The following is a 56,548-nucleotide window of genomic DNA, read 5'->3' as shown; positions in this document are numbered from 1 at the left end:
AACTTGGTTACCTTTTTGATGCGGGAGATCGTCTCGTAGAGGTGGACAGGCAGGCGAATGGTGCGGGATTGGTCGGCAATGGCGCGGGTGATGGCCTGTCGAATCCACCACGTCGCATAGGTGGAGAACTTGTAGCCCTTCTCGTGGTCGAATTTCTCGGCTGCCCGAATCAGGCCCAGGGATCCCTCCTGAATCAAATCCTGAAAAGACAGGCCCCGGTTCATGTACTTTTTGGCGATGGACACCACCAAACGCAGATTAGACTGCACCATCTTTTCTTTGGCCCGCCGCCCCCGATGCAACCGCCGCCGAAATTCCGGCAAGGACATCTTGACCTCTTCTGCCCAGAGGGTGTCCGGCACCTCTTCTGGGTCTGACCAGAGGCCCATACGCTGAAAAACGGCCTCGCGAGCGCGCTCTAGCTCCAGCAGATCGGCAATTTTTCGGGCTAGCTCGATTTCTTCATCGGCCCGCAGCAGCCGGATACGCCCAATTTCTTGCAAATAGACCCGGATAGAGTCATCGGTGTAGGGCTTTTTCTTACTGGCCGCCTTGCGCTTTGAGCGACCTTTGGCACCGGCGGCGGCAGTCTCTCCATCCTCCTCTGCTGCCTCTTCGTCGTCGTCATCCTCATCAAAAGCATCAGTGTCACCGGTATCCAGTTCGCTCTCGAGGGTATCTGTCTCCGTGTCCAACTCCAGGGTGCCAGAAGGTGGATTTTCCAGATCCGATTCGAGAAGAGCTGTTTGACCAGATTTCACCAATTCCTTTGCTTGAGCCATGCTGAGTTCCTCGTGATCCTAATCACAGACAACTAAAGGTGACTAAGGGAGCTTAGACGCCAAAGGGAGAGGAGCAAGTTGCAGCCCTGCTGCATCCCACAACGCCAGAGTGAGGGAGCCGATATCCGCAAGCCAAAGCCTGAGTTGCCCTAGGCAAGCCTGCCCGCTTCTGGATAACCGATTGCTCGGGTCAATCTGGAAGCAGATATCGCTCATGGGGCTCAACTGAACTGGCGCAAGACCCGTCATCTTGGTGGGCGGAACCTCTCAAGATGGCGAGAGGTGGATCTTTCTCTTCGCCAATCCTGCGACGGGGTGCGAGGCACTTCACTGGGGGGGCGGAACATTCAGCACCTCAACCACTCCAACCCGCGAGGAGAAGATCGCTCTACAGCAGGCGGCAAGTGACCCTGGGAGGAACACTTGCGAGCAACTGTAGCCGTTCACACCAAAACGTCTTCCCTAAATTAGCCCGACCTGGGGGAAACAGCAACGGGGCAGGCAAAGAAAATGTTAAATTCGCCTCAACAATGGCCAGAATGGAAGCCCTGGCCAGGGATCCATCCTTCGGCCTAGTCCGAGCAAATGGCTCGATGCTAACTTAAATCAGACTCTAGGTCGATGACACCCTGCCTGTCTTTGACTTCTATGACCCATCCCTTCCTGCACTGTCTCCAGGAACGTGTGATTGTCTTTGATGGGGCGATGGGATCCTCCCTCCAGGCCCAGAACCTGACGGCAGCGGATTTTGGTGGGCCGGAGCTGGAGGGTTGCAACGAGATGCTGGTGCTGACCAAGCCGGAGGCGGTGGAGCGGGTACACCGCGGCTTTCTGGAAGTGGGGGCCGACGTTGTTGAGACCAATACCTTTGGGGCCACCTCCATCGTTTTGGCCGAGTACGGGATCCCGGAAAAAGCCTACGAGCTGAACGTGGCGGCGGCGCGACTGGCCAAGCGGGTAGCAGCCGAGTTTTCGACGCCGGAAAAGCCCCGTTTTGTGGCCGGCTCCATTGGCCCCACCACCAAGCTGCCCACCCTGGGGCACATCAGCTTTGATGAGATGCGGGCTGCCTACGAGGAGCAGGTGCAGGGGCTAGTTGACGGTGGGGCGGATCTGCTGATCATCGAGACCTGCCAGGACATTTTGCAGACCAAGGCGGCCCTGGTGGCCGTGCAGCAGGAGTTTGCCCAGCGAGGGATCCGCCTGCCGGTGGTGGTGTCCCTCACCTTTGAGGTACAGGGGACGATGCTGGTGGGCACGGAGATCGGGGCGGCTTTGGCCATCCTGGAGCCCTATCCCATCGATGTGCTGGGCCTCAACTGTGCCACTGGCCCAGACAAGATGGTCGAACACATCCGCTATCTGTCCCGCCATTCTCCTTTCCCCATCTCCTGCATCCCCAACGCTGGCCTGCCGGAAAACATCGGCGGCAAAGCCCACTACAAGCTCACCCCGGAGCAGTTGCGCTTCCACCTGGAGCATTTTGTGCGGGATCTGGGGGTAGCGGTGGTGGGAGGGTGTTGCGGCACCCGTCCCGAGCACATTGCCGCCTTGGTGGAAGCTGTGCAGGGGCTGCGGCCTAAACGCCGCTCCGTCGAGCGCATTCCCGCTGCTGCCTCGATCTACACGCCCCAGCCCTACCTGCAGGAGAACTCGTTTTTAATCATCGGCGAGCGGCTGAATGCCAGCGGCTCCAAAAAGATGCGGGAGCTGCTCAACGCCGAAGACTGGGACGGCCTGGTGGCCCTAGCGCGGGAGCAGGTGCGGGAGGGAGCCCACATCCTGGACGTGAATGTGGACTACGTGGGCCGGGATGGCGTGCGGGATATGCGGGAGCTGGTCTCGCGGCTGGTTACCCAAATCCCAATTCCCCTGATGCTGGATTCTACCGATTGGCAAAAGATGGAAGCGGGCCTCAAGGTGGCGGGGGGCAAGTGCCTGCTCAACTCCACCAACTACGAAGACGGGGAAGAGCGCTTCTTCAAGGTGCTGGAGCTAGCTAAAACCTACGGCGCCGGGGTGGTCATCGGCACCATCGACGAAGAGGGCATGGCCCGCACTGCCGACAAGAAGTTCCAGATTGCCGAGCGCGCCTATCGTCAGGCGGTTGAGTACGGGATCCCGCCCTACGAGATTTTCTTTGACCCTTTGGCCTTGCCCATTTCCACCGGCATCGAGGAAGACCGGGCCAACGGGGCAGCCACCTTGGAGGCCATCCGCCGTATCCGCCAGGCTTTCCCGGAGACCCACATTCTCTTGGGCATTTCCAACATCTCCTTTGGGCTCTCGCCGGCAGCCCGCGTGGTGTTGAACTCGGTGTTTTTGCACGAGTGCCGCGAGGCCGGCCTGGATGCCGCCATCGTCAGCGCCGCCAAGATCCTGCCCCTGAACAAGATCCCCGCAGAGCAGCAGCAGGTGTGTCGGGATTTGATCTGGGATCGGCGGCAGTTTAACGCCGTTCGCGTTAGCGGGACGGAGTCCTCGGGCATTTGCACCTACGATCCCCTGGCGCGGCTGACGGAGCTGTTTGCGGGCGTTTCCGGGAAGGAACTGCGCTCTGGCGGATCTTTTGCAGATTTACCCCTGGAGGAGCGCCTGCGGCGGCACATCATCGACGGCGAGCGGATTGGCCTGGAGGAGACCCTGGCGGAGGCACTGCAGAACTATCCTCCCCTGGAGATCATCAACACCTTTTTGCTGGACGGCATGAAGGAGGTGGGGGAGCTCTTCGGCGCTGGCAAAATGCAACTGCCCTTTGTGCTGCAGTCGGCAGAAACCATGAAAGCGGCGGTGAAATACCTGGAGCCCTTCATGGAAAAGGTGGGAGGGGAAGTGTGCAAAGGCACTCTTTTGATTGCCACCGTCAAGGGGGATGTCCACGATATTGGCAAAAACTTGGTGGACATCATCCTCACCAACAACGGCTACAAAGTCATCAACCTGGGCATCAAGCAGCCGGTGGAGAACATCATCGAAGCCTATGAAAAGAGCAAGGCCGACTGCATTGCCATGAGCGGCCTGTTGGTAAAATCCACCGCCTTTATGAAGGAGAACTTGGAGGTGTTTAACGAGCGGGGCATCACCGTGCCGGTCATCCTAGGAGGGGCGGCCCTTACCCGCCGCTTTGTGGAAGAAGACTGCCGCCAGACCTACAAAGGCCAGGTGATCTATGGCCGCGACGCCTTCGTCGATCTCCACTTTATGGATCGGCTGATGCAGGCCAAAGCTGCCGGACGCTGGGACGACCGGCTGGGTTTTCTGGATGACTTGGAGCAGGGATCCCCCTCTGCCAATGGCCAGAAAGAGGCTTCTTGGGTTCCAGAGGAAACGGATCCCAGCCTGCCCCCTGCGGAGACCACCGTGGGAGCTGCTCCCGCCCTCACCCTCTCCGAGTCCCAAGACACCCGCCGCTCTGAAGCCGTTGCCCTGGAGACTGAGCGACCCATCCCGCCTTTCTGGGGATCCAAACTTCTCACCTCAGATCAGATCCCCTGGCCGGAAGTCTTCTTCTACATCGACAAGCAGGCCCTGGTAGCCGGCCAGTGGCAGATTCGCAAGCCCCGCGACCAGTCGGCAGAGGAGTTTGCCGAGTTTATCGCCACCCAGGTGGATCCGGTGATCGAGCGCTGGAAAGAGCGGATCCTGGCAGAAGATCTGCTGCACCCCCAGATTGTCTACGGCTATTTCCCGGCCCAGGCGGAAGGAAATACTCTAATCCTGTTCGACCCGGCCAGCTTCCCGGAGCTGTTTGCCCTGAAGCCAGGCTCCACCACCTATTTCCAACTGCCGACGGTCGAGCGGCCCCAGCTTTCTCCCCAGGTGCGGGAGCTGGCCCGCTTCACCTTCCCCCGCCAAAAGAGCGGCCACCGCTACTGTATCGCTGACTTCTTTGCCGATCGCTCCACTGGCCTAGTAGATGTCTTCCCCATGCAGGCGGTTACGGTGGGCCCAGAGGCCACCGCCTATGCCCAGCGCCTGTTTGCCAAAGGCCAGTACACCGACTACCTGTATTTCCACGGCCTGGCTGTGACCCTGGCGGAAGCCCTGGCGGAATGGTGCCATGCCCGCATCCGGCGGGAGCTGGGGTTCGGCCACGAAGATAGCCCCGACATCCGCAAGATCCTGCACCAGGGCTATCGGGGATCCCGCTACAGCTTCGGCTATCCCGCCTGCCCCAACATCGCCGACCAACGGGTTCTGCTGCAGGTGCTCCAGGCCGAGCGCATTGGCCTCACCATGGACGAAAGCGATCAATTGGATCCGGAACAGTCCACCACCGCCATCGTTGCTTACCATCCGGCAGCCCGCTACTTCAACACTTAGGCTTAGCTTGTCGGGGTGTGGGGGTAGCTAAGCCCCGCACTGTACTCGTAGAGTCAGTGTCGGGATACAGATACCCCCACATGGTGTATGATGGGAGTACTTGCACAAAACGGCTTTTGCCGGAATCTGGTGCAACTACGCGGTAGGGCATTCCCTGTCTGTATGCCTATGGCACGGCTTCGCCGAACGTGGAGGGTTCTTGCGTAGGCTCCCCGTTCGCGTCAGCGGTGCGGAGCACTCCGCAGGGGGAAGCCCACGACCAAGATCAAGGTAACCAGAATGATCAAGGTGGAGAGGGCATTGATTTCCGGGGTAACTCCTCGTCGCGCCGTGCTGTAGATCAAAATTGGCAAGGTCAGGCTCTCCGGCCCACTGGTAAAAAAGGAGATGACAAAATCATCTATCGAAAGGGTAAAAGCCAGCAAAGCGGCAGCTTGGATCCCTGGCATGGCTAAGGGCAGGGTGACATAGCGTAGCTTTTGCCAGGTGTTTGCATAGAGGTCATAGGCGGCTTCCTCCAACGCAGGATCCAAAAGTTGGAGACGGCTGCGCACCACAATAGCCACAAAAGCAATCTGAAACGTAATGTGGGCCAAGATCATCGTCCCCAGGCCCAGCTCAAACCAGCCGGTGTAGGCGCGCACCACTTGGTAAAACAGCAGCAGCCCAATGGCCATCACAATATCCGGAATGGCTACCGGCAAGAGCAGCAGCCCCTGCACCGCCTTTTTGCCGGGGAAGTGGTAGCGGTAGAGACCATAGCCCAAGAGGGATCCCAGCAGCGTGCTGACCAGGGTGCTGACCAACGCCAGGACGAGGGTATTTTGCGTGGCCTGCCAGACCAGGGCATTCTGAAACAGGGAAAGGTACCAATCGAAGGTAAAACCTGTCCACGCCAGGCCAAAGCGGGCTCGGTTAAAGGAGTAGACGGCGATCAGCAGAATTGGCAGGTAGAGAAAGCCATAGATGGCATAGCTGACTCCCCGCAGCCAGGTGGGTATCCTTGCCAACATTCGCGTGTGCTATCTCAGTTGCGTCTATCCCACTGTAGAGCAGGCTGCCAAAATTGCAGCAACTCCCTAGGCTTTATACATCAGCCTGCAACCCTGTCTATCACGCCAAAGTCCGTTATCAATGGGATATCAATGTGAGGTTATCTGTGGCTGGATTTGTTGAATTGATGATGGGATCCCTGAAGCTGTAAAGACGGCAATCAAAGAACGTGAGCCAAACGAAATGTTTTGCTGTTCGCGTTAGGGGGACGGAGTCCTTGCCTTATTCGGGCAACCCGATACCTGTGACTGGGAAATTGGCAGCACAGGCATTCCCCAACGCCGGCAGTGGGCACTTCCGCGAGGATTGCTAAACTTAGGCTCGGAGTGGTGTGAAAAAGCTGCAACCCATGCCCAAAAGCAGTTCTGGTCGTCTTCGAGAAAAACAAAATCCAGAGGAACCGCACGCGAAAACCAAGGGTATGTCTCGGCCTGTCGGTCGCGTCAGCGGGACGGAGTCCAAACCGTTGCGGTGGGGCAATACGGCCTACTGGGAGGCGGCTGGGCTGATGTTGCTAGGGATCCTGCTGATCGTCTATCGCTGGCGGGGCACCCTGCTGATGTTGATCAATCCCGGCTACGTGAATGTGGCGCTGTTGGCCGGGCTGTGTCTGTTGGGCTTGGGGATTGGCCGTTGGCGAGGAGCCAAAGTTGCCTCTTCTGAAGTCCATGCCTCACTATTGGGGCCGCGGCTGGGCGCAGGACTGTTGATCCTGACGGCCCTGCTGGGGTTTTGGGTCGAGCCACGACCACTCTCCAGCCAAACTGCCCTCAACCGAGGGGTATCTCCCTATCTGGGGGTATCTCGTAGCCAGCCGCAGGCTTTTCGCCCCAAGCTCGACCCCCGTCAGCGAACTCTGCTGGACTGGGTGCGCACCTTGGATGTTTACCCGGATCCCTACACCTATGAAGACCAGCCGGTGCGGGTGCAGGGGTTCGTCATTCCTGACGAGCGACCCGACCACTTTGTTATTGCTCGGTTTTTGGTTAGCTGCTGTGCTGCCGATGCTTACCCCGTGGGCTTGCCGGTGCGCTGGCCAGAGGCAGAGCAGTTAACTGCCGACAGTTGGCTGCGTCTGGAGGGGCGCATGGCCGTGGAGCAGCGGGATGGCCAATCTCAGTTGGTAATCGCTGCCGAGCAGGTGGAGCCGATACCGGTGCCGCCAAACCCCTATGCCGACGAATAAGAGCAGGCGCTTAGATATCGGTTTAGATATCGGTTTCGCTCAGCTTAGCGCTCAGGTAATCGAAGGGCTCGGCCACAAAGCTGTAGTCTTCGCCAGAGCCAAGCAGCTCCAGGGTGCGGGTTTTCATGTTTTGAATGCCAATCACCGTCGGGGCGATGGGCACACCGAGGGAGTTGTAGGTCTCCCGTAAGCCGGCCAAGACTCGCTCATCCAAAATGCTGTTGTCGGCAGCCACCAGCGCGTAGGAAGCGTAGCGCAAGAAGTAGTCCATATCCCGCAAACAGGTGGCATAGCGGCGGGTGGTGTAGGCGTTGCCTCCCGGACGAATGAGATCTGGCACCTGGGCGAACATGGCCGCAGCAGCCGTTTTGACGATATCCACTGAGTTGAGATTGATCACGTTCACGGCCTTGATGCGCCGCAGCCCCGAGTCATAAAAAGCCTTGAGCGCATCCATTGCCTCCCGATCCAAGTAGCGGCCCGTCAGGTCGTAGGTTTTGATCAGCGTGGTTACGGCATCCCGCATATCCCCAGCTCCATTCTTGTGACTTTATTTTGTAAAGTAGCTTGAGATGAAAAAATGAGAAGAGATTTTGCCGGACAACATCCAAAGGTCAACCTTGGAAAATCGAGCCAGAGCCCGGCAACGGCGACGCTTCAGGCTCCCCTTCGCCCTCAGAAGTTTAGCATGCAGGGGTTTCTTTCCCGCTTCCCCCTGAGACAATGGCAAATGTTGTTACGAAAATGTAACTTTTCTGCAACACTCTAGGGATCCGGCGGCAACACCCGCAGCGGCTTGAGCTGGCCTGCCTGACCATACCCCAAGCCCAAAAACTTGCCCGCCTCGTCCAGCACCCGCAAAGTAGGGGCATCGACAACAGGCCGGTCGAGGAGAATGGCCCGACCCTGCAGCCACTGCTTCGCTTCGGCGGAAGAGAGCTGTACCGCACCCCAATCGGCAAATCCCCACTCGATGGGCAGCAGGGCAGCAGCGGGATCCCCGGATCCCCGCCATCTCTCCAGCGGCAGGCTTTCTGCGATGCGAAAGGGGCCACTTTGCAGCCGTCGCAGCCGGCTCATCAGCCCTCCACAGCCCAATTTTTCCCCCACATCGCGGGCAAGGGCACGAATGTAGGTGCCGGGGCCACAGGCAATTTCTAGATCCACTTCCGGAAAGTCTCCGGCTCGCCAGCCCAGGATGCGCAGTTGCCGAATGACCACCCGTCGGGGTTCCAACTGGAGTTCCGCAGCCTCCACGCCGGCACGGGCCAACTGGTAGAGCTTTTTCCCCTGGCGCTTAAGGGCGCTGTAGAGGGGCGGCACCTGCCAGATCTCGCCGGTAAACTCCCGCAAGCACTGCTCTACCTGCTCGCGACTCAACCCAGGACAAGGGGATCCCACCCGGATCTGCCCTTCGGCATCGTCGGTGTCGCTGCGCTGTCCCAATCGGAAGGTTGCTTGATACACCTTATCCCCCGACAAAAACGACAAAAAGCGTGTTGCCCGTCCCACCGCAATCGGCAAAACCCCCGTTGCCGCCGGATCCAAGGTGCCCCCATGCCCCACCTTGCGGGTGCGCAAGACCCGCCGCACCACTGCCACACAGTCGTGGGAGGTGAGCCCCGCCGGCTTGTCCAGGTTGAGAAAGCCCTCCAGGGATCCCATGCCAGGCATAATATGCATCAACAGTTAAGATTTGTAACTGAGCTGCCCCAGCGCTTAACATGGGGTTAACTTCCGTCTCCAAGTTTGAAGCACCTATGGCTCAGTCTGACCTGTTCTTTCAGCCTATCTGGCAACGCCTCCTGATGATTGCCCCCTTTTTCCTGTGGGGCTCGGCGATGGTGGTGATGCGAGATGCCCTCTCCGAGACCACCCCCCTCTTCATTGCCATTCTGCGGTTGCTGCCGGCAGGGATCCTGGTTCTTGCCTTTCGGCTCTGGCAGGGGCGGGGTTCTGCGTCTCACGCCTGGCATCCCAGAGGGCTGCGCGGCTGGCTATGGGTGTTGGCGTTTGCGCTAGTGGACGGCACTTGTTTTCAGGGATTTTTGGCCCAAGGGCTGAAAGAGACAGGGGCAGGCCTGGGATCCGTGCTAATCGACTCGCAGCCGCTGGCGGTGGCTTTGATGGCCACCTGGTTTTACCGCGAGCGGATGGGATCCCTGGGCTGGCTGAGCCTGGGGCTGGGAGTTTTCGGCATTGGCCTCATCGGCCTATCCGGCGAGGGATCCCTGCAGTTGGGGGCCGGCGTCGTTTGGATGTTGATGGCCTCCCTGTCGATGGCAGTTGGCACCGTGATGATGCCCAAGGTGGCGGAGGTGGCAGATCCGGTGCTGGCGACGGGCTGGCACATGGTGTTGGGCAGCCTGCCGTTGATCCTGCTGTCAGCACTAACAGAAACCCAGCAATGGCAACACCTGAGCGGGATCCACTGGCTGGGCCTCCTCTACGCTTCGGTGATGGGGAGCGCCTTGGCCTATGCCCTCTTCTTCTATTTCGCCTCTCAGGAAAACCTCACCGAGTTCAGCTCCCTGACCTTCCTCACCCCCATCTTTGCCCTGCTGTTTGGCAGCACCTTTCTGGGGGAATCGCTGACGCGGCTGCAATGGCTGGGAGTGGGCATCACTCTGGTCTGCGTGTATTTGATTAACCACCGGCAAGAATGGCAGGAGCGCCTGCGCCTAGGCTGGAAAGGGATCCTCTCAGAGCTGGGTTTAGACTGGCTGGTGAGCGCCTTGAGCACCGTCGAGATCCGCGATGGCAACCCCGACTGATCAAAGCTTGGGCAGGGATCCCTCAGGGGGGTAAGAACCCCATAGCCTCTCTCACCGTTTCTAGCGTTTGCTCGGCGATGGCACGGGCCTTAGCGGCATTCTCCCGTATCAGAACGAGCAGGTGGTCCGGGTTGCTCCACAGTTCCCGGTAGCGCTGCTGAATGGGCTCCAGGGCAGCGATGATGCTGTCGGCAAGGAGGGGCTTGAACTGCCCCCACCCCATCTCGGCACACTCAGCCGCCACTACCTCCTTGCTTTTGCCGGAGGTGAGCATGTAAATCGTCAACAAATTGTGGGCTTCGGGACGAGCCGGATCGTCAAAAGTAATGCCCCGAATGGGGTCGGTCTTGCATTTTTGGATCTTCTTGCGGATGGTATCCGGGTCATCCAGCAGATGAATACGGCTGAAATCCGAGGGATCCGACTTGGACATCTTCCGCGTACCGTCGGTTAAGCTCATCACCCGCGCCCCCTCCGGACGAATCAGGGCCTCTGGGATCAGAAACACCTCTCCAAAACGGTCATTGAAGCGGCGAGCGATGTCCCGACACAGCTCAATATGCTGCCGCTGATCCTCCCCCACTGGCACATACTTGGGTTGGTAGAGCAAAATATCCGCCGCCTGCAAAATCGGGTAGCTGAACAAGCCAACGCTGGTCTCCTCCCCCTGTTTTTCCTTCTTCTCCTTGTATTGGATCATGCGCTCCGCCCAGTTCATGGGGGTGATGGTGTTGAACAGCCAGGCCAGCTCCGTATGGGCAGGCACGTGGGACTGGACGAACAGCACGCAATGCTCCAGGCTGAGACCGCAGGCCAAATAAAGGGCAAACAGCGAACGGGTTCGCTCCCTCAGCAGCTTGGGATCCTGAGGAACGGTGATGGCGTGTTGATCGACGATGCAAAAAAAGTTCTCGTAGTGCTCCTGCTCGGCCACCCAGTTTTTAATTGCCCCCAAGTAGTTGCCCAAATGCAGTTCGCCAGAGGGCTGAATGCCAGAAAGGGTGCGCGGCTTGGCCATAGGGAAAGCAGATCTCAAACGCCAACAAGACGGAGGACAAGAGCAAGGAAAGTCTTTTTCAGGATATCAAGAGAGGCGCAACCCGTTGGTTCATGATGGAAAAAAGACGCCCAACCCCACACCATGTTAGACTCAGAACCCGAACTGTTGCGTGCTGCCAACCACTATGTGCTGCTGATACCGGGCTTGCCGGAGCAATTTCTCAGCCCTGAGGAATTGCAGGAGTTTCTCATGCGGCTGTTGCAGGAACATCCCCACCTGGTGGATGCAGATCTGGCCCGCTATCCCACCCCTCAAGCGCAGGCACAGCGGCTGATCGACACCGCCTGTGAGCTCGAGGTTTGCCCCGGCGAAACTGTGCAGTGGCATCCTGTGCGCCTGAGCAAGCGCTCCTCGACACGGTCTTAACAGGCTCGGAAGTTCCTTGGCCAAGCCGTTCGCAGCCTCGTTGCAGCAGCGTTGCAGTTCCCCTCCCGCAGGCATAGCAAAAACCTCACCAGAGGTGGGGCGGGCAGTACGGGGTTGTGTTTCGGATCCCGCCTTGGGCGTGATACAACGCAAGAGTAGAGATCCTTAGTCCTAAACTTAAAAGGGGTCAGCCATGCCGCGCAGCATGAAGAACGACAACTTCATTGACAAGACCTTCACCGTCATGGCCGATCTAATTCTGAAACTGCTGCCAGGGGTGAGTTCCGAGGAAAAGAAAGCCTTTGCCTACTACCGGGATGGCATGGCCGCTCAGAGCGAAGGAGAATACGCCGAGGCCCTAGAAAACTACAGAGAAGCCCTCGCCCTCGAGCAAGGGGAAGAAGACCGCAGCTACATTCTCTACAACATGGGCCTGATCTACCAGAGCAACGGCGAGCTTGACAAAGCCCTCGACCACTACCACCAAGCTCTGGAGTTAAACCCAAGACTTTGCTCTGCCCTGAACAACATTGCCGTATTGCTGCACCACAAGGGCGAGCTGAGCCTGCAAGCCGGGGATGAGGAAACAGCAGAGGCCCTGTTCAACGAGGCTGCCCAGTACTGGATTCGGGCCATTCGCATTGCCCCCAACAACTACATCGAGGCCCAAAACTGGCTGAAAACCACCGGGCGCGCCAACCTGGAGGTGTACTGAGCTTTCCTGCAGAAGGACTCCGTTCCGTTAACGCGAACGGTTGATCTCGGCTACCCTGGGCTAAGTCAAGTCGATAATCTGGGAGCCGGAGGAGAGGATGCTGAAACGGGAAGAAGTCCAACATGTTGCTCACTTGGCTCGTCTGGAGCTGACCGAGGAGGAAGAGATCCAGTTCACAGAGCAGCTAGCAGACATCTTGGCCTACGTGGAGCAACTGAAGGAGCTGGACACGGAGGGGGTAGAGCCCACCTTTCACGTCCTGGACATGGAACTGCCCACCCGCCCCGATGAAGTCGAGCCCTACCCGGATATCGAAGGGATCCTGGCCAACGCCCCTGATCGAGCTGACATGTTCTTCAAGGTGCCCCGCATTTTGGAAGGGGAAGACTGACATGGGTCGGCAGGGATTCGAACCCTGGGCCAATCGGTTAAAAGCCGAGTGCTCTACCGCTGAGCTACCGACCCAAGTTTGCAGCTTCGTCATATTAGCAAAGCTTCTGTCACATTCGCAAAGGTTCTGGCCGTATCCCCAAAAATCTTGCTATGCTGGTCTCAAGTCAACCCTGGGGCTGTAACGGTTTCGACGGGGTGGCGAACATGGGTTCATGAGGCAGGTCGGGATTGAGCTTATCCCGTTACCACCAGGCTCAAAAAAGTACGTGCGAACAACGTCGTACCCTTTGCTCGTAAAGCGGCTGCTTTGGCTGCCTAAGGCTCAGTAACCGAAAACTTACTCTGAGCTCGAGGATCTGCTCACGACCCCGTTAAGTGGGCGGATCACAACCCCAACGGGTGCAGCTCTCTACTCTGGCTCCGTCGAGGGAGAGACTAAGATTAGGCGGAGAACTCCCATCGCTGGGATCCAAACGGCGATCCCCGCCTCGAGGGTCAAAGAGGCTAAACCTGTGAATGAGTGATCCCTCAGTACCCATCTCGGACACGGGTTCGACTCCCGTCAGCTCCATCTCCCAGCAGTTAACTACGAGCCAAAAACTGCCAGCTTTCAGCCATGCCCTAGGAGCAGATCCTGCTCAGTTTCTAAAGGTTTTACGGAGCGTGGGCGAGTTTGATGACAAGGTGCCGGTTTTTGTCCACCGCAACCCAGCCCTGCTGGCGAAAGCGGTTTAGGAGACGGGTAATGGTGACCCGGGTAGTGCCGATGGCATTGGCCAAGTCCTGGTGGGTAAGGCGCACTTGCAGGCGCACCCCTGTTGCAACCGGGGATCCCAGCTCCACAGCCAAAAGGGAGAGCAACTGGCGCAGCCGATCCTCTACCCGCCGCCGTCCGGCCAAGGCGAGCAATGCTTCGGTTTGGCGCAGCCGACGCACCACCTGCTTGAGCAGCCCTTGACTCAGGATCTCTGAGGCTTCCACCTCTGCTGCCGGCAGCCGCAGCACATCAACTGCCGTCAAAGCCTTAGCTTGGTAGGGATCCAGCATCGTCAGCGGGGATCCCAGGGGCATGGAGGGGCCGGCAAACCCCAACAACGCCTCACCGCCATTGGGATAGAGGGTGGTCAACTGTACCACGCCCCGACAGACGATCACCCATTCCTCAGGAAACAGAGGGATAACCTGGCCAGGAGTGTAGGGGGATAAACTGCGGCTGCGGTAGAGGTCTTCCAGCAGTTGGCGCTCCCGTGTGGACAGGCCGGCAGCAAAATGGCTAGGCATCGCTTCAGGCATAGGCTGGCTCCGCTAGGAAAACTGGGCGCACCAGTCGTTGGGCTCCCCCTTGCAAACCAACAGCAATGGGCTGGCCGTCAATGCTGAGGTTGGGGCATGAGATAAGTGTTCCCGACAACACCTTAGCGCTTGCCTCCCAGTCTGAAGTAAAGGCAAGGTTATGTCCAGGTTAAGTGTGGCTGCCCCGAGAGAATAAAGACAAAAGGGGAACCAGGCAAAGCTGCAGGGATCCTAATCCGCTAGGATCGAAACCAGGGTGCTCCGCACCGTCGACGCGAAAGTGCTCAAGCTTTCAGGAGATCTGTCGTGACGCTGATGGTTCGTGTGATTACCCCCGACCGCACGGTTTGGGATGCCCCCAGCGAGGAAGTGATCCTCCCTGCCACTTCGGGCCAATTGGGCATTCTCACTGGGCACGCCCCCCTCTTGACCGCCATCGGCAATGGCGTTATGCGGGTCAAAGCCGATGGAAAGTGGTTGGCCATTGCGGTCATGGGCGGATTTGCAGAAGTCGAAAATAACGAGGTAACCGTCCTGGTCAACCGAGCAGAGCGGGGTGAAAAAGTGGATAAGGCAGCGGCTCAGGCCCTCTTGGACGAAGCAAGCAAAGTTTTGAATACCAGCAGCGACAAGCAAGAGCGCTTGCAAGCCAAGTTGGATCAACAGCGAGCCAGGGCCTTGATCCAAGCTGCCGAGATGGGCAGCAAGACTGGAAGCTGACCCTGTCCCGGCGCGGGATCTGCAGATGGAGCTCAAGCTGCAGGAGAGATGGAGGGGCTGAGGCGCAGCCAGGGGGCCATTTTCGATCTTTGGGGATTGGCTTTGTTAGCTAGACCGGCGGGAAGCCCCGCCTTCTGTTAGTGACTAGTGACTAGTGGCTGGTCACTATCCACTCACCACTATCCAGGGTAAGGGTCGGGATAAAAGGCGAGGACACGATGCTTCGTCCTTACTGGTGCTATGACCGGCGTAGCAGGATTTTATACCCTCATCATGAGAACTGCTTACCAGTATCGCTTACGCCCTACTTCTAGCCAAGTTGCTCTGATGGACCAATGGCTAGACTTGTTACGCAAGCAGTACAACTACCGCTTGGCAGAGCGCTTTGCGTGGTGGGAACACAATCGCTGTGATATCAATGCTTGTCCCTTAATCTGTCACTTGCCTGAGCTGAAAGACAAGCCCGATTTCTACTCCCAGAAACGGGATTTGGTGAAGACGAAAGCCCTGTTTCCGCAGTACAGAGCAGTCCATTCGCAAGTCCTCCAGAACTGCATAGAGCGAGTGCACAAAGCATTCGACCGGTGGCTGAAGGGGGACTGTAACGGCAAGCGGGCAGGGAAACCCAGATTTAAGGGAGCTGGGCGGTATCGCTCCTTCAGTTTCCCCCCGATGCAACAGGACTGCATTTGCGGGCAGTTTATCCATCTGCCCAAAATCGGTGCTGTTCGGATAATTCAGCACCGTCCTTTGCCTGACGGTTTTGTCATCAAGACCGCTACCATCAGCCGCAAGGCAGACGGGTGGTATGTGACCTTGAGCCTGCAAGATTCGTCCGTCCCTGAGTTTACTCCTGAGTCTGCAACGCTGGAAAACACTACAGGGATCGACGTGGGACTGGACTCCTTTTTGGTGACCGACGCGGGGGAGTCTGTTCCAGTTCCCCAGTACTATCGCAAGGCAGAGCTCAGGCTCAAGAGGTTGCAGCGAGCCTTGTCTCGCGAGAAGAAAGGGTCAAACCGCCTATGGCTAGTGACTAGTGGATAGTGACCAGTAGATAGTGAATAGTGACTATCCACTAACCACTATCTCAGCGCAAAGATTTTCATGACAAAACAGCGAACTGGCTGGTAAGCAAGGGCAAACATATTGGGTACGAAGCCCTGAATATCAAAGGTATTGCGAGGACGAAGCTAGCAAAATCTACCTATGATGCTGGGTGAGGACAATTTCTGCAAATGCTGGCAGTCAAGGCTGAAAGAGCTGGGCTGAGGGCGATTGCAGTGAATCCCAACGGCAGCAGTCAAAACTGCTCTCGGTGCGGTCAAAGAGTACCGAAAGCGATTCAAGACAGGTGGCATTCTTGTTCCCATTGTGGGCTAGAACTAGGGCGCGACCACCATGCGGCCATCAACATCAAGCACAGGGCGGTGGGGCATCCCGTTCTTTTCGCGTCAGCGGGACGTAGTCCTCAAGCGCAGGAAATGTCCTTTTCGCGCCAGCGGCGCGGAGCGCTAACCGGAGTCACTGTTCGCGTCAGCGGGACGGAGTCCTTGAAGCCCGCACTCTCTCGCTTTGGCGGCGCGGAGCGCTTTGCGTCAGCATGAGTGTGGGAGTATGTCACAACAGCTCAAGTTGGAATAGAACTGTTTCGTCGCGGTATCCATAGCACCCCTCTCCTTTTGGAAGAAGGGCTGGGAGTGAGGGAGAAAGGCTCAAGTCAAAGGCTGCCAATGGCCCGTTTCAGTTGTACCAGGGCGCGATTGTAGGCGATTACAGCATTGGAAAGGTTGCCACGGGCAGTGGTGAGGGCAGCTTCAGCATTGATCACCTCCGTTTGGGTGCCCACCCCCGCTTGCAGGCGCAGCCGGGCCAAGCGCAGGCTCTCTTCTGCTGAGGCAATTGCCACTTTGGCCGAGTCGATCTGTTCACGGCTGGAGCTGAGGGTCAGAAAGGCTTCTTCCACCCCCCGCTGGATTTCGTTGCGGGTGCCGACGAAGTTGCTCACGGCCACCTGTCCATCGATCTGGGCTTGGCGGGCTTGGGCAGCCGCTTCTCCTCCATCGAACCAAGTCAAGCTGAAATTGGCTCCCACCGAATAGCCAACATCAAAACTGTTGCGGCTGGCGTTGAAATCGTTAACGGCATCGAGGCTGGCGAACAAGCCAATTCGGGGGCCATTGCGGGCTTGTGCCAGGCGCAGGCGGCTTTGGGCCTGCTCCAATTCTCGGCGCCGGCGCTCCAATTCCTGTCGTTGGGCAAAGGCAGCAATGATGGTCTCTTCCAGGCTGAGATCCCACTCCCCCATCGGCTCAATGCGGTCGCTGGCCAACACGTCGGTGGGGCTGGGGAAATTCAGCAGTTCGGCCAGGCGGCGGCGATTCAGTTGTTGGGTGTTTTGAGCCGCCAGCAAGGTTTGTCGATTGTTGGCCAATTCCGTCTCTGCCTGGAGAATCTCAAAGCGGGTACCCAGCCCGGCCCGTTCTCGGGCTTGAGCATCCCGCAGGGTGGCTTCGGAACTTTCGACGGCAGCTTGGCTGATGGCAACCCTGGCATCTGCGCTTTGCAGATCGTAGTAGGCATTGGCCACAGCTTGTTTGACCGTCTGCAGCGTTTGCTCCAGCTGCAGTTGGGCGATGCGCAGCGCTTCTTGGGCCAGCTTCAGGTTTTGCTCCCTAAGGCCACTGTCAAAGGCGGTATACTCCACCCGCACCACACTGGCCGAGAGGGTGTGGGATTCGCGCCTTGGCCCACCACCAGGAGAGGGAGCCTCACTGTACTGGTAGTTGGCACGGCTGGAGAGGGTGGGAGCAAAGGCAGCTTGAGCTAGAGCTACCCCGGCCTCGGCCCGCTCGACAGTCAGTCTGGCCTGCTGCACAGCCGGGTTCTGGGCAACGGCGATCTCCAGAGCTTCTTCCAAAGACAGGCCCTCCCTGCGCTCAATGCGCACCTGCAAGGGGGATTGGGGCACCACCAATTCTTCAGCCTTGGAAGCCCCCTGCAAAGCCAGGTCAGCCGCAGGGGTAGGGTCAGCAGGGTTGGAGGGAATCGATAGGGTGGGGGGGGGTGGGGGGGTGAGGATTTCGCGGCTGTTGGGCAGAGCAAAGGCAGCAGAGCTGGGAGATTCCGGCTGAGCAAGAGCAGGGACAACCCAGAGCAGGCTCAACAGTAGGCCACAGGGAGCAGAACAGGCAAGGCACAACTGGGATCCCGCCGAGTTTGTCTGCCGTTGAGGAAGTTGAAGCGGATCCCTGGCTCCATTTTGCATCGCCATCGTGCTGTCATTCTCAACATCACCCCTAGCAGTATCGCAAAATGAAGGACAAAGATAAGACGGTTTTCCGCAGGCTCGCTGGCTGCCCTGTTCGGGCCAGTGGAAGCGAGTCCTCGCATTTGCCCCTGCAACGATGAGGCCGACCTGCGTCTGCCAGGAGCTCCGAGCACGGGCGGGACTCCTCTACACTCAGCAGAGACGCTTGGATTGAGACCGAGTCGATTTAGATTTAGACTCAGTTTAGAATGGTGGGGCCATCTGTCCGTGATGGCGGGGGTGGGTGTTGTGGGCGATGAAAGGGGGCAAGGTGGCAGACTCTCAGAGCATGACTCTAGTCAATAATAAGCTCAACTATACTGAAAATAATGTATAATATGTTCAGTACGGATTACTACCAGTTGATCTTTCTGTTTACTTTCGAGTCTGCCAACATGGTAGCCAAAGCAAAGCAGAAAATTGGTAGTAAGACGACACGGAAACTGCGCTTTGGGTATTCTACTCAAAGCTTTGCGGGATACCGCCATTCTGTTTGGACTCCGTCCCGCTAACGCGAATGGAAACAAACAGAATGCTATCGCTGCATAGTTGAACAGTGATGTTCAGCAGTGTTCAGCGTAAATGTATCAGCACGCCCAAGCAAGGGGAGACCTCTTCCGGTCGGGATCGGGCCTCGCGGCCGAAAAAAAGTAAGCCAAGCCCTTCTGCCCAGTCCGGGGATTTGGGAACCTCAGAAGCAAGAGCGCGGCCAAAACAGGCCGATAGCACTCCGCGCCGTGCGGAGCAGCAGGAGATTTTACAAGATCACCCTTCTGGCTTGAACCCGCCCAAAAATCTCTCTATACTGCAGGGAACTTTATCATTTGCTCCCGCTTCTTCATCTCTCCTTCAACCTATGCGTGCTCCCTCTTCAGGTGACTCGGATCCCATCCTTTCAGAGACTCATGCGGGCTGTTCAGCATCCGAACCGGATCCCAGCACGGAGCGCCATTTGGCCCTGAGGCAGCAACAGCCCTTGGAGAGCCGTCTGCTCAAAGCCGAAGCCGAGCTCCAAGAGCGGCGAGTTCTTCAGGAACAACTGCAGGCTTTGCACCAGAAGGTGGCCGAACAAGAGAAGGCGCTGCAGGAGCGGGAGCATCTCTTGCAACAGTTGCAGCAGACTTTGGCGGCTCAGAAAGTCCAGATCTCGGATCAGGAAGCTCAGCTTGCTGCTCGGCAACGCTTAAATGAACGGCAGCGGCAGGATATCGAGGCCCTGCAGGAGCAGATTGAGCAGCTACGCTTGGCCCACGCTCAGGAGCGCCGTCAATGGGAACAGCGCCAGCAGGAGCTGCAGGCCTCTCTGCTGGAAGCCCAGGATGTGGCGGAAAAGCGGGTGGAAATGCTGCAACGCTTTAAGGCAGAGCTTTCTCTGGCCCGCACTCAAATTGCCGAAACTCAGGCGGAGCTGAGCAGCCTGCGGGCTTTGTACAGCGACCAACAGGCAGCCTGGCAGGAGCAACGGGAACACCTCGAGGCCCGTTTGGCGGGCTATGCCGAGACGGAAGCCGAGGCCGAGCAGCGCTGGCGGGAACAACGGCAAGAGCTAGAAGCAGCCCTGGCCGAAGCCCAAGCTCAATTGGCGGCTTTGCAAGCTCAGCAGGAGCATCTGCGCCAGGGATCCCTGGCGCAGCAACAGCTTCAACAGCAGTGGCAGGCCCAGGCCGAAGCGCTGCAAGTGGCCCTCTCTCAAGCCCAGGCGGAAGTTACCCGTTGGCAGCAAGAGCACCGCCATCTGCAGGAACAGTACGCCCAAGCCCAGCAGCATCTCTCCGCCATGGAGCGGCAGTTGCAGGCTGCCTTGGAGCAGTTGGCCGCCCAACCCGACTGGCAGCCACAGTTGCGCTCTGCGCAGGCAACCATTCTCCATCTGCAAGAAGAAATTGCAACCTTGTCCACGCAACTGGAGAAGCAAGCAGAGCAGATCAAAGCCCTGCAAGGGGAGCGTGCTGCCCTGTGGGAAGAAAACCGCTCTCTCCGAGAAAAATACGAGCAGCAGCAGATGCATGTGCTGAGCTTGAAGGCGGCTTTGGAACGCAAAGGCTTGGATGTCCCACCTCGGGCCGATACCTCCAGCGCCCTCACGCGAACAGAGTCCCTTGGCCAGGCTCTGTCTCCAACCCCTGCTGCCAAGCCTACAATTCAGCCCCTGGCCCAACCTCTACCGTCTCGGGCAAGCAAGCGGGCGGTCGATCTGCCGAGGTTTCTGCCCCGTCCGTGAGGGATCCCGTGTTGCAGCCTGTTCCTCCCCGCTGGCTGGAAGTGTGGGTGGATCATCCCCAGTTGGGGGGTTGCTTTACCTATCGGGTGCCAGAGGGATCCGCGCCAGAAGCGGGCGACCTGCTCAGCGTACCCTTTGGTCAGCAAATGGCGGGGGCAGTGGCCTTGGGTTGGCGCTCCGAGCTGCCGGCAGGGGTGGATCCGCAGTCGGTGCGGGAGATCGAGGCGGTGGTGGCCAAAGGGATCCTGCCCAAAGAATTCTGGCCCCTGCTGCAGCGGGTGGCCGACTATTACCTCACCCCTCTGGCCCAGGTGGTGCGCACGGTATTGCCCCCCGGCTTGCTCAGCCGTTCTCAGCGGCGTGTCCGCTTGCTCAGGCTCCCTGCCGAAGGGGAGGAATGTTCGCCGGCTGCCCAAACCCTGCTGCAGCTGCTTCAGGCCAAAGGGGGAGAGCTGTCTTGGCGCTATGTGCAACAGCAGGTGCCCACTGCCGCCCTCGCCCTGCGGGAACTGCAGCGACGGGGTTGGGTGGAGAGCTTTTGGCAGGAGCAACAGGGGGGCAGGGTGAAAACCCAGCTGGCCGCCAGTCTGGCCGACGACTCCCCAGAGGGGCTGAGCCTCCCTCAGCAGAAGGCGCTGCAGATCCTCAAGCAGAAGGGGGGAGAGCTGCTGCTCGCCGAGTGGGAGCGCCTGGCAGGAGTGAGCCGAGCGGTTCTGCAGGGGTTGGCCCGCAAAGGCCGTGTCCACCTCTACGAGCGCCCACTGCTGCGGCTGGGAGATGCCAGCCTGCCGGGGTGGCGGGATCCGCCCAGGCCCTTGACGGCCGCCCAGGCCCAGGCGGTAGAGGCGATCCGGCAAGCTTTGGGCCGGTTCCAGCGGTTTTTACTGCACGGGGTCACCGGTTCTGGGAAAACGGAAGTGTACCTGCAGGTGATCGCCCAGGTGCTGCAGCAAGGACGGTCGGCGCTGGTGCTGGTGCCCGAGATCGGCCTTACCCCGCAACTGATGGATCGGTTTCGGGCGCGGCTGGGATCCCAGGTGTGGTCCTACCACAGCGGCCTCTCCGAGGGCGAGCGCTACGACACCTGGCGGCAGATGCTGTCCTCCACTCCCCAAGTGGTGATCGGCACCCGCTCGGCGGTGTTTGCCCCCTTGTCCAAGCTGGGCCTGATCGTTTTGGACGAAGAGCACGACGACAGCTTCAAGCAGGATCAGCCCCAGCCCTGCTACCACGCCCGTCAGGTGGCCGAGTGGCGGGCCGAGCTGGCCGGTTGTCCCCTGGTCCTGGGCAGTGCAACCCCAGCGGTGGAAACCTATGCCGCCCATCTGCAGGATCCGCAGCGGTGGATCCGGCTGGCCCTGCCGCAGCGCATCCCCCAAGCTGGGATCCCGGCCACCCTGCCCCAACTGGAGCTGGTGGACATGCGCCAGGAGCTCCAAGCCGGCAACCGCAGCATCCTCAGCCGCCGTCTACACCAGGCCCTGCAGCGGACGCTGGACAGAGGGGAACAGGCCATTCTCTTTGTCCCCCGCCGCGGCCACAGCACCTTCGTCTTGTGCCGGAGCTGCGGGTTTGTCCTCACCTGCGAGCATTGTGATGTTTCTCTCACCTTTCATCTGGCCCATCTCGGCGGGCAGGAACTGCGCTGCCACTACTGCGGCGCCCGCCAACCCCATCCGCAGCGCTGCCCCGCCTGTGGATCCCCCTACCTGAAGCACTTCGGCACCGGCACCCAAAAAGTGGTGGAAGTGCTGCACCAGCATTGGCCCCAGCTCTCGATTTTGCGCTACGACAGCGACGCCACCCGCCGCAAGGGATCCCATCGCGATTTGCTGGAGCAGTTTCGCAGCGGCAAGGCCCAGGTGCTGGTGGGCACGCAAATGCTCACCAAAGGGCTGGACATACCCCAGGTAACCTTGGTGGGCGTGATGGCCGCCGATGGGCTGTTGCACCAAGCCGACTATCGCGCCGGCGAGCGCAGCTTTCAACTGCTCACCCAAGTGGCGGGGCGCTCGGGCCGGGGATCCCTGCCAGGACAGGCGATTATCCAGACCTATCTGCCGGAGCACCCGATTTTGAGGGCGGTACTGGCCCAAGATTACGAGGGCTTCTTGCGGGCAGAACTGCAACAACGGCAAGAGGGGGGCTATCCTCCCCATCGAGCCTTGATTTTGATCCGCTTGAGCAGCACCCGCCTGGAAGCCCTGGAGCGTTATTGCCATCGGGTGGCCGAACGCCTACAGGGGATCCCAGCAGAGGTGTTGGGGCCGGGGCCAGCTCAGGTGGAGCGGGTTGCCGGACGCTACCGCTGGCAGATCCTGCTGAAGCAACTGCCCGACCAAGATTGGGATCGCCCGAAGCTGGCTGCCCAGATCCAGGCCGCAATTGGCCATCCCCCCCAAGGGATCCGCGTCAGCCTGGATGTGGATCCCCTGCGGATTCTCTAGGAACAGTTGACCCGGCGCGGGGCAAGCCCGCCGATCCCGCGAGATCTTCCCGCGAGATCTTAAGGTAGTCTGGTTTCGGGGCCACCCGTATCCAACTCAACTCTGGCAAAGCATGGCTGAAAACCGGACTGGCGCGTTTATTGGTGGGCTGTTGCTGGGAACTGCTGTGGGCACCGCCATTGGCCTGCTCTTGGCTCCCCGCAGCGGACGGGAGACGCGGCGACTGCTGAAGAAATCGGCAGAGGCCCTGCCAGAGGTGGCAGAAGATGTGACCAGCAGTCTGCAATATCAATCGGAAAAGTTGTTCGACGCTGCCCAACGCAGTTTGGATGAGGCTCTGCTGCGGCTGCAGCAGGCAGTGGCGGTGGGCAAAGAAGCCATGTTGCAGAAGCGAAGGGAGCTGCTCCAAGCCCAGAACTCGCGTCCCTTTGGCGGGGAAGAAGCTGACCTAGAAGCTCGGGATGGGGAGGAGGCGGCGGGATGAACGACCCGGTCTTTTGGCTCGGCCTCTCGGTAGGCCTGGTAGCAGTGGGCATTTTGGCAGTGATCCTGACCCTACTACCTGCCGTCATTCAACTGGGTCGAGCTGCCCAGAGCGTGGAGCGCTTTTTCGACACGCTGCTGCGGGAATTGCCGCCCACGCTGGAGGCCCTGCGCCTGACCAGCCTGGAAGTGAGCGAGATTGCCGACAGCCTCGACGAAGGGGTGAAAGGGGCTGGGCAAGTGGTGAAGCAGGTCAACCGCTCCATCGAAGGAGCACGCACCCAAGCCCAGGGCGCCCAAGTCAATATCCGCAGCTTTTGGGCAGGGGTACGGGCAGCCTGGCAGACGCTGTCCGGCGAAGTGCCCCCCACCACTGGCGCGATTCACAACCCGCGGCTGCGCCCATCCGACCCATCCAACCGTTCTTTCTCCGCTGCTTCATCAACACTTCCCCTGGGAGGTGACCGCCCTTTTGCCGGCGGAGCCACACCAGAGGGATCCCAAGCCGCTGCCCAATCTTCCCGACCGGACATCGCCAATCCCTAGGCGTTCCTCAGGATCTTCTGAAAGACAGGCGTAGGAGGCTGGGGCTCTTGCCCGGGGGGAAGCTGGCCCCAAGTCGCATCGGGATCCCAGCGCAGTTGCAGGGTGTCGGCGAGGGAGAACCCCAGCTGCTGCAGGATCTTGAGGCTGAGAGCGGGAATGAGGGGGGAGAGCAGGACTGCCACCCAGCGCACACTTTCCAAAACGGCATAGAGGATCTGGGCCACCCGTTCGTTTTGCCCTTGCTTGTGCAGCGTCCAAGGAGCCTGCTCATCAAGGTATTTGTTGCTGGCCTGGGCTAAGCTGAGGGCTTTGCGGGCAGCAGAGCTGGGATCCAGCCGCTCGTAGGCGTCGGCCACTGCCGGGGCAAGGCGCTCGGCCAGGGTTTTGAGGGGGTGATCTGCAGGGATCCCGACGGCGGGAACGCGGTAGTCGGATTGATATTTCCTGAGCATGTTGAGGGTGCGGTTGAGCAAGTTGCCCAGGTCGTTGGCCAGATCGGCGTTGAGCACGTCAATAAAGCGGCCCTCGCTAAAATCGCCATCCTTGCCCAGCTCGATTTCCGTCAGGAAGTAGTAGCGCACGGCATCGGCGCCGTATTGCTGCACCAGCTCAAAGGGATCCACTGTGTTCCCCAGGCTTTTGCTCATCTTGAGGCCATCCTTGGTGAGAAAGCCGTGGCCAAACACCTGCTTGGGCAGGGGCAGACCTGCGGACATGAGCATGGCCGGCCAGTAAATGGCGTGGAAGCGGACAATATCCTTGCCCACCAGGTGCACATCCGCAGGCCAGTAGCGGCGTAGGGCATTTGCCAAGGTGGGCTCGTCGTCAGGATCCAAAGCAGCACTGATGTAGTTGATGAGGGCATCAAACCAAACATAAAGGGTTTGGCCGGGATCTGCCGGAAAAGGGATCCCCCAGGAGACGCTGGGGCGAGAAATGGAAAAATCCCGCAGGCCCTGCTTGACAAAGTTGATCACCTCATTGCGGCGGCTTTCCGGCTGGATAAACTCCGGGTGCTCCGCATACAGGGCCTCCAGCTTTTCTTGGTAGCGGGAGAGGCGAAAGAAGTAGTTTTCCTCGTCTTTCCACTCCACCTTCTTGGTGGGGTGCAGGGGGCAAAATCCTCCCTCCAGCAGCTCGGCCTCGTCTTTGAACTCTTCGCAGGCCACACAGTACCAACCCTGCTGCCGGCCAATGAAAATATCTCCCTGATCCCAGACCCGCTGAAAAAACTCCCGCACAATGGCCTTGTGGCGGGGATCCGTGGTGCGGATGAAGCGGTCGTGGCGGATGTGGAGTAGGTGCCACAGTTTCGCAAACTCGGCAGAAAACTCATCACAGTGCTGCTGCGGCGGAACGCCCCGTTCTTCGGCGGTACGCTGGATCTTCTGGCCGTGCTCGTCGGTTCCCGTCACCATCAGCACATCCTTGCCCCGCAGGCGATGGTAACGGGCAATGGCATCCGCCACTAGGGTGGTGTAGGCGCTGCCGATGTGGGGAGCGGCGTTGACGTAGTAGATGGGGGTGGTGATGACAAAGGTGGAATCCGGCATGAGCATCCGCAAGGCTTTCTCCCATGATAGAGGTTGCCGGAAAGTCCAAAAGGCCAAGCTGTAGCGTGGGTGGGGAGAGGTCATTCGATGAAACTTCAGGTCAACCTTCCGGGGTGGAGCGGTGTGGCGTTGGGAGCAGGGATCCTGGGCGCCGGAGCGGCTCTGGCCCAGCCCTTGCCGGAAACCCGCATCCCCTGTGAGATTTTCATCGCGGGGGGTGGGCTGGGGGGGGTGGCGGCGGCCTATGACGCGCTGCAACTGGGCCGGCAGGTGTGCATGACGGAGATCAGCGATTGGATCGGGGGGCAGGTGAGCGCCCAGGGAGTCTCCGCTTTGGACGAGCGACCCCTGCAGCGAGAAAATGACATCTTCCCCAAAGGCTACAGCGAGTTTCGCCGGCGGGTACGGGAAAAATACGGCGGGGATCCCAATCCGGGCAAATGCTGGGTGAGCGTGCTCTGCTTTTCCCCTCAGGTGGGCCACCAGGTGATTCGGGAGATGTTGGATCCCTATCTGCAGTCGGGGCAGTTGCGGCTATTTACGGAGACGGTGGTCAAAGACTTGGAGATTGCGGATTACCAAATCCGCAGCGTGCAGGCCATCCGCAACATCCCCAAACACGCCGGCGTCCAGCCAGAGAATCGAGGGGATCTCTCCAGCTACTTTCTCGATTTTTATCGTCTAGAACCTACCGAGGACTGGGACAAGGAGATCCTGCGCTTTGAGCCGCCGCCAGAACGCCAGGGGAAAACCCTGCCCTGGGTGGTGATCGACGCTACTGAAACCGGCGAGCTGCTGCCCCTGGCGCGGGTGCCCTACCGCCTGGGAACCGATGGCCAAAGCCGCTGGGAACCCAGCTCCAAGCCCTACGTGGATCCCTACTGTACCCAGGGCTTCACCTACACCTTTGTCATGGAGCGCTTCCCCGTGCCGCAGGTGCCGGTCAAGCCGGAGTTCTACAACGATCCCCTGCACGGCCCCTACTACAGTTACGAACACCCTCGCTTCAACTTTGCGCTGATCTTCACCTACCGCCGCATCCGGGGGCAGGTGTTCGGCTTTGGGGAAGAGGCCATTCGGGTGGGGGATCAGTCAATGCAAAACTGGACTTGGGGCAACGACTGGCGCATCACCGGCCCGGAGATGAACCTCATCCTTACCCACGAGCAACTGCAGGCCTCAGGCCAACTGCAGCCGGGCGGCTGGATGGGGGGCTTGCGGGTGGAAGCCCTGCGGCGAGCTGAGCAGCATGCTAAGGGCTTTTTCTACTGGCTGGTGGCGGGAAGGACGGATTTTCTCCTGCAACAGGAGGATCCCAACTTTCAAAAAGACTTCTACTTGCGCTATGCCTACCTACGGGGGCCCAATACCCCCATGGGAACTGCCAGCGGCCTCTCCAAGTACCCTTATATCCGCGAGTCGCGGCGCATCATTGGTCGGCCCAGCCTCTCCTACCCAGAAGGATTTACCATCTACGAGTCGGACATCACCACACGGGAATCGGAGCTAAACCGCGGGCGGCCCTTCATCTTCTACGACTCGGTGGGGGTGGGCCAGTACCCCATCGACTTTCACGACTGCCTGCTGCCGGGTTTTTCCCTGCCCCCCAGCAACAACAAAGACGCGCAGGCCCCCAGCTACCCTTACCAGATCCCCCTGCGGGCTCTGATCCCCCAGCGCATTGACAATCTGCTAGCCGGCAACAAAAATATCGCCACCAGTCGCATTGCCAGTGCCTCCTACCGGGTGCATCCGGTGGAATGGGCCATTGGCACCGCCGCCGGCCACACGGCCCACTTTGCCCTAGAACGGGATCTGATCCCGGCGGCGATCGTGGAGGAGCCGCTTTTGGATTTGCGGCTGTTGCCAGCTCTCCAGGCCCAAATCCAGAGCTTGGGCAACCCCATTCAATTTCCTGGCACCACCATTACCGCCACCGATTGGGCCCAATCCCGCTAGCCTAGAAAGGCAGGGTTGGGAGTTGACCGGTGGATCCCGTTGGGGTTGGACTTGTGGGCTGGGAGATGCTTCGCCCCTCTTTATGGGCCGCCACGGCTCTGTGGGGCTTAGGGCTAATGTGGGGGTTTTCGCCGCTGCATCAAAAGCTGCAGGAGAGCTGGGAAAAGCAATTGCTATGGGATCCCAGTGGAGCTTTGGCTTCCTTGCTGAGCACCCTTCCCTTTTTGCTGGCAGCAGGCTTGGTGGTAGCCCTGACGGAGATCTCCTTGGGCAAAAGCTGGGCCGTCTCCTGCGGCCTGATCGCCTGCGTCGGCGGAGGCCTCTATGAACTGGGCCGGCGGGACAATGCCAGGTAACTCAAGCGCTCCGTGTTGTTAACGCAACTACCCCCAGTCTCCTCCCCTAGGGAGCGGATAAGCAACGCCAAGTTAGAGCGGCTTCAAGCGATGACCCCCCTCCAAGAAGCAGCAGAAGCAGCGGCCAAGCTGCTGGTATTCCGGGACATCTGCACCCACCCCCTAGCCCTAGCCTGGCAGGAGCTAATCCAGCAGTTGATGAGTGGGGATCCCCTGCCGTGCTGGAGGGCCTACGGGCGCTGGTTTGAGCTTTTGGCCCGGCAGGGCCTGAGCTGGCGGCAATGGCTGATCCGGGAGATCCGCTGGGCCGATAACCCCTTTGCCCGTGCAGCGCTGCAGCCCCAAGGGATCCCAGAGCCTCTGATGCAGGCTGCCCGCCACGACCTGCGCTGTCTGCAAACCCTAGCGGACAGTCAGGAGACCATTGCCGAGCAGATGCAGGCGTTGGGGTTGGGGATCCCCTGGCCCGATGGGGAAACCGATAGCGCTGGCTGGGATCCCCGCTCTTTTGCCGATTGGGGCCTGAGCCTGGAGGACTTGATTGCCCACTATCGCCAAAGGGGGGTAGGGCTCTGTGGTCGCTACTGGGCCTTTCGCTGGGGGCCAGCAGGGCTAGAAGGGATCCCTGCTCCCGATCTGTCTGACTGGGAGGAGATCTACGGCTACGAACAGCAGAAACAGCAGTTGGCGGCCAACACCGAAGCCCTGCTGCGGGGGGATCCGGCTTTGCATGTGTTGCTCTACGGGGCGCGGGGTACGGGCAAGTCTTCCCTGGTGAAGGCGTTGTTGCGCCGCTACGGCCTGCAGGGGCTGCGCCTATTGGAGCTGCGACGAACTGACTTGGTTCAGTTGCCGGAAATTTTGGCAGAGCTGCGGGCGCAGGTGTTGCCTTTCATCTTGTTTGTGGACGATCTCTCCTTTGAGGCAGAGGAAACCGAGTTTAAGCAGCTCAAGGTGCTCCTGGAGGGGGATCTCGTTGCGCCGCCCCCCAACGTGCGCCTTTATGCCACCAGCAACCGCCGCCATCTCATCCGCGAGTTTTTCGGCGACCGACCCAATCCCCAAGATCAAGAAGTTCACGCCTGGGATACCGTACAGGAAAAGCTGTCGCTGCGGGATCGCTTCGGCCTCACCCTCACCTTCACTCCCTTCACCCAAGGCGATTACCTGGCAACCGTAGAACACCTGGCGCAGCGGCTAGGTTTCACCCAATCTTTGGATGTCCTGCGCCGCCAGGCCCTGATCTGGGCACAACAGCAAAACGGCTTTTCCGGTCGCACTGCCCGCCAGTTCTTGGATGCCGTTCGGGCAGGGCTGGTGAAAGGCAACGATGGACTTCCGAGCTAGAGGTGGTGACTATTCCAAACTCCAAAAAAGACAGAAGTTGCTGAGCTACACTCGCTACACGAAGGGGCGCCGGTCAGCCTGTCTCTGCCGTTACAAAAGCCAGGCGTCATAGCCATAGTCCGACCAAGGGCTGGCCCCAGAAGAAGGCAAAAGAAATGCACGATGGAAGCCATGGTCGCATCAGCGTTGGGTAGCAACCTCGATCCGGCCAATCTGGATCAGACGGAAGCAAGCCGAGGCTTGGCCCGCCTGGGGATCGATGTGGGGGGCACCTTTACCGATCTGGTGCTCTTGCAGGATGGCCAGATGCAGACGGCGAAGGTGCTGTCTACCCCCAGCCCTGAGGAGGGAGTCTTTGCGGCGCTGGACAAGCTGGGGGCGCTCCAAGGAGAGCTCCGGGTTGACCTGTTCTGCCATGGCATGACGGTGGCCACCAACGCGCTGCTGGAGCGCAAGGGATCCCCCACCCTGTTTTTGACCACGGCGGGCTTTCGGGATGTGCTGGCCATTGCCCGTCAAAACCGCCCCTCTCTGTATGACCTGACACAGCCCAAGCCGGAGCCAGTGGTGCCCCGCCACCATTGCCTGGAGGTGAAGGAGCGCTGCAGCGCGGGCGGAGTGTTGGAGCCGCTCACCGATGCCGAAATCCGGCGGGTGGTGCAGGAGGTGGGGGAACGGGTGCAGCGGGATGGGATCCGCGCTATTGGGGTGGGGTTTTTGTTTTCTTTTCTCTACCCGGAGCACGAACAGCGGCTGGGAATGGCCTTGCGACAGGCTTTCCCGGAGCTACATCTTTCCCTGTCTTGCGAGGTGGCGCCGGAGTTCCGAGAATACGAGCGCTTCAGCACCACCGCCATCGATGCCTACCTCAGCCCGGCATTGGCGGGCTACCTGCACCGCTTGGCCCAAGGATGTCGGGAGCGAGGGATCCCCCAACCGTTGATCATGCAGTCTTCCGGCGGGGTGACCTCCATCCCTCAGGCGGCGGCCCATGCTTCGGTGGCTTTGCTCTCGGGGCCGGCAGGCGGGGTTTATGGGGCGGCCTATCTGGGTCGCCTGAGTGGCTACCCCCACTTGCTCAGCTTCGACATGGGGGGAACCAGCACAGATGTGGCCTTGATCCAAAATGGGATCCCCCAGGTTACTCCCGCAGCGGTGGTGTGCGGCTTGCCCGTGCAACAGCCCCAAATTGACATCCACACCGTCAGTGCCGGCGGCGGATCCCTGGCCCATTTGCTGCCCGGCGGTGGGCTTCAGGTGGGGCCAGAGAGTGCCGGATCCAACCCCGGGCCGGCCTGCTACGGTCGGGGGGGAAGGGCTCCGACGGTTACCGATGCCAACCTCTGGCTGGGGTACCTGCCGGATGGCGGGCGGCTGGGCAACTCGGTGCAGCTACGGCGGGAGCTGGCGGAACAGGCTATTGCCACGCTGGCGGATCCCTTGGGTTTGAGCTTGCAGGAAACTGCCGTTGGCATTCGCACCTTGGCGAATGTCGCCATGTCGCGGGCCTTGCGGGTGATCAGCGTGGAGCGGGGTTTGGATCCCGCCGATTTTGCCCTGCTGGCCTTCGGCGGAGCCGGGCCCATGCATGCCTGTGCTTTGGCAGAAGAGCTGGGCATCCGCACGATCTTGATCCCGGCTGCCTGTGGGGTGCTCTCGGCGCTGGGAATGGCTTTGGCAGATCTGCGGCGAGACTATCGGCGGGCCATCCTCCAACCTCTGCGGCAGCTCACGTCCGATTCAGGGGGATCCCTGCTGGCTCAATGGGCAGAACCCCTGATCCGCCAGGCCCAAGCCGATCTGCAGGAGCCGGCGTTGCACTTCAGCTTGGACTTGCGCTATCGCGGCCAGTCTTTTGAGTTGGGGATCCCAGTGCGGTTGTCGGATCCGATTGCTCATCTGGAACAGCAGTTTCACCAGGCCCACCAACAACGCTATGGATGGCAAGATTCAGCCCAGCCGGTGGAGGTGATTCAGTTGCGTCTACAGGCGGTGCAGGCCCTACCCACCGTGCCTTTGACTGCACCCCCCCCCTTGCCAGGGGATCCCCTCAAGGATCGGCGAGAGGCATGGTTTGGGGGCAGGATGCGCCTGGTGCCGGTTTACGATCGGCAGCGCATGGATGTGGGGTTTCAACTGCGCGGGCCGGCAATTGTCGAGATGCCGGAGGCAACGGCGGTGATCGAAGCCGATTGGACAGGTGTCATTGACGAAGTGGGAACCCTAATCTTGAGCTGTGTTCGCGATAGCGGGACAAAGTCCTGGTAAACCACCCGACACCCGCGCTATGCGCAGGGTGCGGGCTTTATCCCAATCCCTAGCGGCCCCAGAGGACAGCTAAGTTTCGGAATTTCAGGCGAGTTTACAGTCGCCCCAAGAAGAGAGATCACTTGAGCAGCGTTATGGTCAGCATCCCCTTCCCATCCACAATGCCCACACTTGAACAACTTGCCGCTGCGGTAGGACTTACTCCGCTCAGGGTGGATGTGCAGGCATTTGTGGCAGGTCTGGCTGGTGTAGGCAGGTGGCACCAGTACCACAGGCACTCCAGCAATAGCAGCCTTGTAGGCTACAAACATCCTGAGCTGGTAGAACGCCCAGTTGTTAGTCCTGCGCCGCTCAGTCTTGCTCCGAGGCTTCTGATTCAGGCGCTCTCGAATGCCTGTCAAGTCTTCAAAAGCTAGTGCCGCACCAATAGCCTGGGCATCCCTGACCAAGGTTTTGCTGATGTTATGGTTCAGCCATGTCTGGTAGTGCCGTTCTCTCCCAGAGAGCCTTCTCAGCAGCCTCCTAGAGCTGCGAGTGCGTTTGGATTGAACCTTGGCGCGCACACGGCTGAACCGGTCACGGACGGCCTGGATGTGCTCTCCACTCCAAGAGCGTCCGTTGCTAGCGGTGGCGATATCCCGCCTGCCCAAGTCAACTCCGATTACCTTGGGAGTTTTGCCGGTTGGGGGAGTGTCCAGCTCAACAGCGATGTTGATGTAGTAGTCCCCTTGCTTGGTCTTGGACAGGGTTGCGCTTGTCGGCTTCTGGCCTCGCAGAAGCGCTATCTGGTAGCCGCCAATCTTGAGCTTGAGCCAAACCCGTCCGCTCATCAGGGTCACGCCCACGGCCTGGTCGGACTCTCGGTACTTAAAAGTACGAGCGTCCAAAGTCAGACTGGTGGGGCGGAACTTGTGGACTTGCTTCACCGCCTTGGCATTGCTAATCACCCGACGGAGCGCCTGACAGACGTGGTTGGCTTTCAGCCCCGTTGCTGCCCTTACCGGCCGATAGACCAAGTGGTGCAGCTTGGCGGTGTTCCAGCAGTTCTTTTGTTTGGCGGTGTCGAGAATCTGGTTGCAAGCATTCGCAAAGCCCTGCAAAGTGCGGTCAATTTCTTGACGCAACTCTACAGGGACTATCAGCTTGCAACGTACCGATATAGTCTGGCTCATGGGCCTATCGTAGCTCATCCAGGCTTTGACTAGCAGGCGGGCTTTCCTCCCGACACCAAGCCTGCGGCTATGGTGCGGGCCTCCAGCCCGAAAATTTGGTGAGTCCATCCGCAAGCAGAGCGTCATGGTCATTTCGATTCAAACTAGGATACTGTGCCCACACCCAAAACGTTGCTCGCGTCGGCGTTGCGGAGCAATAATGCAGGGGGCCAGAAGCTCACCCTAACCTGAAAGACCACAGCAGAGCTTGTTTTGAGAGGGAGAGGCAGGTGCTCCAGATCACCTTGACGAATACCTTCACGATTTTTGCGTCCAGATAGGGTGTTGTCTGTTTTCGTTTGTCAGGGTCTAGATAGATGGACTGGCCTCTGCAGCCCTTGCCCTGACTGGATTTTCGCGATTTCCCTCAAGGGCGGACGATGGGACTCGAACCCACGAATGGAGGATCCACAATCCTCTGCCTTAACCGCTTGGCTACGCCCGCCGTGATTCCGGCTATCTAGCTTAGCATGGAAAAAACGGGACTGAACCACAGAGGTCGAAGCACCCCAAATGCTACCCAGAGCCGATTTGTTGCGAGGGGCAGAGCATCGAGAAACCTTGGCACGGGTCTTGGATTTGGGAGAGCAAGCTCTCAAAACCTGGCAAGTGGTCTGGAGCGACTTCCTTTCCCCACCCGAAATAGCGGAGGTGCAAGCTCGGCTGCGCAACTTGACCGAACTACAAGTGGGGGCCTGGGGAGGGTACCCCCAAGCAGAACGCCAACGCATAGCCCTGGCCCGCTCTGAGGTGGGCCTAGATGTCCGGGATCCCAAGCCCGACCCAGAAGGGATCCCATTGGCCGCCATTCAGATCCAGGGCAACTTTCTCTTCGACCCGGCTACCCACCGCGATTTTCTGGGAGCCCTTTTGGGAGCCGGCATCGCCCGCGAGAAAGTGGGAGACATCCTCCTGTTGGGGGACTCAGGCGCCCAGGCCATCGTTGTGCCCGAAATGGTGGATTACCTCACCCTAAACCTGACTCAGGTGCGCACAGTGCCTGTCAAAGTGAGCCGGATCCTCCTGAGCCAGTTGAACATTCAACCCCCCCGCGTCAAATCCATCACCAGCGTGGAAGCCTCTTTGCGCCTGGATGCGGTAGCCTCAGCTGGGTTTGGCATCTCCCGCAGCAAGATGGTGGAAGAAATCCAACGGGGGGAAGTGCGGGTCAATTGGAAGCCCATTACCCAAGCCAGCTACACCGTTGGCCCTCAGGATTGGATTGCCATTCGCGGTCGGGGTCGGCTGCAAATCGAAGAGGTAGCCGAAACGAAAAAAGGCCGCTTTCGGGTGCAAATGAGGCGGTATCTCTAGATTTTTTCCTGTCTGAGTTTGGGGAGATCGTTACCTCCAGGAAAATGCTCTAGAAAAAAGAGAAAAAGGCCCAGGGATAAAGCAAATACTCCAAGTAAAACAACTTCCAGATCAGTTGATAATAGCCAACGATCGCATCTCGGCGGTTGAGATCCAGATGAACACCATAGCCCAAGAGGATCCCCAGCCCCAACACATGGCTCACCAACAGCCAGAGGCCGTTGCCCGCAAGGAGAAAAGAGATCCCCACCCCGATAAATCCCAGATAGCACAAGGCCAAAATGCTAATGCAAAACCTTGAGATCCGCCCTGGCCCAAAGCGCAGCGAGAAGGTGGCAATGGCAAACTGGCGATCCCCCTCCATGTCGGGAATATCTTTGAAAAGGGCGATCACCAGCCCAAAAATCGACATAAACCCCGTCAGCCAAACAATCGCAGCCGAAAGCTCGACCCTTCCCTGCATCACCTGCTGAAAATGGCTGTAAAGGCCCAAATTGACGATCAAACCCCGCACGCTGTAGATGCAAGCCGAGGCTGCCAGCGGAAAACGCTTCAACCGCAAGGGGGGCAGCGAATAGGCCGTGCCGATCCCATTGCTCAAAAGCACCGTCAGCAGCAGGTAGGGGATCCCAGCCATGGCCAGCAGGACGGACGCCACCCCACAACCCACGACGATCCCCACCCCCTGTCGCCAACTCAGGGATCCAGCAGCCAAGGGCAAATGGGGTTTGTTGATGCGGTCGATTTCAATATCCGTCAGTTGATTCAAGCCGACGATGTAGACATTGGCCGCCAGACAGGCCGCCCAAGCCCAGACCAACTGGGGCAGCGCCGAGAGAACCGGTTGCAGGGATCCGGCAGCCACAAACCCCGCCAACAGGTAGAGGCCCACCACGCTGGCGCTGGTGCCGTAGACGGTGTGGGGTCGAGCAAAACGCCAGAGAACTTGTGGGCGCAACATCAAAAAAGCTAGGGAGAGTCTTCCAGGAGAGAAGCTAGGGCTGCCCAGCGGGGATCCGCCGTTGGTGCTGTAGCTTCCACCGCAATGCCCGGACAATCGGGACGGCAGGGCAACTGGCGGGGCATCTCCAAATGCAGGTGCTGGTACATCCAGTCTTCGACATCCAGCTCACCATTGGGGGGCAGGCTCTCCAGCAGATCTTCTTCGTCTTGCAATTCCAGCTCCAAGGGGAGAGGTTCGGGATCCCGAATCAAAATGATCTCCTCAACTTCCAGGTGCAGCCGGTGGTTGAACTGCTGTAGGCAGCGGTGGCAGGTGAGGGTGACAATGGTACGAGCTTCAGCACTCACTTCGAGAAAATGGCCCCGATGGCTGACTTCCAGGGATCCCTCCACAGGGGTCAAACTCTCAAAGCCCGAAAAAAACTGCCTAAACTGCAATTCTTGGGTTTGACCGGGCATCTGCCGCAGATCCGATAGACGAATTGGCCTCAGCATGGCACCCCCCTTCACGCGTTTTGGGTAGCAGGGATCCCTGTCGTCACCGTAGCAAGAGGGCCAACTTGTTCCCAGCCCTCTGCCCACTCTCAAGATGGGGAAGCTGCCCGACGGATAACCAAGCGCCGGTCAGGCTCTTTGCCACGGCTGAAAGTTTCCAGATCGGCATAGGCAGGGTCATTCAAGAGAGTATGAATTTGCCGACGCTCGGCAGCCGAGAGATCGGGAAACTCGTATTCCCGGCCAGTGGCCCTCACCTTTTCCACAGCAGCGGCAACCAAAACCTTCAGCTCCTGCAAACGCCGCTGCCGATAGCCGTCCAAATCCAAAATGTAGGGCTGCTGCTGGTCTTCCGGCTGGTTCAGGTTGAGAAGGGTGTTGGCCAGGTACTGCAACGCATCCAGCACCACGGGGGAGCGATCCTCCTCTTGAGGGGAATCTCTGGAAGATGGAGAGGGCAAGGGGGGGGCTTTCGCCAACAGCAGCCGCTTCTGAGCTGGGGTCAAAGAGTCTGCCTCAATTTCCAGCACCTCCCCCACCACCCGCACCGCCGCTGGGATCCCCATAGCCGCCAGCACCTGCTGTAACCACTGCCTGGCTCGCTCTTGATTGGCCGCAAAGGTGGACTTGTTTGGCGAAGGGGCAACGGTTCCCTCAGATTTCTTAGCAGCAGATCCCGTAGAAGACTTAGGACGGCTCATCCTGGGCAGCTTCCAACTTTGAAGAGCATGACTCTAGTCAATAATAAGCTCAACTATACTGAAAATAATGTATAATATGTTCAGTACGGATTACTACCAGTTGATCTTTCTGTTTACTTTCGAGTCTGCCAACATGGTAGCCAAAGCAAAGCAGAAAATTGGTAGTAAGACGACACGGAAACTGCGCTTTGGGTATTTTACTCAAAGCTTTGCGGGATACCGCCATTCTGGTTGGAAACAAACAGAATGCTATCGCTGCATAGTTGAACAGTGATGTTCAGCAGTGTTCAGCGTAAATGTATCAGGTATCAACACTCCACCACAAGTCCACCCCAACAGCGAGGATCCCCTAGGGCTCAAAGGGCAAGGATTCCCGTCCCTCCTTGGCTGGTCTGGGCTTGGTCGATTTCTCCACTTCCTTGGCCTCCACCGTTATCGTCTGGGCAGCCCGACGACGCTCCTCTTCCACCAACTGCTGTAAGTTCTCCGGCAACGGCTCCCGCGAGAGCAGGAAAGTCTGCACCGTTTGGAAGATATTAGAGACGAGGATGTAGAGCAAAACCCCTGCCGGCAGAGGGAAGAACAGGAACATCGCCGAGAACAGCACAGGGGTGATCCGAGCCATGGAACTTTGGCTGGGATCCTCTTTGCCGGTATCCTGTCCGGCATTGGTTAGGTACTGGTTCAGGTAAATGGACACCCCAAAGATGACGATCATGGCGATGATATCCCAGTGGATGGTGCCATCTTCGTCGAAGGCCCCCACACGACCCAACTTGTCGATGAACAGAAAGCCGGTGTCAGAGGCCAAACCGGGAATAGACACCTGCACGGTCACATCCCCCGGCTGCAGAGCCAGCAAGGTGCCATCCGGCTTTATCTGGGCACGATCTTCCCCTTTGGTGATCTTCCAGGTGGGCTGTAACAGATTGGGATCCCCGCCCGCTTCGGCCACCAACTGCTCAAAAGGTTTGCCCCCCGGCCCTTGAAGCAAAAATTGCACCTCTTCCCCGACGGCAATCTTGGTGCCTTTGGGTTCCACCAGCACCACCGGCTTGTGAAGAGAGTCGGTGACAAAAATGTTCTTGCTGGAGCTGACGTAGGGGGCGGGCACCACCTCAGCCGCCACTTCCGCCGGCAGGATCTGCAAGTTGACATCGTAGGTCACCGCTGCAAAGGGGGATCCCCGCAGGGTGGCAAACAGGGCAAACAGCACCGGCATTTGAATGAGCAGTGGCAGGCAGCCCCCCAAAGGATTGGCCCCCAGCTCGGTATAAAGCTTGGCCTGGGCTTCGCGAAGCTTTTGCGGGTCGTCTCGGTATTTCTCCTGGAGTTCTCGCATCCGCCGCTGCATCACCGGGCTGATCACCTTCATGCGCCGCATGTTGCGGATGGATCCCACATTGAGCGGGTAGAGGGCAAAGCGGATCACCAACGTCAGGAAGATGATGGCCAGTCCGTAGCTGGGCACGATCCCGTAGAAAAAATCCAGGATCGGCAGCATGACGTTGTTGGAGAGAAATCCGACTCCGAAGTCCATGAGGGGCGCTGGCAAATGTCCGTAACCATTGTAATGGCTTCCGTTCGGTTGACGAGGGCGTTTTCAGGGTTTGTCCCCTGGATCCGTCAGATAGACCTGAGAAAGGCGAGCAATTGAGCAAAATCAAGCCCGCTCCACTGAGCAGGGATCCCAAGGCCAAACCAGAACCCCTCATCGGCAGTTGCCTAGCAGTCCTTTTTTCCCCTATGATGAGAAACACTTGATCCTCGGTAGCTCAGCGGTAGAGCGGTCGGCTGTTAACCGATTGGTCGCAAGTTCGAATCTTGCCCGGGGAGTATGTCTGAGCCAATCAAGGAAGCCGGACCCGGAACCCTATCCTTCCAGGCGGCTCTGGGCCTGCTGAGGGAAAGGGGGAGAGAAAACCCAGTCTCCCATCTCGTCGAGGAAGATGCGACGCTAAGCCAGACGTGGAGAAAATAATGTGAAGCAATGTGAAGGCGGCTAAGGGTTTCGTCCCGCCTGTTCCCGGCAAGTGTCAAGAGTCTCTGTCCTTTGGGGCAAGGAGTATGTCAGAATACCCTCTGGCTGTCTATTCCCAATCCGAGGGTGCTTGCTGTGATCGACCTGTCGCGGATCCCTGCCCAACCCAAGCCCGGCTTGCTCAACCTCTTGATTGAGATTCCCGGCGGCAGCAAAAACAAGTATGAGTTTGACAAAGACATGGGAGCAATGGCGCTGGATCGGGTGCTCTACTCCTCGGTGCAGTACCCTTATGACTACGGCTTTGTGCCCAACACGCTGGCCGGGGATGGGGATCCCTTGGATGGCTTGGTGATCATGGATCAGCCCACTTTCCCAGGGTGTGTGGTCACGGTGCGACCCTTGGGCATGTTGCAGATGATCGATGGCGGGGATCCGGATGAGAAGCTGCTGTGTGTGCCTGCCAAGGATCCCCGCTATGCTTCGGTGACCAAGCTGGAAGACATCGCCCAGCACCGCCTGGATGAGATCGCGGAGTTTTTCGCCACCTACAAGCGCCTGGAAAAGAAAGAAACCCAGATCTTGGGCTGGAAAGGTTTGGCCGAAACCGAGGCGGTCATTGCCAGCAGCATTGCGGCCTGCAAACAACCCCAATAGACATCTCTAAGGGATGCGAACAGAAAGAGCTTCCTGGCGATGTTGCAACAGTCGCTCTGGGGTGAGGGGCCCTTCGATGTGTTGCCAAGGCAAGGGATCCGCTGGATCCCAGTGGCTGTGCACGTAGTAGTCTAGGGGCGGCAGTTGCCCTTTAAGCTCTTTGAAAGCGCGCCGGTAGCTCCCCAAAGATTCGCCAAAGTCCCGCGCCAACTGCAAGACTTTTCCCACCCGCCGATCCCCTCGCGAGATGAGGGCCTGGATCACGGACCAGCTATAGCTTTCCGGGCGCAACTCCACCCCCAAGGGACGCAGGTGTTTCTGGAAAAACTGCAGTTTTTTCTCGGCTTGGGGATCCACTCCGTGCCACTGAAAAGGGGTGTGGGCTTTGGGCACAAAGGTGCTGCAACCCAGCGTCAGGCGCAGGCCGGGAGCCGCTTTTTTGAGCTCTTGGAAAAGGGCTACTGTGGCCTCCAAATCCGCCTGGGTTTCCGCCGGGATCCCTACCATGCCGTAGAACTTAATGCCCTTCAGACCTCCAGCCTGGGCGTGGGCTGCTGCTGCCAAGATTTCCGGGTTGCTTAACTTCTTGTTGATGATCTGGCGCAGTTGTTCTGAGCCACTTTCGATGGCCACCGTAATGGACTGGCTGCCCCGGCGGGAGAGTACCTGCGCCAGACGTGGGGTTACGGTAGCGGTGCGCACCGAGGCCAAACTGAGACGCACCTGCTCGAAGCGATCCTGGGCCAAGTGCTCCAGCAACTGCTCAAATTGGGGGTGCTGGGTTACAGAAGCCCCCAGCAACCCAATCCGCTGAGTGACCTGCAGCCCCCGCTCTACCGCCGGGATCAAATGCCCCTCCACATCCGCCACCCGGAAAGGCAGGGTGAGATAGCTGGCCAGGCAAAACCGACACATCTCCGGGCAGCTGCGCACCACCTCCACCATGTAGATGCTCTCCCAGGCCGCTTTGGGGGTGACTACTGTGGAAACCGAGAGGGTGTTGCCGCGGAAGGTGTGTTTGCGAATGGAGCTAGGGATCCCGGCCACTTTGGGGAGCACCTTCTCCACCGGGCCGTCGGGCTGCCGGTATTGGGGTTCATACAAGCCGGGCACATAGATCCCTGGCACCTGCGCCAGCGCCTGCAATTTCTCAGCCCGGGATCCCTGGCGCACCTGCCGATAGATCTCAATCATCTTCTCCAGAAGACCTTCCCCATCCCCCAGCAAGATCAGGTCAAAAAACTCGGCAAAGGGCTCAGGGTTGGCTGTCAGTACCGGGCCGCCGCCAAAGACCAAGGGGTGGGCTTCTTCCCGCTCCTCAGATCTGGGAGGGATCCCGTGCCGTTCCAGCAGAGCCAGGATATGGACATAATCCAGCTCCCAGGATAGGGAAAAGCCGAACAGCTCCGGCTCCCGGGGCAGGGGTTCAGCCAGATCCGTAAAGAGGCGGGAGACGGCCACATCTCGGCGGCTGGCCAGCAGACTCCAGATGACTTGATAGCCCAGGCTGGTGATCCCCACTGCGTAGGTGTTGGGAAAGGCATAGATCACCCGCACTGCGTCGGGGTCAGGCGTGGCCGGGGCAAAGAGCAACTGCTCCAGGGCAAACTCTGAACTAGCCAAGGGATCCCGCTGTGTTGGATTGAGGTTTGAGTTCCGGCTTAGAGGAGTTTTGATGTACCTGCCTCTCCAGCTTAGCCAATTGGTGGGAAACCCCGCGAGGAGAACTCAATAAGGAGATATGCCTGCAGCGCACTTCGCGAATGCTGCCTCGAAGCGCCCAAACCATGAGAACTCTGCTGCTCAATACATTGCTTCAGGATAGAAACCGTGACCCCATGCAGCAAGACTCATCCCAAGGCCCAGACCTCCAATAGAAGCCACTCTCTACGGGCAGAGTGAGAATAGAGGGTTACCCTTTTGGCTGGGCAATGTCGAACTCGGCGTCGTAGTCGAAGTCCTCGTCCTCGTCAGCCCAGTCTTCCTCCAGCCTCTCGTCTCCCGCCAGCTCCTCTTCCTCCAAGCGGCGCTTTTCTTCGTATTCCTCATCCTCTAGGCCCAAAGCAGCCCGTTCGGCCCGCCGCCGGAAGCGCTCCAGTGCCGCTGGAGTGATGAAGGGATAGGGCAGCCCTTGGGCTTGGGCTTCCTCCAGCGCTGCGCGGTAGCTCTCCACTTCCTTGATGTCGATTTTCCAACCGGTGAGGCGGGCTGCCAGGCGCACATTTTGCCCCTCTTTGCCAATGGCCAAACTGAGCTGGTCGCTGTTGACCAACACATGAGCTTGCTGGATTTCCGGATCCACTAGCCGCACCTCCACCACCTTGGCCGGGCTGAGGGCGTTGGCAATGTAGGTGGCAGGATCCGGCGACCAGCGGATGACATCGATTTTCTCGTTGCGCAGCTCCGCTACCACCGCCTGAATCCGGGATCCCCTCGCGCCAATACAGGCCCCCACTGGATCCACGTCCCGCTCCACCGTATCGACCGCAATCTTGGTACGTGGCCCCACATTTCGGGAAGGGGGGTTGGCCTCCCGCGCCACTGCCACAATCCGCACGATATCCTCTTCAATTTCTGGCACCTCGTTGGCAAACAGGTTCACCACCAAGCCAGCATCGGCCCGGGAAACCAAAAGCTGTGGCCCCCGCCGGGATCCCTCATAGACTTTCTTGAGATAGACCTTCATCACCGCGTTGGGAGTGTAGCGATCGCTGGCCAGCTGTTCCTTCTTGGGCAGTTCTGCTTCCACCTCAGGTTGTCCGAAACCGCTGGATACCGACATGATCACCGTCTGCCGCTCGGTGCGCAGCACCCGTGCCTGCAGTACGGTTTTTTCCAGATCGCGGAACTCTTCCTGAATCAGACGGCGCTGCTGATCCCGTAACTTTTGCGCCAGCACCTGCTTGGTTTGGATGGCCGCCATGCGGCCAAATTCCGCCTGTTGTGGGGTGACATCATCTGTGACTTCCCAGCCTACTTCGGCTTCTGGGTAATCCTGCTGCACATCGTACAGAGAGATCTCATGGTCGGGGTTTTGCACCTGCTCAACGATGGCTTTGGTGGCCAAAACGCGAAAGCCTCCTGCCTCCACATCCAACTCCACATCGAAATTGCGGAAGTGGTCTTCTGCAAAGACCACATCTCGCTGGATGGTTTTGCGGTAGCGTTCGTAGCCCTTGAGCAGCGCCTCTCGCAGGGCATCGGTGACCACATGGCGGGGCAAGTTGCGCTCCCGCGAGATCATCTCCACCATTTCCGCCAAACCCGGCAGAGGCACCATCGCCATAACCACTGTCCTCCTGCACAAACTTCGTGAAACTTGCTGTTGCTATTGCTCCACAGCGGGAACTGAACCCGCATCTCTGATGCGAAGGGAGGGCCGCACCACCTGCGGTCAAACGCTCTCTCTATCTCCGGTCTCCTAGTCAGTTTCCGATGAGAGGGCAACCCGCTGCACCGAAGCGCGGGGCAACTGAACTCGCCGCCCCTTGAGGGATAAGGCAACCCTCTCCTCATCCCGACCCAGCAGGTGTCCTGACCAAACGGCTTTGCCCTTGTAGGGTGGATCCAAGGTCACCTCCACCGCGAATCCCTTGAAAACCACAAAGTCGCGATCGCTGGTGAGAAGGTTGCTGATGCCAGGGCTGGACACCTCCAACACGTACTGGCCGGGGATCAGATCCACCCGATCCAGCTCGACTTCCAAGGCTTGGCTCATGGCTTCGCAATCGGCATGGCTGGTTTCTCGGTCGGGATCCAGTGGGCGGATATCCACCCGCAGAACTGGCGGATGCTGGTTGGTGTGGAAAACCATCTGCACCAACTGGTATCCCAGTTGAGCGGCCAAGGGACGGGCCAAGCTCTCCAACTGTGGAATAAGAGGGTGAACCATAACCAACTTGTCACCAACCGGGTGTTGCCGCCAGATCCAAACCCCTTGGAGCCGGAGCCGGCAAAGGGGACAGTAAGCCCCCTCAAAAAGCAAAGAAGTGGGTACCACCCACTCCCCGTTGCTATCGCGGAGCTCCTTGAGGCTCGCCCAGAATCAGTACAGACTTCGAGCGCATCCCCCCTACCTCCTAATTTAGAAGATCTCCTCCGGTTTTGTCATGGGGATCCCCAAAAGGCAACATCTATAATGTGGACAACTGCGGATTTGCCCAGATATCCAGCCGCGTTTTGTGGGGTTTCCTATGACTGTTGCCTTTTCCTACCCGATCTTCGGCCCCAGCATTCAGTGCCCCCACTGTCGGCAAACGATTGCGGCCCTCACCCTGACCGATACCTACCTCTGCCCTCGCCACGGTGCGTTTGAGGCGGATGCCGAACAAGAGGAGCTGGTACACCTGCAATCCGGACGGCGCTGGCGCTTTTGGGAAGGTCGCTGGTTTCGTCAGCACACCCACGCCGATGGGATCCGTTTTGAGATTCATGAAGAGTTGGATCGGCTGCGCATGCAAGGGATGCGAGCCACTCAGGTGATCGTGGCCGAGCGCTACCGCCAGCTGCTCACCCCTTATCTGGAGCAGGGATCCCACCGTCGTCCTGGCCCACCTCGCCTCTATGGCTTGCCCGTCAGCTTCAGCTCCCAAATCCCAGAGGATAGGGGTGGATCCCCTCAGCGCTGGCGGGTGATCAACTTTGAGCTGACCTACGAGATCGACCCGGCCATGCGGCAGCCGCAATCCCGTCTGCAACTGTGTGATTAGACTATGTGATTAGAAAGGCGAACAGGTAGAGAGCTGTTGGAAAATTGGTGGCTGCTCAAGCCCCCTGGGATCCGCAGCTTCCTTCCGGGTCAGGGAGTGCTATGCCTTGATAGGTGTAGCCGATAAACTTGGGCTGGTCGGCCATATAAAACCGCTCCAGTTGCTCAAACCGAAACCCCGCTTCTCGGATCAACCGGGCCATATCTCGGTTGAGGTTGCAGCCATCTGCAATCACTTTTTGGAGGGGGTTGAGACGATTTTGCCATCTTTGCACCTGGGGATCCTCGCTGAGGCCGTGTTCGAGAAAAAACAGCTTTCCCCCTGCTCGCAACACCCGCCGGATCTCTCTCAAAGCCTTGGCCACATTAGGAATGCTGCACAATGTCCAGGTGCTAACCACGCTATCAAAACTCTGGCTTGGAAAAGGCAGTTCCTGGGCATCCGCCACTTGCCAATCAACGGCGATGGGAGAAGAGGCAATGCGCCGACGAGCCAGGGATCCCATGCCAGGATTGGGATCTACCCCTGTGATCTTGCGAATGTGCTCTGGGTAGCAGGGTAGGTTGAGGCCGGTGCCAAAACCAATCTCCAGAACAGCTCCCTGCACATGGGCCAGAAGCTGCCGCCGATAGCGCTCCATCCGTTCCCCCGAGAGGGCCAGATCCAACAGTTGCGGGAAGATTATTCGGCGATAGAGGTTCATTCGACCATCCCAAATGAATGTTCAGACCTGAGCAGCTTAAACAGTCTGGGCAGGTTGCGGTTGAGCAGTCACCTTCAGGGAGTGGAGGGCATAGCAGGCCAGCAACCAATTGAGCAGGCGGGCCACCACACGAGCGGTTTGCCGCGTTGCGGATCCCACCGCCACCCCTCCCAGTGAAAGGCCAACCACAGGACGAGCAGCAAAGATGGCCTCACAGGTCTGCAACAGTTGCGGCCAACTCACCCCCCCTGGCTCTGGGTGATGCACCGCGGGCGCCAAGGAAGGATCCAACACACTGCAGTCCACCACCAAAAACACCGGTTGATCCGGCAAAGAGGCCACCACCTGCTGGGGATCCCAGCCATCTTGGGCCCAGAATATTGGGCTGTGGTGGGCTTTCAGCCATGCGTAGGCCCGCGCACTGCCGCTGCGCAATCCCACATGGATCACCGGCAGCTTGTGCTGATAGAGCAACTCCACCCAGGCAGCACTGCCATAGCTTGTATCTTGATCCGGCTGGGTCATCTCCGGCGGCGGCATCAGATTGGCATGAGCGCTGCAATGCACCACGCTCAGGGTTGGGTGGTGTTTCCAAAGGGCACGAATGGCCCCCCAACTGGCGGCCAAGACCGAAGGCAACAGCACCGGCCATTGTTGTCGTCTCCAAGCTTGAGTCACCGCCGCCTCACACATGCCGTAGGGAGGCTCATCCACCAGCCCCGGCAACTGCGCCACCGCCAGCTTATCCACATCGATCCCCAACCTCGGCTCGAAGGCACACAGCTCTGAACCGGCGTTGAGAATGGCCATTGGAGCCTGAGTGTCGTGGCCAAAGGCGGTGGGGATGAGAATGACCCTGGCATTGGATTGCGAGCTGGGATGGAGTGACCACTGAGCCATGGGCGCTATTCCTTTTCCAGAGAGCCGTAAGTCTCCGGCTTGTTCTATGGTGGCCTACAGGGCGCCCAGGGATCCGTCTGAGGGCCAGCCAGTCTGCTACGAAAGATTACAGTTCCCAGGCGGAACTGGGGCCAAAAATCGAGTCAGTGGTAGATTCAAAGTGCTTCGCGCCGCAAACCGCGGTTTGGACAAGGCAAACCACCGCAAACCACAACGAGTTGAGAAAGGTAGACTATGGCTGTGATGGAAGGCGATCCTCGTCAGGGAGCAAAGCTGCCTCTATTTGGGGGATCCACCGGAGGGCTGTTGAGCGCAGCCGAAACCGAAGAAAAATACGTCATTACCTGGACGGGCAAGCCGGGGCAGGTGTTTGAAATGCCCACCGGCGGCGCTGCTGAGATGGTGGAAGGCAAAAACTTTCTCACCTTTGCCCGCAAAGAGCAGTGTTTGGCGCTGGGTGCCCAGTTGAGATCCGACTACAAGATCAACGACTACCAGATCTTCCGCATTCCCGCGGGGGGGGAGCCTGTGTTGGTGCATCCCAAAGACGGCGTCTTTCCCGAGAAGGTCAACGAAGGCCGCGAGCCCATCGGCAAAGTGGATCGCAACATCGGCAAAAACAAAGAGCCGATTACCTACAAGTTCACCGGCGGGAAACCCTGGGACTAAGTCCAGCGGCCCTTGTCTTGTCGGATCCCCTGGTCAATTCAGGGGATCTTTATTTGTTCGCGGGCACCTGGTTCTGGAGCGGTTGCCGACGGCCCTCACCCCCAGCCCCTCTGCTGTTGCTTGTCCCTTTTGGGAAGAGTCGGGCTGCCCCTGGCGAAGAAAAGCCCCAGCCCACCCGGGGCTGGAGCCATACCCGAAAAAGCCCGGGATCCCTGAGGCAGGATCTGGGCCAACCTACTTGGCAATCGCCGCGAAGAACTCCTTGGATTTCACCGGGTCGGGGTGCATGGTTTTCTGGCCGGGCTGCCAGTTGGCCGGGCAAACTTCATCGGGGTGAGATTGCACGTATTGGATGGCTTGCAGGGTGCGCAAGGTTTCATCCACACTGCGGCCAAAGGCCAGGTTGTTAATGGTGGCGTGCTGGATGATCCCTTCTTTGTCGATGATGAACAGGCCGCGCAGCGCCACACCGGCCTCCGGATCCAGAACATTGTAGGCAGCGCTGATCTCCTTTTTCAGGTCAGAGACCAGAGGATACCTCAGCTCACCCACCCCTCCGGCTTTGCGGTCGGTCTGGATCCAGGCCAAGTGAGAGTATTCGCTATCCACTGAAACACCCAGGATCTCGGTATCCAGCTTGGCAAAGTCGTCATAGCGGTCGCTGAAGGCCGTGATCTCCGTTGGGCAGACAAAGGTGAAGTCCAAGGGGTAGAAGAACAACACCACATACTTCTTACCCCTGTAGTCGGAGAGCTTCACCGTCTTGAATTCCATGTCATAGACGGCGGTGGCGGAAAAATCGGGAGCGGGCTGCCCCACTCGCAGGCATCCTTCCTGAGACATAAATCAACGCTCCTTGCGGTAAAGTGCAAATGTAAACCAAACCTAACATACCATACTCATAATGAGTTTGTCTTAATCCGAGGGCTAGGGAGGGATCCCAACTGCTGGGATCCGGATAATCCCCATTTTTCCATGCTGATCGGTTCGGCTCTGCAAGGGATCCTGTTGTCATGAGGGTGGCGCTGGAGTTCCTCTATCACTTCTGTTGTGATCGCTGTCGGCGGTGGTGGAGCCAGGCCGACGTGGAGCCGCAACCTGGGGATCGCCTGTATTGCCCCTATTGCGGCCATCAAAATTGCGTGGAGCGCATCGATACCTTTCGCAATGCTGCGCGGGACAGTTGCCTGACCCGTCCCCCCGATGCCCCTTCTCCAGATCCGCATCCGCCCTCTGAAAAATCCGGGGATCGGCCTCAGGAGAAGCGATCCCCAATCTAGTTATCCTGGGCAAACCCAGTCCTCTTGCCCCTATGGGGCAGCCAGCCGCTAGAGCCTGTCAACCATTCAACGCATCCGCCAGAGTTCCCCGTTGCGAAGATGACCACAGGTAGAGGTCAACCTCAGGCGAGGAAGAATCCACCAGATAGCGACAGAGGCGGCGCTCTTCCAGGATGGCGGTGGAGCAGCAGCAACTGTAGACTTCCAGATAGTCGTCCGGCTCCGCCTCAAAAATCGCCTGCTGGCCGGGAAAGAGGGTGCGCTCCCAGTGGCCGGGGATCGTTCGGATCACCTGAACCTGTCCGGAACGGTTGACAAAAGCGTATCTTTTCATTGCGTTTTTTTAATGGCGTTAAGAAAAACTTATTGCCCTTAAAATAGGCTACCATCCCTGATCCCCAAGCGGCAATAGTAAGCTGCCAAGACGGGGATCGCTCTTCCTGACTGGCTTTGGGAGATTTGTTCTCTCAGCTTATTGGGGTTGAGAGAATGGGATCCCGAGGAGAAGCCTGCCCTGGTAAACTGAGGGGAAGAGTCTGAAGATATCCTTAAGTTGGCCTTCACCATTCCGAGATCAGCAAGGGGGCACATCGTGGACAACAAGTTGGGGCTAGAGATCATCGAAGTCGTGGAGCAGGCTGCCATTGCCGCCGCCCGCTGGATGGGCAAAGGGGACAACAAGACCGCCGACCAGGTGGCTGTAGAGGCCATGCGGGAGAAACTCAACCAGATGCCTATGCGCGGTCGCATCGTCATCGGGGAAGGAACCCGCGATGAGGCCCCCATGCTCTACATCGGCGAAGAAGTGGGCATCTGTACCCGCCCGGATGCTGAGCAGTTCTGCCGTGTGGAAGAGCTGGTGGAGATTGACATCGCTGTGGATCCTTGCGAGGGCACCAACCTGGTGGCCAAAGGCCAAAATGGCTCCATGGCGGTGCTGGCCATCTCCGAGAAAGGCGGCCTTCTCCACGCCCCGGACATCTACATGCAAAAGCTGGCAGCTCCGCCCCAGGCCAAGGGCAAGGTGCACATCGACTATCCGCCAGAGAAAAATCTCAGGATCATCGCCGAAAGCCTGGATCGGGAGGTGTCGGATCTGACGGTGGTGGTCATGGATCGCAAGCGCCACCTCGATCTGATTCGCCAAATTCGAGAGGCGGGGGCACGGGTGAAGCTGATCACCGATGGCGACATCTCGGCGGCTCTCTCGGCAGGCTTCAATGGCACCGGCATTCATGCCCTGATGGGGATCGGAGCTGCTCCTGAGGGGGTGATCTCGGCAGCTGCTCTGCGGTGCTTGGGCGCCCACTTCCAGGGTCGGCTGATCTACGATCCCGAGGTGGTTCAGGCGGGCACTTACCTGCCGCCTGTGGAGGAAACGCGACGGGAACTCAAAGAAAAAGGCATCGAGGATCCCGACAAGGTGTGGGAGTGTGAGGAGCTGGCCAGTGGCAAGGAAGTTCTCTTTGCTGCCACCGGGATCACCGATGGTGACTTGATGCGCGGGGTACGTTTCTTTGGGGGTGGGGCCCGCACCGAGACCTTGGTGATTTCCAGCCAATCCCGCACGGTGCGCTTTGTGGATACCATCCACATGAAAGATGGCCAGCAGCCCCGCGGACTGCAGCTGCGCTAAGGGATCCCCTACCCAACATCCTCGCAGATCGGGGCGGCTTTCCCCTGCTGGAGGTCGCCCTTGCCTTTTTGGGAAAGTTACGAAATCTATCAAGCCCCAACCCGTGAAAACGTAATAACTCTTCAGCAAAATCCGGCAAAACCGGTTCGATACTGGTCTTAGGGTTTAGGTAGGCTGAGAAAAGTTACCTAAGCTTGCTGGAACCGAGTCAAGGGATCCCCTCGTATCGGTCACAGCTCTTGCTTTCTCTCTGAAACAATATTTGCTTTTGTTCAGAGTTTTTGTTTTTAATAACTCTTGCTGTTGCTGTACAGACGACGGAGAGGCATGTTTATCGCGGTTGTCGGTCTTAGCCATCGCACAGCTCCTGTGGAGATTCGGGAGCGCCTCAGCATCGCGGAGGCGGAGGTGGGAGAGACGATCCAGCAGCTTCGCGCCCACCCCCACATTGAGGAGGCTGCGATCCTCAGCACCTGTAACCGGCTGGAGGTCTACATCGTCACCTCAGAAATGGAGAGTGGTGTCCGGCAGACGATGCAGTTCTTGGCTGAGCTGAAAGGGATCCCCTTGCCCCAACTGCGTCCGCACCTGTTTACCCTTCTCTACCAAGATGCCGTAACCCACCTGATGCGGGTGGCTGCCGGTCTGGACAGCTTGGTGCTGGGAGAAGGGCAGATCCTCTCGCAGGTGAAAAAAGCCCAGCAACTGGGCCAAGCCTGCAACGGCATGGATCGCATCCTCAATCGCCTTTTTAAGGCAGCCATTACCGCCGGCAAGCGCGTCCGTACCGAAACGGAGATCGGCACCGGCGCCATGTCCATCAGCTCGGCAGCGGTGGAGTTGGCTCTGCAAGAGCAGGGATCCCTCTCTCAGGGCAAAGTTACCGTGGTGGGGGCGGGGAGAATGGCCCGTCTGTTGGTGCAGCACCTGTTGGCCAAAGGGGCAGTCGATATCACGGTGGTCAACCGCTCCCTGGAGCGGGCCGAAGCCCTGGCCAAGCAATTCGAGCAGCCGATCCAGGTGTTGCCCTGGGAGTCGCTGCTGAGCAGCGTGGCCGAGTCCAACTTGGTCTTCACCAGCACCGGTGCCACCCAGCCGATCCTCACCTACCAGCAACTGGCAGGGGTGCTGCAGCCAGATCAGCCGCTGTTGTTGGTGGATATCTCTGTGCCCCGCAACATCGATCCCGACGTGGAAAAGCTGAAGGGGGTACAGGTGTTCAATGTGGATCACCTCTCCCGCATCGTGGAAGAAAACCGCGCCCAACGGCAAAAGCTGGCTCTGGCTGCCGAAGCCCTGGTGGAAGAAGAGGTGGATCAATTCATGGAGTGGTGGCGTTCTCTGGAGACGGTGCCCACCATTTCCAGCCTGCGCCACAAGGTGGAGTCTATCCGCGAACAGGAAATGGAAAAAGCCCTCTCCCGCCTGGGCAAAGACTTCGCCGAAAAGCATCTGGAGGTGATCGACGCCTTGACCCGCGGCATCGTCAACAAGATCCTGCACGACCCGATGGTGCAACTGCGGGCCAAACGGGATATTGAGGCGCGGCGGGCAGCCATGCGGATCTTGCAGGAACTGTTCAACCTGGATCCGGTGGTGTTTCAAGCCCAGCAGGAGCGCTAGGGATCCCTTGGCGAAGAGCGCATGACTTGAAGAATTGTAACAGCTCTCCCATCTGGGGTGGAGGGCACCCCTTAGGATACAAAGCGTAAGCCACAGGATCTGGGATTATGTTCGGACAATACGAAGTTTTTGTGCAGTTGGCTCTGCTGGCCTTGATTGTCTTGGCAGGCCCGGCGGTCATCCTGCTGCTCTATCTGCGCGGCGCCGATATGTAGGGGATCCCTCTGGATATTGAGGCAGTCGGGATAACCCTTTGGGAGTGCTGGGGCTAAGCCCAAAGCCAGGAGTGTTTAGCAACGTAACGCTCCTTTGCGTTAGAGTTGTAAAGAAATCCCTAAGGCACTCCTGCTTGTAGGGCGACATCCTGCTGGTCAATGGTTAATATGTCACTCCCCATCCGCAACGTTGCCATCATCGCCCACGTCGACCACGGCAAAACTACCCTTGTGGATGCCCTGTTACGCCAGGCGGGCATCTTTCGGGAGGGGGAAGACATTCCCACCTGTGTGATGGACTCCAACACGCTGGAGCGGGAGCGGGGCATTACCATCTTGGCCAAAAACACAGCCGTCCGCTACGGCGAAACCTTGATCAACATCGTCGACACCCCTGGCCACGCCGATTTCGGGGGCGAGGTGGAGCGGGTGCTGGGGATGGTGGAGGGCTGCTTGTTGATCGTGGATGCCAACGAAGGCCCGATGCCGCAAACCCGCTTTGTGCTGCGCAAAGCCTTGGAGAAGGGCCTGCGCCCAATTGTGGTGGTCAACAAGATTGATCGGCCTCGCGCCGAGCCCTACAAAGCCGTCGACAAGGTGCTGGATTTGTTCTTGGAGCTGGGGGCAGACGAAGACCAGTGCGACTTCCCCTATCTATTTGCCTCTGGGTTGCGCGGCTTTGCCCTGGAAGAAGCCCATCTCAAAGACTTTCTGGAAGGGAAGTACAGCGGATCCCTGGATATGAAGCCTCTTTTCGAGGCCATTCTCAAGCATGTCCCACCTCCCATTGGGGATCCCGGCAAGCCGCTGCAACTGCAGGTCACCACGCTGGAGTATTCGGAATACCTGGGCCGGATTGTGATCGGCAAGATCCACAACGGCACCATCCGCCTGGGGAATCCATTGGCAGTGGTGAAAGAGGATGGATCCATTGCCAAGGGCAAAGTAACCAAGCTGTTCGGCTTTCAGGGGCTGCAGCGCATCGAGCTGACGGAAGCCACCGCCGGCCACATTGTCGCCGTGGCGGGGTTTGCCGAGGCCAACATCGGCCATACCCTCACCTCTCCCGAGAATCCCCAGGCTTTGCCGCTCATCAAAGTGGACGAGCCCACATTGCAGGTGATGATCTGCGTCAACGACTCCCCCTTCGCCGGGCAAGAGGGTACTTTTGTAACTTCGCGGCAACTGCGGGAGCGCCTGATGCGGGAGCTGGAAACCAACGTGGCGCTGCGGGTGGAAGAAACCGACTCGCCGGATCGCTTTTTGGTGTCGGGGCGGGGCGAGCTGCACCTGGGCATCTTGCTGGAAACCATGCGGCGGGAAGGCTATGAGTTTCAGGTGGGGCAGCCGAAGGTGATTTTCCGCGAGGTCAACGGCCAGCCCTATGAGCCCTACGAGTGTTTGGTGCTGGATGTGCCGGAAGCAACGGTGGGGGCTTGTATCGAGCGACTGGGGCAACGGCGGGGAGAAATGCAGAACATGATGGTGGGATCCGATGGTCGGGCTCAGCTGGAGTTTGTCATTCCGGCGCGAGGGCTGATCGGCTTTCGGGGGGAGTTTATCCGCATCACCCGCGGCGAGGGGATCATGAGCCACAGCTTTTTGGAATACCGTCCCCTGACCTCTGAGATGGAAATGCGCCGCAACGGGGTGCTGATTGCTTTTGAAGAAGGGGTGGCCACTACCTATGCCCTCAAGAATGCGGAAGATCGAGGTGTATTCTTTATTACGCCAGGTACCCGCGTTTACAAGGGCATGATCGTGGGCGAGCACAACCGTCCCCAAGACTTGGAGCTGAACGTCTGCAAGACCAAGCAACTGACCAACCACCGGGCTGCGGGCGGGGAGGAGCTGGTGCACTTGCAAGCGCCGGTGGAGATGACCCTGGAGCGGGCTTTGGAATACATCGGCGAGGATGAGCTGGTGGAGATCACGCCCCAGTCGGTGCGCCTGCGCAAGGCACAGTTAACGCCCTCTCGCCGCTAGTTTTCTCAGCCAACTGGAAGAGAACCCGGCTCACCACCGCCGCAGGTAAGAGGCCAAGTTGGGGAAATAGAACGCCCCCCAAATCCCCAGCAGGATGACTCCCAAGCCGAACACAACCAGCCAAAGGCGCGGTCGGCTGTGCAGCTTATTGGATCCCACCTGGACGTAGGCCAGATCCACCCAAGCAGTATTGCCGCGGCGGAACCAGCCCACCACTTTGACGCGCCGGCCCACCAGGGCGCGGATCTGCTTCAGGCCGGAAAAGACATTGCCCACCGGGCCCAGAGGGGAGGTGAAGCGCACCGGGATCAGCCCTGTGGCCTCTTGCAGCTTCAGCTCTGCCCCCAGTTGATAGCCGGAGCGGCCCAGTCCCACCAATTCCCCCTCCAGCTCCACCCATTGTCCGCGGCGGGGATCCGCGTCGGGATCCGCCAGCAAGCTGAGCACATCCGTCGGCCTTGCCGGCAGGGATCCCCCGTACATCAACCCCGCTTTGGCCCACAAGCCCACCCCGTAGCCCACCACCGCTGCTGCCGCGATCACCTTGGGATCGAGACGGTTTTGCAGCAGCAGGTAGAGGATCAGCCCCACCAGCCAGCCAATGAGGATCCCGACCACTTCGGCTGCGTAGATGGCCAGATCCAGCCAAAACCGGCTTTGCAGGCGGGCCACATCCAATTTGGACCCGGATCCCAGGCTCAGCTCCGGCAGGAGGCGCAGCCGCTCTCCATATCCCGCCAAGACCTTGAAGCGGTGCCCCGGCAGCGGATGGCTGGAATTGACCTGCATCCAGCGAGCCCAAGGGTTGATTTGATCCCAAAGAAAGACTTGGCCAGCTTGGGAGGGATCCTGGAGGCGGGCGGCAGCACTGGCAGCGGCGATGGTTTTGAAGTCCAAAAAGCTGAACAGGCGGGTGCAGTGCAACAGCGAGGAAGGTCGGCGGTCATTTTTGTGGGCCTCTTGTAAGCCAGCAGCCGATTTGAGCAGAGCAGCGATCAGCCCGTTCGGGTTGCCGGTTGCCTGTACGGCAAAATGGTCGGCATGGTAGGTGCCCAGGCGGGAGAGGAAAAACAGCGGGTAGGAGAGCACCGTGTAGATCAAGTAGAGCAGCGGGGCCACATGCCCGATGAGATCCCGCCGTTTGCTTCCCAGTTGGCTCACCTGCTCTAGGGCCAGGTAAACCAGTTGAATCGGGGATCCCAGCAGGGTCATGACCAGGATATCTCCATTAACAATTCGCCCCAGGGCCTGGGCGTAGACGGCGGCAATCTCATCCTCAGAAAGCTGCTGCAACAGGGCTTGGGTGACCACAATGCGGCAGCCATCAGAAAAAGTGCCGTAAACAAAGGCCAGCGGCCCAGCATCCGGGATCACCCCCAGTCGGGGCTGTTTTAGCTGGTTTTGGGCACAGATGCGCTGCAGCAGGCGCGCCGTTTCGGGGCTGTGGCGTTCGATTTCGCCAAGCCTGGCCCAACGCAACTTGTGCAGCCGTTGGTGGAGCTGATCCATCAGCCAGGGGGCAAAAAAGAGAAGGCCTACTCCAAAGTTGACCGCCAGGCTGCCGGCCACCAACCACCGCAGGCCATTGCGCAGCCAGGGCAGCAACCCCTGCAAAAACCAAAGCTGCCGCGGAAAACTCAGCCGGCCAAAATCCAGATGGCTGCCTACCAACACAAAGCTCAGCCACCAAAGGAAGACAATGCCCACCCCCAGGGATCCCCACTTGGCCCAATGCAGGGGGCCGGCCCGCTCCGGCAGGGGGATCTTCATACCCAGTTGGGCGGCCCGTTGACGGGTGGACAGGGATCCCGCTCCAGGAGACGGCTCCTCTGGGGGAGCAGAACGCGGTTCGACAGGTTTGGCGGACGGAGCAGCCAGGGACTCTGTTGCAGTGGGCAGGCGAAGCAAGATCTTCTTGGCCCAGCCTTGCGCCTGGGGGTTGGGGTGTTGCAGCAGCTCTAGGCAGAGGGACCGTGCCTTCTCCGTCTGGCCCAACTGGTGGTAGGCCCGCACCAGGTTCATTTGGGCTTCCAGGGCTTCGCCGTCAGATGAGTCTGCCGGGATCCCTAATGCTTTGTCCTGCTGACGGGATTGGGCCAGGTAGCCTTCAAAAAGTTGGATGGCCTCTTGAAGGCGGCCCTGCCGCAGGGCTTCCTTGCCCGCCTGGACGGCATCGGGGATCATCGGCTTGCTCCTTGCCTGGTAGGGTCTGCTTCTGGAGATCGGTTGGATCCATCTGCTCCCCCAGCTTACTCAGGGATCCAACCCCGAGAGACTGGATCCCCCCTAAAGGGGGTAGCAGAGCAAGCGCCGCCGCAAGCGATCCAGAGCCGTCTGGGCGCTCCACCAACGCACCCCCTCTCTGCCGCGCAGGCTGCCAAACCGGTACTCGTGTACTTCCACCTTCCCTTGCGGATCCGCCAAGCCCAGATACACAAGACCGACTGGCTTGGTGGCGGTGCCTCCCTCTGGCCCGGCAATGCCGGTGATGCTCAAGGCCCAGTTGGAGCCCAGGACTTGCTTGGCCCCCAGCGCCATTTGGGCGGCCACCGCCTCGCTCACGGCCCCGTGCTGTCGCAGGGTTTCCGGATTCACCTGTAAAAGCTGCTCCTTGATGCGGTTGTCGTAGGCCACGATCCCCCCCACAAAATAGCGGGAGCTGCCCGGGATCCCGGTCACCAACTGCCCCAGCAGCCCGCCGGTGCAGGATTCTGCCACCGCCAGAGTTTGACCCCGTTGCAGCAACAGCTCTCCCACCACACCGGCCAAGGTGGCGTCATCGCTGCCGAAGTAGTCTTCTCCAGAAATCTGTAAAATCTGCTCCACCACCGGGGCGATCAAGGCTTGGGCCTCTTCACGACTGGGAGCACGTCCGGTAACCCGCAGGCGTACCTCCCCCTGGCTGGCGTAGGGAGCCACCGTAGGGTTTTCCCCCGCCAACAGGGATCCCAGCCGTTCGGCCAGCGTCGATTCGGGAATGCCCCAATAGCGCAGTACCCGGCTGTAGAACACCTCTTTTCCCCAGCCGATGGAGCGCAGATAAGGCACGGCGGTCTCCCGCCACATGTGTTGCATCTCCCGCGGCACCCCAGGGAAGGTGAGAATGTGCAGGTCGGGCCGGGGCTGCCAGATGAGGCCACAGGCGCTGCCAAGCGGGTTGGGCAACACCCTCGCTCCCCGGGGCAGAAAAGCCTGCTTGCGATTGCTCGGCGAGGGCACAAGGCCCCGCTGCCCGTACTTTTGCAGGATCTCTTCCCACACTTGGGGGTGCTCCACCATCTCCGCCCCAAAAAAGGAAGCCAGCGCCTCATGGGTGAGATCGTCCGGCGTCGGCCCCAAACCCCCGGTGATCAGAATCAAGCTGGAACGACCACAGGCCACCTCCAGCGCGTGGTGAATGCGGGCCTCGTTATCCCCCACCACCGTTTGGTAATAGTGGGGGATCCCCAGTTGCGCCAACTCGGCTGCCAAGTACTGGGCATTGGTATTGGTGATCTCTCCCAAAAGCAATTCTGTGCCGATGCAGAGGATCTCAGCCCCTTGGGGAATAGCAGTTTGCGGTGGGATCATGCTTGGCCTCGAGCTCAGCTCAGCCGCAAGAGAAGTATACAAGCAGGGAGGTCTCGGCCTCCCTGCGCGCCCCCAGATTTTGGGCTTGCAGTTGGCCATTCCAAATGGCGGTGAGACAACCGGCAAGTTTCCATCTCCGGCGCCGGCAAAAAGATTGGGGGACGAGATGTATCCGACAGCACAACAGCGACAGACGCTGCAGCAGTGGTTGGGAACAGCTCGGTTTGTTTATAACCGCACCCTAGGAAGTCTTTAGAAGGCGAGCGTCCACCTGGATGCAAGTAGCTACTCACCACATCTTGCCTTCTCTACCAGATTGGGCGAAGGCAGTCCCGTACCAAACCAGAAAGTGGCAGTCATTGTTTGCGTTGGCCCATTCAAGACTTGCGGGATGAGCGCCAAGGCGGCCAGGTTCTGGGTGGACAACTTTGACATTTATTCTTTGACATTTTCTTTGACATTATTTGACATTGTTTATTGTCTTGGTTTATTGTCTCGCTGCTCAAGTTTCAGACCTCCAAGATAGCGGTCAGAAAGCAGCGCCAGCTACATGCCAAGACGGTGCGCTTGCTACTGGTGGGCGCGTAGTGCGTTCCAGGAACGGCCAGAGGCTGTGGCTGAGCAGTACGGGAAACAAGCATTGACATCCTCCCCGGCCTTTAGGCCGGAGATTCCTACCACGCTACGCATGGATGGCTCCTTGCGCAGTCGTCTCGGCGGGTTCCTGCTTCCGACCGCCCGTGCAGTTCGATCCACAGGCCATCCGGGCTGACACGGGTG

48 protein-coding genes, 3 tRNA genes, 1 other RNA gene and 2 pseudogenes (1 of these 54 cut by a window edge) are annotated in these 56,548 nt (G+C 59.1%); 30 read left to right on the top strand and 24 right to left on the bottom strand.

Annotated elements, in window-relative coordinates:
- On the bottom strand, positions 1–782 hold the 5' portion of the coding sequence (rpoD, locus tag ACVWXW_RS10355; protein WP_414375184.1) for an RNA polymerase sigma factor RpoD. The gene continues 430 nt to the left of window position 1, outside the view; the window shows 782 of its 1,212 coding nt (coding positions 1–782); it begins with the start codon at positions 780–782; the stop codon falls past the left edge of the window.
- Positions 783–1,430: 648 nt separating this feature from the next.
- Between rpoD and metH the strand changes: the two genes are divergently transcribed.
- Positions 1,431–5,105 (top strand): methionine synthase, encoded by a 3,675-nt coding sequence (gene metH / locus ACVWXW_RS10350; protein WP_457403765.1) that lies wholly within the window; start codon positions 1,431–1,433, stop codon positions 5,103–5,105.
- A gap of 221 nt (positions 5,106–5,326) precedes the next feature.
- Here the strand turns inward: metH and ACVWXW_RS10345 are convergent, their stop codons facing one another.
- On the bottom strand, positions 5,327–6,118 hold the full coding sequence (locus ACVWXW_RS10345; RefSeq protein WP_457403763.1) for an ABC transporter permease: 792 nt from the start codon (positions 6,116–6,118) through the stop codon (positions 5,327–5,329).
- A 461-nt stretch (positions 6,119–6,579) separates the two neighbouring features.
- Here ACVWXW_RS10345 and ACVWXW_RS10340 point away from each other — a divergent pair, with 461 nt between their 5' ends.
- On the top strand, positions 6,580–7,344 hold the full coding sequence (locus tag ACVWXW_RS10340) for a TIGR03943 family putative permease subunit (protein WP_457403762.1): 765 nt from the start codon (positions 6,580–6,582) through the stop codon (positions 7,342–7,344).
- A gap of 22 nt (positions 7,345–7,366) precedes the next feature.
- On the opposite strand, the gene apcB is transcribed toward ACVWXW_RS10340, so the two are convergent.
- Together apcB and truB are read right to left on the bottom strand one after the other, a co-directional pair.
- Positions 7,367–7,870 (bottom strand): allophycocyanin subunit beta, encoded by a 504-nt coding sequence (gene apcB / locus ACVWXW_RS10335; protein WP_011433791.1) that lies wholly within the window; start codon positions 7,868–7,870, stop codon positions 7,367–7,369.
- A gap of 239 nt (positions 7,871–8,109) precedes the next feature.
- Positions 8,110–9,027, bottom strand: coding sequence for a tRNA pseudouridine(55) synthase TruB (gene truB / locus ACVWXW_RS10330; protein WP_457403760.1), 918 nt, complete (start codon positions 9,025–9,027; stop codon positions 8,110–8,112).
- Positions 9,028–9,104: 77 nt separating this feature from the next.
- Between truB and ACVWXW_RS10325 the strand changes: the two genes are divergently transcribed.
- Entirely contained in the window at positions 9,105–10,118 is a 1,014-nt protein-coding gene (locus tag ACVWXW_RS10325; RefSeq protein WP_457403758.1) for a DMT family transporter, read from the top strand.
- Positions 10,119–10,140: 22 nt separating this feature from the next.
- On the opposite strand, the gene trpS is transcribed toward ACVWXW_RS10325, so the two are convergent.
- Complete coding sequence (gene trpS, locus ACVWXW_RS10320; protein WP_457403757.1) at positions 10,141–11,136, bottom strand: tryptophan--tRNA ligase; 996 nt, start codon at positions 11,134–11,136, stop codon at positions 10,141–10,143.
- Positions 11,137–11,259: 123 nt separating this feature from the next.
- Between trpS and ACVWXW_RS10315 the strand changes: the two genes are divergently transcribed.
- The 3 genes from ACVWXW_RS10315 (at position 11,260) to gatC (ending at position 12,650) form a co-directional block, all read left to right on the top strand.
- Positions 11,260–11,544: a chlororespiratory reduction protein 7 gene (locus ACVWXW_RS10315; RefSeq protein ID WP_414408547.1), complete on the top strand. Its 285-nt coding sequence runs from the start codon at positions 11,260–11,262 to the stop codon at positions 11,542–11,544.
- Positions 11,545–11,737: 193 nt separating this feature from the next.
- Positions 11,738–12,259, top strand: coding sequence for a photosystem I assembly protein Ycf3 (locus ACVWXW_RS10310; RefSeq protein WP_414350803.1), 522 nt, complete (start codon positions 11,738–11,740; stop codon positions 12,257–12,259).
- A 97-nt stretch (positions 12,260–12,356) separates the two neighbouring features.
- Positions 12,357–12,650 (top strand): Asp-tRNA(Asn)/Glu-tRNA(Gln) amidotransferase subunit GatC, encoded by a 294-nt coding sequence (gene gatC / locus ACVWXW_RS10305; protein WP_414350806.1) that lies wholly within the window; start codon positions 12,357–12,359, stop codon positions 12,648–12,650.
- A gap of 2 nt (positions 12,651–12,652) precedes the next feature.
- On the opposite strand, the gene ACVWXW_RS10300 is transcribed toward gatC, so the two are convergent.
- Positions 12,653–12,724: transfer RNA gene (locus ACVWXW_RS10300), tRNA-Lys, on the bottom strand.
- A gap of 100 nt (positions 12,725–12,824) precedes the next feature.
- Here ACVWXW_RS10300 and ssrA point away from each other — a divergent pair.
- Positions 12,825–13,226: a transfer-messenger RNA gene (gene ssrA, locus ACVWXW_RS10295) on the top strand.
- An 80-nt stretch (positions 13,227–13,306) separates the two neighbouring features.
- On the opposite strand, the gene ACVWXW_RS10290 is transcribed toward ssrA, so the two are convergent.
- Positions 13,307–13,945: a Crp/Fnr family transcriptional regulator gene (locus ACVWXW_RS10290; protein WP_011433798.1), complete on the bottom strand. Its 639-nt coding sequence runs from the start codon at positions 13,943–13,945 to the stop codon at positions 13,307–13,309.
- 306 nt (positions 13,946–14,251) lie between these two features.
- Here ACVWXW_RS10290 and atpC point away from each other — a divergent pair, with 306 nt between their 5' ends.
- From atpC to ACVWXW_RS10275, 3 genes and pseudogenes are all read left to right on the top strand, one after another.
- The gene (gene atpC, locus ACVWXW_RS10285; protein WP_011433800.1) at positions 14,252–14,665 is read left to right on the top strand and encodes an ATP synthase F1 subunit epsilon; all 414 of its coding nucleotides are present in this window, start codon (positions 14,252–14,254) and stop codon (positions 14,663–14,665) included.
- Positions 14,666–14,938: 273 nt separating this feature from the next.
- Positions 14,939–16,110: pseudogene (locus ACVWXW_RS10280) on the top strand (RNA-guided endonuclease InsQ/TnpB family protein); the annotation flags it as partial.
- Positions 16,111–16,149: 39 nt separating this feature from the next.
- Entirely contained in the window at positions 16,150–16,272 is a 123-nt protein-coding gene (locus ACVWXW_RS10275) for a hypothetical protein (RefSeq protein WP_457395383.1), read from the top strand.
- 113 nt (positions 16,273–16,385) lie between these two features.
- Here the strand turns inward: ACVWXW_RS10275 and ACVWXW_RS10270 are convergent, their stop codons facing one another.
- Complete coding sequence (locus ACVWXW_RS10270) at positions 16,386–17,939, bottom strand: TolC family protein (RefSeq protein WP_457403755.1); 1,554 nt, start codon at positions 17,937–17,939, stop codon at positions 16,386–16,388.
- Positions 17,940–18,831: 892 nt separating this feature from the next.
- Here ACVWXW_RS10270 and ACVWXW_RS10265 point away from each other — a divergent pair.
- The 4 genes from ACVWXW_RS10265 to ACVWXW_RS10250 all read left to right on the top strand — a co-directional run bounded on the left by ACVWXW_RS10265 (position 18,832) and on the right by ACVWXW_RS10250 (position 23,672).
- Positions 18,832–20,196: a coiled-coil domain-containing protein gene (locus ACVWXW_RS10265; protein ID WP_414342953.1), complete on the top strand. Its 1,365-nt coding sequence runs from the start codon at positions 18,832–18,834 to the stop codon at positions 20,194–20,196.
- 8 nt (positions 20,197–20,204) lie between these two features.
- Positions 20,205–22,643: a primosomal protein N' gene (priA, locus tag ACVWXW_RS10260; protein WP_457403754.1), complete on the top strand. Its 2,439-nt coding sequence runs from the start codon at positions 20,205–20,207 to the stop codon at positions 22,641–22,643.
- Between the two features lie 112 nt (positions 22,644–22,755).
- Positions 22,756–23,127, top strand: a complete 372-nt coding sequence (locus tag ACVWXW_RS10255; protein ID WP_011433806.1) for a YtxH domain-containing protein — start codon at positions 22,756–22,758, stop codon at positions 23,125–23,127.
- Positions 23,124–23,672, top strand: coding sequence for a hypothetical protein (locus tag ACVWXW_RS10250; protein ID WP_011433807.1), 549 nt, complete (start codon positions 23,124–23,126; stop codon positions 23,670–23,672). The genes ACVWXW_RS10255 and ACVWXW_RS10250 overlap by 4 nt, the downstream gene beginning before the upstream one ends.
- On the opposite strand, the gene metG is transcribed toward ACVWXW_RS10250, so the two are convergent.
- Complete coding sequence (gene metG, locus ACVWXW_RS10245) at positions 23,669–25,225, bottom strand: methionine--tRNA ligase (RefSeq protein ID WP_457403766.1); 1,557 nt, start codon at positions 25,223–25,225, stop codon at positions 23,669–23,671. The genes ACVWXW_RS10250 and metG overlap by 4 nt on opposite strands.
- An 87-nt stretch (positions 25,226–25,312) precedes the next feature.
- On the opposite strand from metG, the gene ACVWXW_RS10240 reads away from it, so the two are divergent.
- The 4 genes from ACVWXW_RS10240 to ACVWXW_RS10225 all read left to right on the top strand — a co-directional run bounded on the left by ACVWXW_RS10240 (position 25,313) and on the right by ACVWXW_RS10225 (position 31,155).
- Complete coding sequence (locus ACVWXW_RS10240) at positions 25,313–27,184, top strand: FAD-dependent oxidoreductase (RefSeq protein WP_457403753.1); 1,872 nt, start codon at positions 25,313–25,315, stop codon at positions 27,182–27,184.
- Positions 27,185–27,249: 65 nt separating this feature from the next.
- Positions 27,250–27,540: a hypothetical protein gene (locus ACVWXW_RS10235; RefSeq protein ID WP_011433810.1), complete on the top strand. Its 291-nt coding sequence runs from the start codon at positions 27,250–27,252 to the stop codon at positions 27,538–27,540.
- A gap of 90 nt (positions 27,541–27,630) precedes the next feature.
- The gene (locus ACVWXW_RS10230) at positions 27,631–28,887 is read left to right on the top strand and encodes a DUF815 domain-containing protein (RefSeq protein ID WP_457403752.1); all 1,257 of its coding nucleotides are present in this window, start codon (positions 27,631–27,633) and stop codon (positions 28,885–28,887) included.
- Between the two features lie 171 nt (positions 28,888–29,058).
- A complete protein-coding gene (locus tag ACVWXW_RS10225; protein ID WP_457403750.1) occupies positions 29,059–31,155 on the top strand; it encodes a hydantoinase/oxoprolinase family protein in 2,097 nt (698 codons plus the stop codon).
- A gap of 17 nt (positions 31,156–31,172) precedes the next feature.
- On the opposite strand, the gene ACVWXW_RS10220 is transcribed toward ACVWXW_RS10225, so the two are convergent.
- Together ACVWXW_RS10220 and ACVWXW_RS10215 are read right to left on the bottom strand one after the other, a co-directional pair.
- Entirely contained in the window at positions 31,173–32,327 is a 1,155-nt protein-coding gene (locus ACVWXW_RS10220; protein WP_457403749.1) for an RNA-guided endonuclease InsQ/TnpB family protein, read from the bottom strand.
- Between the two features lie 411 nt (positions 32,328–32,738).
- Positions 32,739–32,811: transfer RNA gene (locus ACVWXW_RS10215), tRNA-His, on the bottom strand.
- A 68-nt stretch (positions 32,812–32,879) separates the two neighbouring features.
- Here ACVWXW_RS10215 and ACVWXW_RS10210 point away from each other — a divergent pair.
- On the top strand, positions 32,880–33,680 hold the full coding sequence (locus ACVWXW_RS10210; RefSeq protein WP_457403748.1) for a photosystem II S4 domain protein: 801 nt from the start codon (positions 32,880–32,882) through the stop codon (positions 33,678–33,680).
- Positions 33,681–33,729: 49 nt separating this feature from the next.
- Here the strand turns inward: ACVWXW_RS10210 and ACVWXW_RS10205 are convergent, their stop codons facing one another.
- The 3 genes from ACVWXW_RS10205 to ACVWXW_RS10195 all read right to left on the bottom strand — a co-directional run bounded on the left by ACVWXW_RS10205 (position 33,730) and on the right by ACVWXW_RS10195 (position 35,839).
- Positions 33,730–34,641 carry a homogentisate phytyltransferase gene (locus tag ACVWXW_RS10205; protein ID WP_414409144.1) on the bottom strand — a complete coding sequence of 304 codons (912 nt, stop codon included), beginning with the start codon at positions 34,639–34,641 and terminating at the stop codon, positions 33,730–33,732.
- Between the two features lie 8 nt (positions 34,642–34,649).
- Positions 34,650–35,138, bottom strand: coding sequence for a YceD family protein (locus tag ACVWXW_RS10200; protein ID WP_414381600.1), 489 nt, complete (start codon positions 35,136–35,138; stop codon positions 34,650–34,652).
- An 89-nt stretch (positions 35,139–35,227) separates the two neighbouring features.
- Positions 35,228–35,839, bottom strand: a complete 612-nt coding sequence (locus tag ACVWXW_RS10195; protein WP_414413913.1) for a Jag family protein — start codon at positions 35,837–35,839, stop codon at positions 35,228–35,230.
- A 79-nt stretch (positions 35,840–35,918) separates the two neighbouring features.
- On the opposite strand from ACVWXW_RS10195, the pseudogene ACVWXW_RS10190 reads away from it, so the two are divergent.
- Positions 35,919–36,102 (top strand): annotated as a pseudogene (locus tag ACVWXW_RS10190) (hypothetical protein); the annotation flags it as partial.
- Between the two features lie 86 nt (positions 36,103–36,188).
- Here the strand turns inward: ACVWXW_RS10190 and yidC are convergent.
- Complete coding sequence (gene yidC / locus ACVWXW_RS10185) at positions 36,189–37,379, bottom strand: membrane protein insertase YidC (protein ID WP_457403747.1); 1,191 nt, start codon at positions 37,377–37,379, stop codon at positions 36,189–36,191.
- Positions 37,380–37,603: 224 nt separating this feature from the next.
- Here yidC and ACVWXW_RS10180 point away from each other — a divergent pair.
- Positions 37,604–37,675: transfer RNA gene (locus ACVWXW_RS10180), tRNA-Asn, on the top strand.
- 283 nt (positions 37,676–37,958) lie between these two features.
- Positions 37,959–38,477 (top strand): inorganic diphosphatase, encoded by a 519-nt coding sequence (locus tag ACVWXW_RS10175; RefSeq protein WP_414409161.1) that lies wholly within the window; start codon positions 37,959–37,961, stop codon positions 38,475–38,477.
- Between the two features lie 6 nt (positions 38,478–38,483).
- On the opposite strand, the gene ACVWXW_RS10170 is transcribed toward ACVWXW_RS10175, so the two are convergent.
- The 3 genes from ACVWXW_RS10170 to rimP form a co-directional block, all read right to left on the bottom strand.
- A complete protein-coding gene (locus ACVWXW_RS10170; protein WP_457403746.1) occupies positions 38,484–40,100 on the bottom strand; it encodes a B12-binding domain-containing radical SAM protein in 1,617 nt (538 codons plus the stop codon).
- 289 nt (positions 40,101–40,389) lie between these two features.
- Positions 40,390–41,763 (bottom strand): transcription termination factor NusA, encoded by a 1,374-nt coding sequence (gene nusA / locus ACVWXW_RS10165; RefSeq protein WP_457403745.1) that lies wholly within the window; start codon positions 41,761–41,763, stop codon positions 40,390–40,392.
- A gap of 135 nt (positions 41,764–41,898) precedes the next feature.
- Entirely contained in the window at positions 41,899–42,369 is a 471-nt protein-coding gene (rimP, locus tag ACVWXW_RS10160) for a ribosome maturation factor RimP (protein WP_011433822.1), read from the bottom strand.
- Positions 42,370–42,670: 301 nt separating this feature from the next.
- Between rimP and ACVWXW_RS10155 the strand changes: the two genes are divergently transcribed.
- The gene (locus ACVWXW_RS10155) at positions 42,671–43,186 is read left to right on the top strand and encodes a TIGR02652 family protein (RefSeq protein ID WP_011433824.1); all 516 of its coding nucleotides are present in this window, start codon (positions 42,671–42,673) and stop codon (positions 43,184–43,186) included.
- A 55-nt stretch (positions 43,187–43,241) separates the two neighbouring features.
- Here ACVWXW_RS10155 and ACVWXW_RS10150 read toward each other — a convergent pair whose 3' ends face one another.
- Together ACVWXW_RS10150 and ACVWXW_RS10145 are read right to left on the bottom strand one after the other, a co-directional pair.
- A complete protein-coding gene (locus ACVWXW_RS10150) occupies positions 43,242–43,889 on the bottom strand; it encodes a class I SAM-dependent methyltransferase (protein ID WP_457403743.1) in 648 nt (215 codons plus the stop codon).
- Between the two features lie 36 nt (positions 43,890–43,925).
- Positions 43,926–44,789: an arginase family protein gene (locus ACVWXW_RS10145; protein ID WP_457403742.1), complete on the bottom strand. Its 864-nt coding sequence runs from the start codon at positions 44,787–44,789 to the stop codon at positions 43,926–43,928.
- 243 nt (positions 44,790–45,032) lie between these two features.
- Here ACVWXW_RS10145 and ACVWXW_RS10140 point away from each other — a divergent pair, with 243 nt between their 5' ends.
- Positions 45,033–45,458, top strand: coding sequence for a photosystem I reaction center subunit II PsaD (locus tag ACVWXW_RS10140; RefSeq protein WP_457385725.1), 426 nt, complete (start codon positions 45,033–45,035; stop codon positions 45,456–45,458).
- 234 nt (positions 45,459–45,692) lie between these two features.
- Here ACVWXW_RS10140 and ACVWXW_RS10135 read toward each other — a convergent pair whose 3' ends face one another.
- Positions 45,693–46,301, bottom strand: coding sequence for a peroxiredoxin (locus ACVWXW_RS10135; RefSeq protein ID WP_011433828.1), 609 nt, complete (start codon positions 46,299–46,301; stop codon positions 45,693–45,695).
- Between the two features lie 170 nt (positions 46,302–46,471).
- Here ACVWXW_RS10135 and ACVWXW_RS10130 point away from each other — a divergent pair, with 170 nt between their 5' ends.
- Positions 46,472–46,738, top strand: a complete 267-nt coding sequence (locus ACVWXW_RS10130; protein ID WP_457403741.1) for a hypothetical protein — start codon at positions 46,472–46,474, stop codon at positions 46,736–46,738.
- 58 nt (positions 46,739–46,796) lie between these two features.
- On the opposite strand, the gene ACVWXW_RS10125 is transcribed toward ACVWXW_RS10130, so the two are convergent.
- On the bottom strand, positions 46,797–47,072 hold the full coding sequence (locus tag ACVWXW_RS10125) for a DUF1830 domain-containing protein (RefSeq protein ID WP_011433830.1): 276 nt from the start codon (positions 47,070–47,072) through the stop codon (positions 46,797–46,799).
- A gap of 258 nt (positions 47,073–47,330) precedes the next feature.
- Here ACVWXW_RS10125 and glpX point away from each other — a divergent pair, with 258 nt between their 5' ends.
- From glpX to typA, 4 genes are all read left to right on the top strand, one after another.
- A complete protein-coding gene (glpX, locus tag ACVWXW_RS10120; protein ID WP_457403740.1) occupies positions 47,331–48,374 on the top strand; it encodes a class II fructose-bisphosphatase in 1,044 nt (347 codons plus the stop codon).
- Between the two features lie 327 nt (positions 48,375–48,701).
- Positions 48,702–49,997, top strand: coding sequence for a glutamyl-tRNA reductase (locus tag ACVWXW_RS10115; protein WP_414342169.1), 1,296 nt, complete (start codon positions 48,702–48,704; stop codon positions 49,995–49,997).
- 107 nt (positions 49,998–50,104) lie between these two features.
- On the top strand, positions 50,105–50,212 hold the full coding sequence (gene psb30, locus ACVWXW_RS10110; protein WP_011433833.1) for a photosystem II reaction center protein Ycf12/Psb30: 108 nt from the start codon (positions 50,105–50,107) through the stop codon (positions 50,210–50,212).
- 168 nt (positions 50,213–50,380) lie between these two features.
- Entirely contained in the window at positions 50,381–52,198 is a 1,818-nt protein-coding gene (typA, locus tag ACVWXW_RS10105) for a translational GTPase TypA (protein ID WP_457403738.1), read from the top strand.
- A 30-nt stretch (positions 52,199–52,228) separates the two neighbouring features.
- Here the strand turns inward: typA and ACVWXW_RS10100 are convergent, their stop codons facing one another.
- Positions 52,229–54,382, bottom strand: a complete 2,154-nt coding sequence (locus ACVWXW_RS10100) for a M48 family metalloprotease (protein ID WP_414415703.1) — start codon at positions 54,380–54,382, stop codon at positions 52,229–52,231.
- 102 nt (positions 54,383–54,484) lie between these two features.
- On the bottom strand, positions 54,485–55,768 hold the full coding sequence (locus tag ACVWXW_RS10095) for a competence/damage-inducible protein A (protein WP_414331859.1): 1,284 nt from the start codon (positions 55,766–55,768) through the stop codon (positions 54,485–54,487).
- On the opposite strand from ACVWXW_RS10095, the gene ACVWXW_RS10090 reads away from it, so the two are divergent.
- Positions 55,719–56,024, top strand: coding sequence for a helix-turn-helix domain-containing protein (locus ACVWXW_RS10090; RefSeq protein WP_457403737.1), 306 nt, complete (start codon positions 55,719–55,721; stop codon positions 56,022–56,024). The genes ACVWXW_RS10095 and ACVWXW_RS10090 overlap by 50 nt on opposite strands.
- Positions 56,025–56,548 lie beyond the last annotated feature (524 nt).

The organism is Thermostichus sp. MS-CIW-30 (assembly GCF_054058015.1).
The sequence above is the reverse complement of the archived record's forward strand: the minus strand, read 5'-3'. Positions and strand labels throughout refer to the sequence as shown.

Coding starts and splice junctions, on each gene's coding strand:
- metH (WP_457403765.1), top strand. CDS start 1,431: ATGACCCATCCCTTCCTGCACTGTCTCCAGGAACGTGTGATTGTCTTT.
- ACVWXW_RS10345 (WP_457403763.1), bottom strand. CDS start 6,118: ATGTTGGCAAGGATACCCACCTGGCTGCGGGGAGTCAGCTATGCCATC.
- ACVWXW_RS10340 (WP_457403762.1), top strand. CDS start 6,580: ATGTCTCGGCCTGTCGGTCGCGTCAGCGGGACGGAGTCCAAACCGTTG.
- apcB (WP_011433791.1), bottom strand. CDS start 7,870: ATGCGGGATGCCGTAACCACGCTGATCAAAACCTACGACCTGACGGGC.
- truB (WP_457403760.1), bottom strand. CDS start 9,027: ATGCATATTATGCCTGGCATGGGATCCCTGGAGGGCTTTCTCAACCTG.
- ACVWXW_RS10325 (WP_457403758.1), top strand. CDS start 9,105: ATGGCTCAGTCTGACCTGTTCTTTCAGCCTATCTGGCAACGCCTCCTG.
- trpS (WP_457403757.1), bottom strand. CDS start 11,136: ATGGCCAAGCCGCGCACCCTTTCTGGCATTCAGCCCTCTGGCGAACTG.
- ACVWXW_RS10315 (WP_414408547.1), top strand. CDS start 11,260: ATGTTAGACTCAGAACCCGAACTGTTGCGTGCTGCCAACCACTATGTG.
- ACVWXW_RS10310 (WP_414350803.1), top strand. CDS start 11,738: ATGCCGCGCAGCATGAAGAACGACAACTTCATTGACAAGACCTTCACC.
- gatC (WP_414350806.1), top strand. CDS start 12,357: ATGCTGAAACGGGAAGAAGTCCAACATGTTGCTCACTTGGCTCGTCTG.
- ACVWXW_RS10290 (WP_011433798.1), bottom strand. CDS start 13,945: ATGCCTGAAGCGATGCCTAGCCATTTTGCTGCCGGCCTGTCCACACGG.
- ACVWXW_RS10275 (WP_457395383.1), top strand. CDS start 16,150: ATGTCCTTTTCGCGCCAGCGGCGCGGAGCGCTAACCGGAGTCACTGTT.
- ACVWXW_RS10270 (WP_457403755.1), bottom strand. CDS start 17,939: ATGGCGATGCAAAATGGAGCCAGGGATCCGCTTCAACTTCCTCAACGG.
- ACVWXW_RS10265 (WP_414342953.1), top strand. CDS start 18,832: ATGCGTGCTCCCTCTTCAGGTGACTCGGATCCCATCCTTTCAGAGACT.
- ACVWXW_RS10255 (WP_011433806.1), top strand. CDS start 22,756: ATGGCTGAAAACCGGACTGGCGCGTTTATTGGTGGGCTGTTGCTGGGA.
- ACVWXW_RS10250 (WP_011433807.1), top strand. CDS start 23,124: ATGAACGACCCGGTCTTTTGGCTCGGCCTCTCGGTAGGCCTGGTAGCA.
- metG (WP_457403766.1), bottom strand. CDS start 25,225: ATGCCGGATTCCACCTTTGTCATCACCACCCCCATCTACTACGTCAAC.
- ACVWXW_RS10240 (WP_457403753.1), top strand. CDS start 25,313: ATGAAACTTCAGGTCAACCTTCCGGGGTGGAGCGGTGTGGCGTTGGGA.
- ACVWXW_RS10235 (WP_011433810.1), top strand. CDS start 27,250: ATGCTTCGCCCCTCTTTATGGGCCGCCACGGCTCTGTGGGGCTTAGGG.
- ACVWXW_RS10230 (WP_457403752.1), top strand. CDS start 27,631: ATGACCCCCCTCCAAGAAGCAGCAGAAGCAGCGGCCAAGCTGCTGGTA.
- ACVWXW_RS10225 (WP_457403750.1), top strand. CDS start 29,059: ATGGTCGCATCAGCGTTGGGTAGCAACCTCGATCCGGCCAATCTGGAT.
- ACVWXW_RS10220 (WP_457403749.1), bottom strand. CDS start 32,327: ATGAGCCAGACTATATCGGTACGTTGCAAGCTGATAGTCCCTGTAGAG.
- ACVWXW_RS10210 (WP_457403748.1), top strand. CDS start 32,880: ATGCTACCCAGAGCCGATTTGTTGCGAGGGGCAGAGCATCGAGAAACC.
- ACVWXW_RS10205 (WP_414409144.1), bottom strand. CDS start 34,641: ATGTTGCGCCCACAAGTTCTCTGGCGTTTTGCTCGACCCCACACCGTC.
- ACVWXW_RS10200 (WP_414381600.1), bottom strand. CDS start 35,138: ATGCTGAGGCCAATTCGTCTATCGGATCTGCGGCAGATGCCCGGTCAA.
- ACVWXW_RS10195 (WP_414413913.1), bottom strand. CDS start 35,839: ATGAGCCGTCCTAAGTCTTCTACGGGATCTGCTGCTAAGAAATCTGAG.
- yidC (WP_457403747.1), bottom strand. CDS start 37,379: ATGGACTTCGGAGTCGGATTTCTCTCCAACAACGTCATGCTGCCGATC.
- nusA (WP_457403745.1), bottom strand. CDS start 41,763: ATGGCGATGGTGCCTCTGCCGGGTTTGGCGGAAATGGTGGAGATGATC.
- rimP (WP_011433822.1), bottom strand. CDS start 42,369: ATGGTTCACCCTCTTATTCCACAGTTGGAGAGCTTGGCCCGTCCCTTG.
- ACVWXW_RS10155 (WP_011433824.1), top strand. CDS start 42,671: ATGACTGTTGCCTTTTCCTACCCGATCTTCGGCCCCAGCATTCAGTGC.
- ACVWXW_RS10150 (WP_457403743.1), bottom strand. CDS start 43,889: ATGAACCTCTATCGCCGAATAATCTTCCCGCAACTGTTGGATCTGGCC.
- ACVWXW_RS10145 (WP_457403742.1), bottom strand. CDS start 44,789: ATGGCTCAGTGGTCACTCCATCCCAGCTCGCAATCCAATGCCAGGGTC.
- ACVWXW_RS10140 (WP_457385725.1), top strand. CDS start 45,033: ATGGAAGGCGATCCTCGTCAGGGAGCAAAGCTGCCTCTATTTGGGGGA.
- ACVWXW_RS10135 (WP_011433828.1), bottom strand. CDS start 46,301: ATGTCTCAGGAAGGATGCCTGCGAGTGGGGCAGCCCGCTCCCGATTTT.
- ACVWXW_RS10130 (WP_457403741.1), top strand. CDS start 46,472: ATGAGGGTGGCGCTGGAGTTCCTCTATCACTTCTGTTGTGATCGCTGT.
- ACVWXW_RS10125 (WP_011433830.1), bottom strand. CDS start 47,072: ATGAAAAGATACGCTTTTGTCAACCGTTCCGGACAGGTTCAGGTGATC.
- ACVWXW_RS10115 (WP_414342169.1), top strand. CDS start 48,702: ATGTTTATCGCGGTTGTCGGTCTTAGCCATCGCACAGCTCCTGTGGAG.
- psb30 (WP_011433833.1), top strand. CDS start 50,105: ATGTTCGGACAATACGAAGTTTTTGTGCAGTTGGCTCTGCTGGCCTTG.
- typA (WP_457403738.1), top strand. CDS start 50,381: ATGTCACTCCCCATCCGCAACGTTGCCATCATCGCCCACGTCGACCAC.
- ACVWXW_RS10100 (WP_414415703.1), bottom strand. CDS start 54,382: ATGATCCCCGATGCCGTCCAGGCGGGCAAGGAAGCCCTGCGGCAGGGC.
- ACVWXW_RS10090 (WP_457403737.1), top strand. CDS start 55,719: ATGCAGAGGATCTCAGCCCCTTGGGGAATAGCAGTTTGCGGTGGGATC.
- ACVWXW_RS10095 (WP_414331859.1), bottom strand. CDS start 55,768: ATGATCCCACCGCAAACTGCTATTCCCCAAGGGGCTGAGATCCTCTGC.